Source organism: Ciceribacter sp. L1K23 (genome assembly GCF_018122705.1).
Taxonomy (GTDB): Bacteria; Pseudomonadota; Alphaproteobacteria; order Rhizobiales; family Rhizobiaceae; genus Allorhizobium.
Genome location: NZ_JAGRRC010000001.1, coordinates 887,617 through 942,955, shown reverse-complemented (window position 1 = coordinate 942,955; position 55,339 = coordinate 887,617). Strand labels below are relative to the sequence as shown.

Below are 55,339 nucleotides of genomic sequence, written 5' to 3'. Positions count from 1 at the left end.
CGTCCGCAAACGCGTGGACGGAGATGATGTGGCAGGATTACTCCGCCGCTTCGTCCGCCTCTTCGAGGGCTTTGGCCTCTTCATCGGCGCGACGCTTCTTTTCCAGCTCCTGCTCCTGGTCGACCTGGTCGGCAAGAAAGCCGCCGGACTGGCGGTTCCAGAGGTCAGCATAGATGCCGCCCTTTTCCACCAGTTCGCCATGCGTGCCCGTCTCGACGATATGGCCCTTGTCGAGAACCACCAGCCGGTCCATCTGCGTCAACGTCGATAGGCGGTGTGCGATCGCGATCACCGTCTTGCCTTCCATCAGCGAGAACAGGCTCTCCTGGATCGCCGCTTCCACTTCGGAATCGAGCGCCGAGGTCGCCTCGTCGAGGATCAGCACCGGCGCGTTCTTGAGGAACACACGGGCAATAGCGATACGCTGGCGCTGACCGCCTGACAGCTTCACGCCGCGTTCGCCGACCTGCGCGTCGAGCCCCTTGCGGCCCTGCATGTCGACGAGCCCCTCGATGAAATCCCAGGCATTCGCCCGCTTCGCCGCCTCGATCACTTCGGTATCGGTCGCATCGGGACGACCATAGGCAATGTTGTCACGGATAGAGCGATGCAGCAGCGACGTATCCTGGGTCACCACGCCGATGAGAGATCGCAGGCTGTCCTGCGTCACCGCCGAGATGTCCTGCCCGTCGATCGTGATGCGGCCTGCCTCCAGGTCGTAGAAACGCAACAAGAGGTTCATCAGCGTCGTCTTGCCGGCACCGGAGCGTCCGACAAGGCCCACCTTCTCGCCCGGCTTAATAGCCAGGGAGAAGTCCTCGATGATGCCCTTGCTCTTCCCGTAGTGGAAGCGCACGCGATCGTAGACGATCTCCCCCTTTTCCACCGTCAGCGCCTTGGAGTCCCGGCCGTCGACGATGTCGTGTGGCTTGGTCATCATGCCCATGCCGTCATAGACCGTGCCGATCTGCTCGAACAGCGCCGCCACTTCCCACATGATCCAGTGCGACATGCCGCTGATGCGCATGGCGAGACCGACGGCGACCGCGATCGCGCCGACCGACACCGTACCCGTCATCCAGAACCAGATGCTGAGCGCCGAGATCGTGAACAGCGCCAGCGCGTTGTTGAGATCGACGACGATGTTGAGCCAGGTGATCTGGCGCATCTGCCGGTAGACCGTGTCAAGGAAGGAGTCCATTCCCTTGCGCGCATAGACCTCTTCGCGTCCCGAATGCGAGAACAGCTTCACCGTCGCGATGTTGGTATAGCTGTCGACCACCCGGCCGGTCATGATCGAGCGCGCATCCGCCTGCTCGCTGGAAAGCTTCCGCAGCTTCGGCACGAAAAAGGCGAGGATTCCGACATAGAGCACGATCCATGCGATCAGCGGCAGCGCCAGCCGCCAGTCGACGGATGCGACCAGTACGACCATCGAGACGAAAAATGTCACCGCGTAGACGAAGACGTCGATCAGTTTCATCGAGGTTTCGCGCACCGCCAGTGACGTCTGCATGACTTTGGTGGCCACACGGCCGGCAAACTCGTTGGCGAAGAAGGTCATCGAATGGCGCAGCAGGAAGCGGTGCATCTGCCAGCGCGCGATCATCGGATAGTTGCCGGCCAGCACCTGGTGCATGACCAGGCTGTGCACGACCCCGATCAGCGGCAAGCCGACCAGCACCAGCAGCGCCATCCACAGCAGGCGTCCGCCTTCGTCTGTCAGGAAGGTCTGCGGATCGGCCTTCGACAGCCAGTCGACGATATTGCCGAGGAACTGGTAGAGCACCACTTCGCCGATGGCGATGGCGCCTGAACACAGGCCGAGAACCGCGAGCCACGGCGCCGCCGTCTTGGTATAGCTCCAGCAGAACGCAACCAGGCCCTTCGGCGGCAGGCTCGGTTGTTCCGACGGAAACGCAACGAGGCGTTTTTCGAACCACGAGAACATGAAACAGCTCCTGATGAGGTCACCCGCGGCGCCGACAACGGCAGCATTCCGAGAGCGCGGGCGTTAGTTCAATATGATAAGGCCAAATCCGGCCTAAAGGCGATTCACGGGGAAAATCAAAAAAGCAGAACGGCGTCCGCTGTCACGCAAGCCAGGTAAATGGCGGGACGGGGAAGCGCATCATGCTGAATACTGTCATCGATGCCTCCCTTGTTGCGTGTTGAAGATGGTGTCTTCTACCTTTGCCGCCAACGTCTGGAAAGAGACAATCGGCTCGGCCGGCGCGGAAGCGCGCACCTGTTGCCCGCCGACAACAGCGCCGGTCGCTTGAGTTCCATGCTTTCTCCGCGCTAGATCAGGCCCATGAGTCTCATCAGGATCGCCCTCTACCAGCCCGACATTCCCGGCAACACCGGCACCATTCTCCGGCTCGCCGCCTGCCTCGGCATCGGCGTCGATGTCATCGAGCCCGCCGGCTTCGACCTTTCCGACCGCAACCTGAAACGCTCCGGCATGGACTATCTCGCCACCGTCGCGTTGACGCGTCATCTGTCGTGGACCCATTTCGAAGAGTGGCGGGCAACGACCGGCCGTCGGCTCGTCCTCGCGTCGACCAAGGCGGCGGAACGGTACACGGATTTGCACTATCGCCCGGACGATATCCTGCTCTTCGGCCGCGAGAGCGCCGGTGTCCCCGACCATGTCCACGAGACCGCCGGCGAAAGGGTGCTTGTCCCCATGGTCGAGGGGCAAAGGTCGATCAATGTCGCCATGACCGCGGCGATGATCGCGGGCGAGGCGTTGCGGCAGACGGGCTTCTCCGGCTGATTGTGTCGACATGACCATAGTCCTCCCAGGGCTGGCATCGGCAGGACACCTTGATAGAGGCTCAACCGCGGTTGAGGTCAAGCCTGCTCAGGACACGCCGCGACCTATTCCCGCAACCATTCATTCAAGATTGCTAATTCCACCTTGACGCGCTATGTTGCAACGCAGCAAAAACCGGGAGGTGACTCATGTTCGAGACAGCATTCACCGTAGGCCTGACGCAGTTCGCCCGTACTCTCAGTTTTCCCGAACGCCTACAGCACCGCACCGCGCGCAACGGCGTGCTCGAGGCATGGCGTCTCCGCAACACTGGACTCGACGGCTTCTTCTACGACGTGAAAACGTTGACGCCGGAAGAGATCTACTATGTCAGCGACGCAATCTCGGCCGAAGGGCTGATCCTGATCGTTCCACCGAGTGGCGGGCCGATGCTGACTGTCTGTGAAAATATCGACGAATACCTGGCGCGCGGTGGCCGGAACGTGAAGGTTCTTGCGGTCGCCGGCCTCGGCGGCTCGGCCCTTGGTGCCGCCGCCTTCGCCCGCAACGTTGCCGACGCCGTCGGCGAACCCGTCGCAGCGATCGTCTCCGGCTATGGCCTCGGCGATATCGTCAGCGAGACGATCGGCGCGAACTTCCTGTTCGGATGGCTCGGCAGCATCCGTGGCGACTGCGAGGTGATCGACGACGTGGTCGGGCGCCCGCGCTTCGGCGCCTACGATGATCGCCGGGCGGGTGACACGCCGGTCCGCACCTGCCTCGACGTGGATACCGTCAAGGGCCTGCTCGCCGACGACCGTCTTTCCTTCCGCCTGCTTGCCGGGCATTCCCGTGGCAACCTGGTCCTTTCCGAAGCACTTTACGCCTTGAAGGACGAAAAACCCGAGCGGCTCAAAACCATCGCCGCCGGCGCCCGGATCGTTACCTTCGGCGCACGCATCACCATGCCGCCCGCCTTCCAGTCCGTCATCGATGTGATCGGCGATCTGGACTGGTACGGCGAGATCAACTCCCGCCCGAAAATCGAAAGCGATATACGAGTGCCCATGGCCGGGCATTCCACCAACACCGACATGCTGGGTGCCCTACGGGTAACGACGCTTCTGAAGTCGATTCTGGCGGATACATCGGAGAGCGGCGAGGCACATGCTGCCGATCCCCTCGCGCTCCCGGCCCCCTCGCCTTCCGATCATGTCGTGGAGATAACAGCCGAAGACGCCCTGCCGGAGCCCCTGCCACCTGAAGCGATTGAGGCAATAGCGTCGGCGGAACCGGTTGCGGAGATAACGACGAGCGTTTCGGAGACGCCGCCCGCGGAGGCGCTGGAAGCGACACCGTCTGACAAGCCGGATAGCGTCCCGGCAGAGCCCATCATTGCCGATGCGGGCACGGCCAAGGCCCGACCCGCAACGTCCCGACGAAAGAACCCGCCATCTCGCCGCAAGGGCTGATATCGGACGATTAGAGGAAGAGCTTGAAAGACCCGGCGCCGCTGTTGGCGATGGGCAGCGATTGCGCCTGCAACTGTTCGCTGGCCTTCAGCGCGAGTTCGATTGCTCCTTGATCGTCGAGACCTGCATCGAGCGGGGAGGTCGATGAACCCTGAACGTCGTCCAGGCCGATATCGCCAACCACCTGTCCTGCGGTCGTCTCAAGCGCTGTCGCGGCCGCGGCAACATATCCGGACATGAGATCGACGGCGGCGATCATGCCGTCGATCTCATTATTCGAGGTGGCTGGTGCCAGCATGACCGGCCGAACCGTGTCGCCCGTACCCGCGGCCCCGGCGCCCAGCAGGACATAATCCGATATCTCGCCATTGGCGGTGACCACCGAATAGCGTCGTGTCAGAAGACCGTCCTCGGGATTGTGGCGGCTGACGAGAACCGCCCCGGACGTATCGAAATCGATCACGTTGACCGAAAGCTCGCCCGCTGCGGTGCGCGACACCGACGCGACGATAGCCTCCACGTTCGGCGACCGGCCGGCGGGAAGGCTCAGCCAGTTTTCACCATCGAATTCGGATTGATCGACTACGGCAAGGAGCTTTTCCTTCAGCACATCCAGCCTCGCCCCGATCCCGGAGCGGGAGACGTCGGACCGCTTTGCCGCCACCAGGGTCGAGCGGATGTCATCAAGAAGGGTTGCAGCATCTGCAAGGCCAAGCGCCGCCGTATCGACAAGCGCGCTCGCACGACTGGTTGCCGCCTCCGCGCTGGACAACGACAGGCCGTCGACCTTCACGGTCGTGGCAATCGACCAATAGGCTGCGTTGTCGGAAGCCTGCTCGACCTTGAAACTGGCCGCACGCGTCGACGCCGGCGGTGCAGCCCGCCCGACGCCAACAAGCAGCGACAGCGCCTGCGCCGCCGCGGTATTGATAGAAAGCCCCACGCCCATCGACCCTTTAAGTGAATCATTCACCTAAGGCGCCGTTCGCCACCCGAAACGGTACCCTGTCTCGACACACCTTGCATCGGAGGTCTTGAAATCGGGTTTAAGGGACCTTTAAAAATTTAGCGACGCTGCAGATAATGCGACAGTGTCGCTCAATCGGCGGACGGAAGACGGCGCATGGTGAACTCGATCTGGTCGTTGTCGAGCTGACGCCAGCTCTCGACCTCGGTCCAGTAGGCCGCCTTGGGATAGGAATCGAACCATTCGCGCGCCTTCGCCCTCGCCTCGTCGCGGGACAGGCAATAGGTTTGCCGCACGAACTGGCCGGCGCTGCGGCTCTCTTCGCGATGCCGCGCGATCCTGCGCTTCAGGCCGTCGAGCGGCGGTAGACCGGGCATCTTCGTCATGGAATACACCTCGCAGCTGAAAAGATAGTCGCCGACCGTTGCGATTGCGAGTCGATTTTTCGGGGAAGTCCGGCCGCGCGTCTGTTCGCGAAGTCCCTGACCTGCTAATCAAATCCGATTGTAAAACCCGCACACGATCGATGCGGGACAGCAAGACGGCGATGGGGGACGCGATGGAAAGACCGGATCTGCCGAAGGGCCTGCCCGACGATATCGAGGACAAGAAGAGCCGGGCACGCGCGTGGTTCGAAAGCTTGCGCGACACCATCTGTTCGTCCTTTGAAACGCTCGAGCAGGAATTGTCGGGTCCCAACTCCGAGCGCGAACCGGGTCGCTTCGTCGCCAAGGACTGGCATCGGGAAGACGGCGCGGGCGGCGGCGGTCGCATGTCAATGATGGAAGGCCGCGTCTTCGAGAAGGTCGGCGTCCACACCTCCACCGTCCACGGCGAATTCTCGCCCGAATTCCGCAAGCAGATCCCCGGCGCAGACGAGGACCCGAGCTTCTGGGCCTCCGGTATTTCGCTGATCGCCCATCCGGTCAATCCGAACGTGCCGGCGGTGCACATGAACACCCGCATGGTCGTCACTTCGAGCAACTGGTTTGGCGGGGGCGCCGATTTGACACCGGTGCTCGATCGGCGCCGCACCCAGGACGACCCCGACAGCCAGCTATTCCACAAGGCGATGGAAATCACCTGCGGCCGCCATCCCGATATCGCCGACTATCCCCGCTACAAGGCCTGGTGCGAGGAGTACTTCTTCCTACCGCATCGGAATGAGCCTCGCGGCATCGGCGGCATTTTCTTCGACTGGCTGCATTCCGACGAGGAAATCGGCGGCTGGGAAGCCGATTTCGCCTTCGTTCAGGATGTTGGACGAGCGTTCAGCCTCGTTTATCCGCGCATTGTCCGCGGCAACTTCAACGCCCCCTGGACAGATGCCGACCGCGAAGAGCAGCTGGTGCGCCGCGGCCGCTATGTCGAGTTCAACCTGCTCTACGACCGCGGCACGATTTTCGGCCTGAAGACCGGCGGAAACGTCGAATCCATCCTGTCCTCGCTCCCCCCTCTCGTCCGCTGGCCCTGACCGTCTTCGGGCGTGTGCCGCGACATTATTTCATTGGGCAGTTGCGAAACCACATGCTAATTTTCTCCCGAGACTCATGGGAGGAGAACCGCAATGGCTACGATTGGCAGCAGTCCGGTACCCGTAGTTGACCCCGCTTCGGAGCGCGCGTTGGATGCGCCCGAGCTTATCGAACGCATGGCCGCCGAGCTGCGCACCGCAAGCGGCTCGGAACTGCCTCTCGAATACTTTATCGATCAGGTAAAGCGAGGGCTCGCCGGTCAGGAGGCGAACGACAGCCGGCCGCAGACCACCGAGCCGCGCCGCGCAGTCGCCGGCACCTCGCCGTCGGTATTTCACTCCTGGGCGATGCCGGAGAACTAGAGACCTATCGAATTTCAGCACCGATGCAACCATGCTATGATCATGGCGTTGAACCCTGGCAAAGGAGGAAACGCCATGAGACTGTTTGAATGTGGTTCATTGGTTCCCGGTTGCCCCTGGCACACCCGAGCCGACGAGGATGCCGAGGTGGTGCGCCGCGCCGTCGAGCACATGCGCACCGCCCACGGCGAGACGATCATCCGGGAAAACATGGTCGACAACATCAAGGCCCGCATTCGCGACGACGCGAAGGCGGCCTGACCGACGGCTCAGCCGCCGGCCTTCAACTCTTCCAGCCGGGCGAGCAGCCTCGCCCGGTCCAGCGTAAAATTGCGTTCCACCCACTCGTCTTCCAACCGCTTCAACAGGTCGCCGACAGCCGGCCCGGCCGGAATTCCCGCAGCAAGCACGTCTGCCCCGCTCACCGGAAACGAGGGCCGCTCGAAGCGTTCGGCGCGCGACAGCAGCGTCGACACGCGTCCGACCTTTTCCATCCCCGCCATATCCCCACCGCTGCTAGCCCGTGCCGAGGCAAGGTCGAGCTTCAGGCGCGCCACAATGCCCGTCTTGCCGGCGCGATAAAGCAGGCGATCGAGGGCGGCTTCCTTGAGATCATCGGCAACGGCCGGCGCTCCCGCGAACTGCTCGAGGTACGCCGCCTCCGCATTGGACATGCGCAAACGCGAAGCCATCGCCTTCAGACGCTCCACGTCGCGCGGAACGATGGATGCGAGGCGCAACAGCGGGTCAGGTGTCCAGCCAAGCGCCTTTTCAGCAGCGATCAGGCCCGGAATGGCGTCGATGCCCCATCGCTCCGTCTCGGGCAGGATCTCGGTGAGGATCGCGGTCTGCCGCATCCACAGAAGCGCCCGCCCAGGGTCCGGGGCCGAAAGAAGCTTCTTCATTTCGGCCCAGATCCGTTCGGCCGACAGCTGTTTCAGATGGCGTCTGGCGGCAGCGCAGGCCTTCAACCCGTCCGCGTCGGGCCGACCATCGCCATACCAGGCGAAGAAGCGGAAGAAGCGCAGCACACGGAGATAATCCTCGGCGATCCGAAGGTTCGCATCCCCAATGAAACGGACCCGCTTGGCCTCGATATCGTCGAGCCCGTCGACAAGGTCGATGACCTCGCCGTCAGCGTCGAGATAGAGCGCGTTGATCGTTAGGTCGCGACGCATGGCATCCTCGGCCCAGCCGGCGCCGAACGCCACCTGCGCCCGCCGACCGTCCGTTTCGACGTCATGGCGAAGCGTTGTCACCTCGAAGCCGCGACCATCGACGACGAGCGTCACGGTGCCATGGTCGATGCCCGTCGGCACCGCCTTCACGCCATCCTCCTTGGCCCGCCGCACGACCTCTTCGGGCACCAGCGTGGTGGCGATGTCGATATCGGAAACCGGAAGCCCCATTAGGCTGTTGCGCACGGCCCCGCCGACGATGCGGCCCTCGCCGCCGTCGCGATTGAGCAGCTCGAGCACGCGCCGGACAGCCGGATCATTGAACCAAGGCTCGGCCGAAAGATTGGTCATGCGTAGAGCCTTTCATAAAGCGTGCGCAGGATGCCGGCGGTGATACCCCAGATATACCGCTCGCCATAGGGCATCGAATAGAAATGCCGGACGATCCCCTGCCATATCCGGCTTTCCTGCTTGTGATTGTCGGGATCCATCAGGAAAGCGAGCGGCACCTCGAACACCTCATCCACCTCGTGCGGATTGGGCGTGATGGTGAAGCCGCGTTCGACGACCGCCAGCACGGGCGTGATCCTGAAGCCGGTGCGCGACAGATAAAGCGGTAGGCGCCCCACAGGCTCCACAAAGCCCGGATCGAGCCCGATCTCCTCTTGCGCCTCGCGCAGCGCCGCCATCTCCGGCGAGATATCGTCCGGGTCTATGCCTCCGCCGGGAAAGGCTATCTGCCCTGAATGTTTGCGCAGCTTCGAGGTGCGCTGGGTCAGGATCACCTTGGCGTCGTCGCCATCGTTGACGATACCGACCAGCACCGCCGCATCCTTGAGCTTCAGCCCCTCCACCTCGAGCATGGTGTCAGGATTGAGGATGTGATCGCCGTGGTCGCGCCAGGCATGTTCAACCGGCGCCCCGATCTGGTTGAGCGCGCGGTGACGGAAGTCGGCGGCATTGAAGGACGGCGTCAGGCTCATCGAGACAGGCGTTCCAGCTCGCGCGCCGGCATGATTGGAAAGACCTCTCCTCCAGAGCGGACGGAGAACATCGCCTCGCCGTCGATCTCGATCTCCTCCCCGAGTTCCACTAGGTCGTACATCACGGCGCGCGAGACCAGAGCGTCAAGTCGACCGCGGACATGCAGGTACGGCTTGAGCTCCCCAAGTTCGCCCTCGATCGTGAAACGCAGCGGATGGTCTCGTCCCGCCTCGACCACGTCGCCAACATTGGTACGGAACGTCAGAACCCGCTCAACACCCTCACCAACCACATTCATCTCTACGGCGACGAATGGCGCGTCGATCACCCGGATGCCGACTTTTTCCACAGGCGTGACGAGATAGGTTTTTCCGTCCTCGTCCTTCCTCAGAACGGTCGAAAACAGCCGCACCAGCGGCTGGCGGCCGATCGGCGTTCCCATGTAGAACCAGGTGCCGTCGGCGCGAATTTCCATGTCGATATCGCCGCAGAACGGCGGATTCCAGCGATCGACCGGCGGAAGCGACGCCTTTTTGCCAGGCGTCTGCTCGGCGGCGCGCGCGATCAGCGCGGCCAGTCCCGCCGCATCCGTCGTCGCTTTCAGCTCCTCGCCTGCCATCTTTGAGTCCCGGTTGTGAACTAACGGTTGATTTCACGAGATAGTCATTCATGAGCCGCTTGTCAGCCATTCGCCAGGCAATAAGTTATTTAGAATAGCGAAAAACGGATGGCCCGCCTGATTCGCTGGCCGCCATGCAACCGAACGGAGATCAGCATGGGGATGAACACGACGCCGGAAGCCGTGCTGAACGAAAAGGCCGCGATCGAAGCCGCCGAACACGCGCTCGCCGACATCGCGCTGATACGCCAGGAAGTGTCGAAGGTGATCTTCGGACAGGAGCGCGTCGTCGAGAACACGCTGCTCGCGATCCTCTCCGGCGGTCACGCTCTGCTCGTTGGTGTTCCCGGTCTTGCCAAGACCAAGCTGGTCACAACGCTGGGCTCCGTCCTCGGACTCGACGCCAACCGCATCCAGTTCACCCCCGACCTCATGCCATCGGATATCGTCGGCACCGAAGTCATGGACCAGGACGAGACCGGTCGCCGTTCGTTCCGCTTCGTCAAGGGCCCCGTCTTCGCCCAGCTTCTGATGGCCGATGAGATTAACCGCGCCTCGCCGCGCACCCAGTCGGCGCTTCTGCAGTCGATGCAGGAATATCACGTCACCATCGCCGGCCAGCGCTACGATCTGCCCGCCCCCTTCCACGTGCTCGCGACCCAGAACCCTCTGGAGCAGGAAGGAACCTACCCCCTGCCCGAAGCCCAGCTCGACCGCTTCCTGTTGCAGGTCGATGTCGGTTATCCGGGCCTCGACGCAGAGCGCCAGATCCTGCTCGAAACCACCGGCCTTTCCGAGGCGACACCGCAGAGCGTGATTACCGCCGCCCGCCTGTCCGAAATCCAGCGGCTCATCCGCCAGATGCCGGTCTCCGAAAAGGTCGTCGACGCCATTCTGGCGCTGGTACGCTCCGCCCGCCCCGGCCAGGGCGCCACCGAGACAGACAAGCACGTCGCCTGGGGCCCCGGCCCTCGCGCCGGCCAGGCCCTCATGCTTTGCGCCCGTGCCCGGGCCCTTTATGAGGGACGCCTCGCGCCGTCGATCGACGACGTTCGCGCCCTTGCCGAACCCGTTCTGCAGCACCGCATGGCGCTCACCTTCGCCGCCCGCGCCGAAGGCATGTCGGTCCGCGATCTGATCGCGGGTCTGGCGAAGAAGGTGGACGGCTAGGGAAACGCCCATGGCAACGATCGGCCAGGTCGTCGAACAGACATCCGGAAGTGAGGCGCTGACACGCGCCCGCCAGCGCGCCGTGCTGGTGCCCGATTGCATGGTCGAAGCCAAGCGCATCGCCAACACCGTGATCGCCGGCTGGCACGGTCGCCGCAAGCGCGGCATCGGCGAGAATTTCTGGCAGTTCCGTCCTTACAGTGAAGGTGAAAGCCTCGCCCGCATCGACTGGCGGCGCTCCGCCCGCGACGATCATATCTACGTCCGCGACCGCGAATGGGAAGCCGCCCACACCGTGTGGCTCTGGGCCGACATGTCGCCGTCGATGATGTACAAGTCGACGCTCGGCAACGTCTCGAAGGAAAGCCGCGCGCTCGTCCTGATGCTGGCGCTTGCCGAAATCCTGGCGCGCTCGGGCGAGCGCATCGGCTGCCCCGGCGTCATGGAACCGGTGTCCGCCCGCAACGCCGCGGAACGGCTCGCCGCCGCGCTTCTCCACGCGCCGCTGACCACCGGCATTCCCGATACCCGCATGATCCGTGGCGCGAGCGATATCGTGCTCATTGGTGATTTCCTCGACGATGCCGAGGCGATCATGGCGCAGATCTCGCCGCTCGCCCGCCGGGGCCTGCGCGGCCATGTGGTCGAGATCGCCGATCCGGCCGAGGAAGATTTCCCCTACGCCGGTCGTACCGAATTCACCGATCCGGAAACCGGCGATAAGCTGGTATCGGGTCGCGCCGAAGGCATTCGCGAGGAATACCGCCGCGCTTACATCGCCCGCGGCGACGGCCTTGGCGAGGGCTTGCGCCGTCTCGGCTGGAGCTTCGTTCCGCACCGGACAGACCAGCTCGCCTCGCAGGCGCTCGTCGCCGTGCACATGTATCTGTCCGGCAGCCCGCCGCGCAGCGAAAGGAGCACCCGCAGTTGAGCTTCCTGTCGCTCGCCTTTTTAAGCCCCGCCGTGCTTGCCGCGCTCGCCGTGCTGCCGCTCATCTGGTGGCTGCTGAAACTCACCCCGCCACGCCCGCGCACGGAGGTTTTCCCGCCGCTCAAGATCCTTGCTTCGGTCCTGAAGCGGGAGGAGACGCCATCGAAGAGCCCGTGGTGGTTGACCCTGCTGCGCATGGTCATGGCCGCGCTCGTCATCGTCGCCCTGGCTGACCCCGTGCTAAATCCTCGCAGTGACACGCTGTCGGGCGATGGTCCTCTCGTGCTGGTGGTGGACAACAGCTGGGCGACCGCGACCGACTGGGACCGCAGGCGCGACACGGCGGAGTCGATGATCGACGACGCCGAAGGCCGCGACATCCCCGTTTCCATCCTCTTCACCGCCGATGCCCGCCATGACGCTACCCCGGGCGCCGCGACGGCTGCGCGGGAAAAGCTCGCGGCTGCCAGCCCGCAGCCGCAGGTGCCACAACGCGCCCTTGCCATCACGGCCCTCACGGAAGCGCTCGGCGGCGAAGCACCGGGAACGCTCGTCTTCCTGAGCGATGGCATCACCGCAGCGGAGGAAGACGACACCCTCGCCGTCCTGTCATCGCTCAACCCTGCCGAACTCCGCCTGGTCGAGGGTGACGGCGCCGCAGCCGTCGCGGTCACCACCGCTTCCAACGGCTCGACGGCGCTCAATGTCACAGCGTCCCGGCTGCGGACGACCGATGCCGCAAGCCTCGTCGTCGACGCCCAGGATTCGCAGGGCCGCACCATCGCCTCCGGCAGCATCGACTTCGCCGCTGGCGCGGCATCGGCAAGCGGCGAGATCGCCGCCCCCTTCGAACTGCGCAACGATTTCGCCCGCGTCTCCATCGCCGCACTGTCGACGGCCGGTGCCGTGCATCTCCTCGATGACGGCTTCCGCCGCCGGCGTGTCGCGCTGCTGGCAGGCGATACCGGCGACGAATTCCAGCCGTTGCTGTCACCGCTCTATTACATCAACCGCGCCCTGCAGCCGTTCGCCGATCTGGTAGAGCCCGGCGTGGCCGATCTTGCCGCCTCCATCCCCGACCTTCTGCAGCAGAACCCGTCCGCCATCATCATGGCCGATATCGGCCGCCTGCCCGCCGAAACCTATGAACCGGTCGAGCGGTGGGTATCGAATGGCGGCACGCTGATTCGCTTTGCCGGGCCTCGTCTCGCCGCCGCTCCCTCGGCGGACCCGCTCGTTCCGGTGATCCTGCGGCAGGGCGAGCGCGCGCTCGGCGGGGCGCTTTCCTGGGCGGAGCCGCAGCCGCTTGCGGAGTTTCCAACCTTCGGCCCCTTCGCCGGCATGCCCCGCCCCGCCGATGTGATGATCCGCAGGCAGGTGCTCGCCGAACCGACACCGGATCTTGCCGAACGCACCTGGGCAAGCCTCGCCGACGGCACGCCGCTCGTCACCGTGCGCGACGTGGGCCGCGGCCGCATCGTGCTCTTCCACGTGACCGCCGAAGCGACCTGGTCGAACCTGCCGATCTCGGGCGACTTCGTAGAGATGCTGCGCCGCGTCGTGCAGCTCTCCTCGACAGGGGGCGGTGACGCCAGCTCCGGCACGTCGGCCAGTCTGGCGCCCTGGCGGCTGCTCACCGAACACGGCGCGCTGACCGCCGAAACAGGCAATGCCCGCCCGATCCCCGGGGGACAAAACCGCCCTGTTGCTGCAAGCTTCGACCACCCACCCGGCCTCTATGGCAGCGAGGATGGCTTCGTTGCATTGAACCTCTTGCCGCCTGACACTGAACTTCGCCCGCTCGACCGCACCGTGCCCGTCACGACCGCCCCGCTGCTCGGGGAGATTGCCACGCCATTGAAACCGACGCTGCTGGCGCTCGCCCTGATGCTGCTTTTCATCGATGCCCTCGTCGTTCTTTTCATGGGCGGCGCCTTCGCCCGCCTGCCGAAACGAGCCGCGGCCGCTGCCGTCATCGGCCTTGCAGCGCTGGCCCTCTCGCCAGTGCCACAGGCCCGTGCGGACGACCCGAAGCCCGGCGATGAACAGATCTTCGAACGGCTCGACAACACGCATCTCGCCTACGTCGTGACCGGCGAGGAGGAGGTCGACCGCCTGTCGGAACAGGGGCTCGCGGGCCTCACCGAATACCTGACCTATCGCACGACGCTGGAACCCGCCCCGCCGGTCGGGCTCGATATCACAAAGGACGAATTGTCCTTCTACCCGATCATTTTCTGGCCGATTTCGGCTTCCGCGCCGATGCCGACCGCCGCCGCGATCAGCCGCATCGACGCCTATATGCGCGCCGGCGGGACCGTGCTGTTCGACACCCGCGATCAGTTCTCGGCGCTCGACGGCGACACCGGCCCGACGCCGAACGGCGAGCGGCTGCAGGCGATCCTCGCCAACATCGACATCCCGCCACTGGAACCGGTCCCGTCGGATCACGTCCTGACCCGCTCCTTCTACCTGCTCTCCGGTTTCCCCGGTCGCTACAGCGGCAGCCCGCTCTGGGTCGAGGCGCGGCAGGAAGCGAGAAACAGCGACAGCAGCATCACCTCGGCGGGCGACGGGGTCAGCCCCATCATGATCACCGGCAACGACCTGATGGGCGCCTGGGCGATCGACAACAACGGCGCGCCAGTCATGCCGACCGTGCCGGCTGACGAGCTGCAGCGGGAAATGTCGTTCCGCTCCGGCGTCAACATCATGATGTACATGCTGACCGGCAACTACAAGGCGGACCAGGTCCACGTCCCGGCGCTGCTGGAAAGGCTCGGCCAATGACGACGATCAGCTTCGCCCCTTTCCTCCCCTGGTGGATGCTCTCGGTCGCGGCCGTGCTGGCTCTCGGCCTCGGCGTGCTCGGCGTGGCGCGATCCGTACGCGGCGCCTGGATCCGGCTCGCCGCCTTTGCCGCACTGATCCTCGCCCTCGCCAATCCTCTTCTGCTCAGCGAAAACCGCGAAGCGCTGTCTACCGTCGTGCCTGTGATTGTCGACCGCAGCCAGAGCCAGGCGACGGAAGAGCGTCGCCAGATGACCGATACCGCCGTCGCGGAACTGCGCGAGCGCCTGGGCCGCTTCGCCAATATCGAGCCGCGTTTCGTGGACGTCGAGGAGCCGGAAAACTCCGACACCCCGTCGACCCGGTTGTTCGAAGCTCTCTCCGCCGCCGTCGCCGACGTGCCGCCCGCCCGCATCGGCGCTGCCGTCATGCTTACCGACGGCCAGATCCACGACCTGCCGGCCAACGCGTCGGCACTCGGCTTCGACGCGCCGCTCCACGGCCTGATCACCGGTCGCGCCGACGAGACCGACCGGCGCATCGAGATCGTCCGCGCACCGCGCTTCGGCATCGTCGGCGAGGAGCAGGAACTCACCTTCCGTGTCTTCGACGACGGCGTCGAGGACAATGCGCCCTCAGACGTCACTGTGACGATCAACGGCGAGCCCCTGTCCATCGTCCAGGCCGTCCCCGGCGAGGCGACGCCCTTCACTTTCACCGTCCCGCGCGGCGGCTCCAACGTGCTCGAATTCGAGGTCTCCGGCCTGCCGGGCGAAGTCACCGATGCCAACAACAAGGCCATCCACCTGATCGAAGGCATCCGCGAGAACCTGCGCGTCCTGCTGGTATCGGGAGAACCCCATGCCGGCGAGCGCGCCTGGCGCAACTTGCTGAAGTCCGACGCCTCCGTCGATCTCGTCCACTTCACCATCCTGCGGCCGCCGGAAAAGCAGGACGGCACGCCGATCAACGAACTCTCCCTGATCGCCTTCCCGACGCGCGAGCTGTTCGTGGAGAAAATAGACGATTTCGACCTGATCATCTTCGATCGCTACCAGCATCGCGGCGTGCTGCCGATCCTCTATTACGACTACATCGCCGAATATGTGCAGAAGGGCGGCGCGCTGCTGATCGCCGCCGGACCGGAACATGCCGGCGAGGATTCGATCGCGCTGACACCGCTTGCCAACGTCCTTCCCGCCGCGCCAACCGGCGAGGTACACGAGGCAGCCTTCTATCCGCGCCTGTCCGAACAGGGCAAACGTCACCCGGTGACGCGCGGCCTCGATGGCTCCACGCAGGAACCGCCGCAATGGGGTCGCTGGTTCCGCACCATCGATGTCGGCCAGCCGGAAGGCGAGACGGTGATGACAGGCGCCGACGACCGTCCCCTGCTGGTTCTCAACCGGGCCGCCGAGGGCCGGGTTGCCATGCTGCTCTCCGACCAGGGCTGGCTCTGGGCTCGTGGCTTCGAGGGCGGCGGGCCGCATGTCTCGCTCTACCGCCGCATCGCCCACTGGCTGATGAAGGAGCCCGAGCTTGAGGAGGAGGCGCTGAATGCCCGCGCCACCGGCCGCACGCTGGAAATCCGCCGCCAGACGATCGGCGACGATCCGGGCCCGGCAACCGTGGTCTATCCATCTGGCCGCAGCGAGCAGGTCACACTGTCCGAGGCAAGCCCCGGCCTCTGGCGCGCCGAACGCCAGATGGAGGAAACCGGCCTCTTCACCGTCCAGAATGGCGATTTCTCCGCCCTCGTCCATGTCGGCGCGGTCGATGCGCCGGAATTCAAGGCGATGATCTCGACGACCGATACGCTTGCTCCACTCGGTCAGGCGACACGCGGCATCACGACGCGTCTGGATGATGGCGGCGACGGTGTCCGGATGCCCGACATCCTGCCGGTGCGCGGCGCCGTCCGCGTCGTCGATGACCGCCGCCTCACCGTCCGGTTGACCGACGAAACGGTGCTCAAGGGCATCGATACGCTGCCGCTCTTCGCGGGTTTCGCCGGCGTCGGCCTTCTGCTGCTCGCCATGTCGGTCATGTGGTGGCGCGAGGGACGCTAGTCCTCGCTGCGTTCCCTGTCGGCCTTACGCTCATGGCTGTTCCACGGGAACTGAAGAAGGGCGAAGGCAGCGCCAAGCAGGATCGCCGGTACCAGATCGTCGGCCATCACGCCCCATCCGGAGGGAAGCTCTTCCACAAGGCTCACCGGCCAAGGCTTCTGCCGGTCGAGAAAGAGAAAAATAGCTGCGAACGGCACAAGCATCCGCCAGCCTGCCTGGCGGATCAAATATGCTCCGATCAGAAACGCCGCCACCTCATCGATCACGATGCGGCGGTCGTCCTTGACACCGGTTGCGACGTCAATGGACGACGAGACATAAACGCCGAGCGCGAATATCATCATCGCCACGAGCGGCATCACCTGCCTTGGCAGTTTTATCGCCATAATCAGCAACGGAACCAGGGCAAAAACGGCAAGCCCTGCCCGGAACGGAACGACCAGCCCGGCGCCGAACCAGGTCGCCAGTAGCCAGTGCCAGCTCGGCACCAGCGCATATCCGGGCGGTTCCAGCAGTTCCAGGGACCAGAGATTATCCAATAAACACACCCTTGTCCGGCCGGCTCAACGGGGACGGTCCCCGTCAACCTGCTCCGCAATCGCCGCCTTGTCGATGATCGACCACACCGCCCTGATCTTTCCATCCGCGAACTGATAGAACACGTTTTCCTCGAACACGACGCGGGTGCCGTTCACAGGCATCCCGAACAGCATACCGACCGGCGTGCAGTCGAAGCGAAGCCGGCTTGCGACGACAGGTGGATCGCAGAAAAGAAGGCGAACGTCGAAGAAAAGGTCCGGGATCGCGACGAAATCACCTTCGATCATCTCCCGGTAACCGGGAAGACCAATCCGCTCTCCGTTGTACTCCACATCATTGTGGACGAATTGCCCGAGCCGGTCGAAATCCTGACCGTTCAGGCAGTCGATGTAGGCGCGGTAGATCGTGGGAAGGTTGTTCTCGGGCATCGGCTTCTCTTCGCTGCATACCTCTCCATCTAGGTCATCTCGGCCCGATATCCACCAGCAAGGACCTGAGGTCGCCGCGAAGCCACTCTCGACAGCTAAGCGGGAGCCGCCTACCGTAACTCCATGACGACACCCATGACGCTCTCCGACACCGTCCCCGACGACGCCCGTGATGCGATCCTTGCCGGCATCAAGGCCTACAACAACAACGTCCTCGGTCCCACGGACCGGCGCGATCTCTTCATCCCCCTCATCGATGACGAGGGACAGACCGACGGCGGTCTCGTCGGTTACACCGGCCGCGGCTGGCTCTATGTCGAGATGCTTTTAGTTCCGGAGCGTCTACGCGGCCACGGGGTGGCGGGCCAGCTGCTGCAGAGAGCGGAAGAAGAGGCGAAGGCCCGTGGCTGCCAGGGTGCCTATATCGACACCATAAACCCGGTCGCTCGCCGCGCCTACGAACGGCAAGGCTATAGCGTCTTCGGACGTATCGACGATTTCGTTCGAGGCTACGACATCACCTGGATGATCAAGCGCTTCCTGCCATAACCGCATCCGTCCGCTCGGCCCCGTCCTTCAGGATGAACTAGAAGATCAGCATCAGCAGCAGGACCACGACGATCAGTCCGATCAGGAAGATCGCTCCGATCGTTCCACCAATGAATTTCAGCATGATGTTTCTCCTCTCGTGATTGATACGGCGGACGAAGCTTGCCCTGCTAAACAGTGAAACGCTTCGTCGAAAGGGGAACAGATCGGACCCTGAGAGGTTCCCTCTGGCAACAGGACTGCTCCAGACATCACACCTTCTATGGCTGCCGCCGTCGCGCTTTCTGTCCAGCGCAAGGCGCGGCGGAAGCCAGATAACGGGTGAGCATTCCCGCAGCAAAGACGAAGGAAAGGAACAGACATGACGGTAAAACACGATCTGCTCCGCCTCGGGCCAACCGGGGGCCCGGACCGCCGTCAGATGTCCGTCGCTCTTGTTTGCCTGCTGATCGGCGCACTGCTGATATTTCTGCCCGGCACGCTATTGATGGTTTTTGCAGGCGTGCTGCTCGCCATTCTCGTCCGCTCCTCCGGTGCGTGGATTGGCGCCCGCCTGTCTGTCGGTCCGACCTGGGGCGTCGCCATCTTTCTGGTCGCGGTTCTTTTGGTCCTGGTTGCCGGCGGAACGGCGGCAGCGCCGGCCATTTCCCAGCAGATCGACGAACTCTGGCGCCAGATCCCCGATGCCGTCGAAAACCTGCGTTCGAGAGCAGAGGACTACGCATGGGGCCGTGAGCTGATCGACCACGTCAGCGAAGACAGCCTCTGGACGTCGGCCTCGGGAGGCGCCGCCACACAGGCGCTGGGGTCCTCCTTCGGTTATCTCGGTAACACGGTCCTGTTGATTTTCATCGCCCTTTACGGCGCATTCGATCCGCACACCTACCGAAAGGGTTTCCTGAAGCTGTTCGCTCCGTCTCTGCGGGACAAGGTCGCACATGTCCTCTCCCGTTCCGTCGGCCAGCTGGAAAGCTGGCTGTCCGCACAGTTGATCTCGATGACGGTGGTGGGCGTGCTGACAGGACTGGGCCTCTGGCTGATCGGCATTCCGCTGGCATTGGTGCTGGGCCTGCTCGCGGGACTTCTCGCGTTCATCCCGAATATCGGCCCCGTTCTTGCCGCGACGCCCGGTCTTCTCCTCGCTTTGCCCGGCGGAACGAACTCGGTCCTGATGGTTCTGGGGATTTATCTGGCCGTTCAGGCCCTTGAGAGCTATGTGGTGACGCCGATCGTCCAGCGGCAGAAGGTCTCGCTTCCGCCCGTGCTGGTCATATGCTCGCAGCTTGCCTTTGGGGCGCTGTTCGGCCTGATCGGCCTGGCGCTGGCGACACCGCTGATCGCCCTGGTTCTACAGCTGGTCGACGATCTCTACGTCAACGATTACCTTGAGCAAGAAACAAGGGTGCCGCTCGCCCACTAGGGGTCACGCACGTTACCCGGCGCGGGACAACCGGCCGAGCTCGACCGAGGACTCCACGACCGCATCGGCGTCGACATCAGAACCGGCCGCGGCGCCCATTCTCCAGCCGATATCTCCTCTCAGCCGGTCGTGCACGTCCGTCCCCATCGGCACCACCAACACCCGGCCCGGATCAACGGGCCCGGGAAACTCCAGCGCCTTCCAGGCGACCTTCTCGAAGCCGAGCGGCATGTAATACGGCGGATCGCCGATCAGGATAACGGCTTCCGAACCCTTCCGCCGCGCGGCCTCAATGGCGATCCGGACCAGTTCCCGGCCGATCCCCATGTTCTTGTGCGAGGGCCGTACCGCAAGCGGTCCAAGAAGATGGCCCTTCACCGAACCAGCCAGCACCGGCGTCATGCGCACCGAGGCGATCGTTTCGCCGCGATCGGCGCAAACGAACGACAACTGGCGATCATGAGGTCCCTGCTCACGGATACGGGCCGCAGCACGTGTATGCCGGCCGGGGCCGAAGGCTTCTTCGTTGATAAGTTCGATAACCGCGTCGTGCGACGCATCCTCGGTGAGGTAGACGAGCTCGTGAGCTTTCATGGGTATGACCGGAACCAGACTGGACTGACGGAGACATGGGTGATCGATGACACGCGAAGGTGTCAGGTCAGCGTCAGCGTCGTCGCAGGGTCCGTACAAGGGTCATAAAGGAGCGCATCCAATTTTTGGTGACGGCTTCGATAGCAGCATTGCGGCGATCCGTCCAACGGAAAAACGCAGTGTTCATTCATTCGCCCCTCGCAATCGACGCCGACCTGCATATTTTCAGGAAGACGATAAACGTAGCGGGAAAGGATAAGCCGATGGGCATGCTCGTGGACGGCGTCTGGAAGGACGTCTGGTACGACACCAAATCGACGAACGGGCACTTCAAGCGAGGTGCGTCGACATTCCGCAACTGGGTGACCGCCGACGGCTCTGCCGGTCCCTCCGGTGAAGGCGGTTTCAAGGCCGAATCCGGCCGCTATCATCTCTATGTATCGCTGGCCTGTCCCTGGGCTCATCGAACCCTGATCTTCCGCAAGCTGAAACAGTTGGAGGAGCATATCGGCCTGTCCATCGTCGATCCTCTGATGCTGGAAAACGGCTGGGAGTTCCACGAGCGCGATGGCGCGACCAGCGACCATCTCTTCGGCTCCGACGCACTCTGGCAGGTCTACACCCGCGCCAAATCCGATTTCACCGGCCGCGTTACCGTCCCTGTTCTGTGGGACAAGCAGAAGAACACGATCGTCTCGAACGAGTCGGCCGAGATCATCCGCATGTTCAACAGCGCTTTTAACGGCATAACCGGCAACATCGACGACTATTGCCCTGACGACCTCGTCGGCGAGATCGATGAGCTGAACGCCCGCATCTACGACAACGTCAACAACGGCGTCTACAAGGCCGGCTTCGCCACCAGCCAGGACGCCTATGAGAGCGCGGTCAAGCCACTGTTCGACACCCTCGACTGGCTGGAAAGCCGCCTGTCAGGCCAGCGTTTCCTGCTGGGCGACCGGCTGACGGAGGCCGACTGGCGGCTGTTCACCACCTTGGTGCGCTTCGACGCCGTCTATGTCGGCCACTTCAAGTGCAACATCCGCCGCATCGCTGACTATCCGCACCTTTCGGCCTATCTGCGCGACCTCTATCAGTGGCCGGGCGTTGCCGAAACCGTCAACATGCGCCACATCAAGCACCACTACTACCGCAGTCACAAGACCATCAATCCCTCGGGCGTGGTGCCCGTCGGCCCGGCGCTCGACTTCGACCGCCCGCATGGTCGCGACAAGCTGGCCGAGGCTCTGGAAATTACCAGGTCTCGGCGCGGGGAAGCTCACCTCGCAACTCGCTGAGCCGGCGCAGCGTCGCGTCTGTCGTGCCCGCCGGCGGGTTCGCCGGATCGAAGAAGCCGCATTCCACGATTTCCCGGTCTGGGAGTCGTGGTGCGGTCTGCCGGACGTTGACCCGGTAAAACAGCACGTGGTCGCGCTTGCTGACATGCCGGTTGAAATAGACGCCCAGAAGTTCGGGTGGGGCTGTCGCCTCCAGATTGCCCTCTTCCCGGATTTCCTTTGTCAGGGCCTCTCCCACGGTCTCGCGGCGCTCGACCCCGCCGCCGGGAAAGTACCAGCCCGGCAGGTAGCTGTGCCGAACGAGGAAGACCCGCCCCTCCGTGTCGAAGCATGCAGCGCGCACGCCAAGCGTCATGCCGCGCGCCATCACGAAATAGGTATGCAGCACCCGCATCATCAGCCGCCGGCTTCCCCCCTCGACGACAGCCTTGCCTTTGTCTTCTTTCATTCCTTGCCCCATTGCCCCTCCCGCACTATGAGTGTCGCCGATGTTCAAGCTCGCTCACATATCCGACATACATCTCGGACCGCTCCCAAAGCTGACTTTGCGCGAACTTGCCTCCAAGCGCATCACCGGCTACGTCAACTGGCATCGTAACAGACGAAAGCATCTTTTTGCCAATGCTTTAGACCTCGTCATGGAAGGTATTGCCGAGGCAAGGCCGGACCATCTGGCAATGACCGGCGACATGGTCAATCTCGCCACCGCCATGGAAATCCGCATGGTCTCGGACTGGCTGAAGCACGCCGCCGAACCGCTCTCCACCTCGATCGTTCCCGGAAATCACGACGCCTATGTGCCCGGCGCCCACGCTAAGACCGTCAGCGCCTGGTACGATTACATGCGCGGTGACGACGACCCGCTGGTCTGGGAGGACGACCACAAGCTCTTTCCATATATTCGTCGGCGCGGACCCGTGGCGATCATCGGATGTTCCACCTCGATCGCCACCCCGCCCTTTTCGGCCATGGGATATTTCAGTGCCAGACAGGCCCGAGAGACGGCAAACCTCCTGAAGGCGGCTGGCGAAGAGGGCCTGTTCCGCGTCGTCCTGATCCATCACCCGCCGGTGCGCGGCGCCGCCAGCCGCTACAAGCGTATGGTCGGCATACGGCGTTTCGGCGCGGCGATCTCCGTCGGCGGCGCCGAACTCGTGCTGCATGGCCACACGCACCTCAACACGCAATACACGCTGCCAAGCCGTGGTCGCCCCATTCCCGTCATCGGCATCGCCTCCGCATCGCAGGGCCCCGGCGGCCACAAGCCCGCCGCCGCGTTCAACCTGTTCGGAATATCGGGCGAAAGCGGCGCCTGGGCACTGGACTGGCAACGTCACTCGCTGCGCGACGATCTCCAAGGCACCGAGATGTCCCACCACCACATTTTCTCCCTCTGACGCCGGTCAGGCGGCGAACCACGCTCCAGTCTTGATCCAAGTCAATGCCGGAAGCCTTTGCCGGGCGCTCTATATTAGCGGTTCCGATGAAGGCGCGAGGGGGTGGGCATGACGCAAGACAACAACGAGGCGAAGAAACCGGCTGGCCTCCCGGAGGGCGTGGAGACAGGATTGGCGGAGGAACGCCGCGAGGCCGCACAGGAGGCCGAACTCTCCGCCCTCGGCGCCATAGCCGCGACGGGCAACGAGGAGGTCGTCTCCGGCATCGAGGCCATCATAGAGGGCGCCTCTCCCGACGACGCCACCCGGCTGCGCAAGTCGCTCGGCCTTCCCAAGCCATCCGGCCATCCGCGCGGGACGAGCGACGAACTGGCCGACGACTGGCGCGACGGCGGCTATCCCTTCCGCTACAAGATGCTGCGACGCGATTACGAGCGCGAGAAATTCACCCTGCAGACCGAACTGCTGAAGCTGCAATCCTGGGTTAAGGAAGCCCAGCAGCGCGTCGTCATCCTGTTCGAGGGACGCGATGCCGCCGGCAAGGGCGGCGCGATCAAGCGCTTCATGGAACATCTCAATCCGCGCGGTGCCCGCGTCGTCGCGCTCGAAAAGCCGAGCGAGGTCGAGCGCGGCCAATGGTATTTCCAGCGCTACGTCGAACACCTACCGACGCGCGGCGAGATCGTTCTGTTCGACCGTAGCTGGTACAATCGTGCCGGTGTCGAGCGGGTCATGGGTTTCTGCACGGACGAGGAATACCGCGAGTTCCTGCGCCAGGCGCCGGAATTCGAACGTAACCTCGTCCGCAGCGGCCTGCACCTGATCAAGTTCTGGTTCTCCGTCAGCCAGGACGAGCAGCGCCGCCGTTTCAAGGAGCGCAAGGTCCACCCGCTGAAGCAGTGGAAGCTCTCGCCCGTCGATCTCGCCTCCCTCGACAAGTGGGACGATTACACCCGCGCCAAGGAAGCGATGTTCTTCCACACCGATACCGCCGACTCTCCGTGGACGGTCATCAAGTCGGATGACAAGAAACGCGCCAGGCTGAACGCCATGCGCTATGTCCTCCATGCGCTGCCGTACAAGGGCAAGGACCTGAAGCGCGTCGGCCGGGTCGAGCCACTATTGGTTGGCCGCGCCAACACGATCCACGAGCGCGGCGAATACGACTTCGGCGTCCGATAGGCGCTCATGCCCGGTCAGCCTGCGCCCGATATGATCGACTTCAGGAGGTCCGCCACGGCATCTGGGGCCTCTTCCGGCAGCATGTGCCCGATGCCCGTCCAGCGACGGAAGACAAGATTGTCGGGAAGAGAAGTCTCGTCGGGGACAGGAAGGATCGCGTCCTCGTCGCCCCAGACGACGGTCACCGGCATCGAGAGCTGTGCTAACGCCGACATGTCGATGGTTCCCTGTTCCCATCCACCCTTGCCGTCCGGCCGCATCATCGCCTCGAAGACACGACTCAGGAGCTCTCGAGCACCCGGCCGCTGACGCTCGTTCCAGAGCCGATCCACGGCCTCAAGCAATGGCCGTCGCCCCTCCGCCATCATCGCGGCCAGCGCCTCGGCGAGGTTCGGCCTGTCCACGGACAAGGAGAAGCGCCGCAGCACCCTGTGATTGATCTCCGGACCGAAACCTCCCGGCGCCAGCAGCGTCGCGGTCAACACCCGTTCGGGCGCCCTAAGGGCTATCAGCGCAGCGGTCGCCCCGCCGAGCGAATGACCCGCGAGGTGGAAATGCGAAATCCCGCGCGCCGAAAGATCGGAAAGCAGAGCTTTCGCCATCCGCCCCGCCCCGCCTGGATTTTCGGCGTCGACCGAGCCGCCATGTCCCGGCAGGTCGTAGACAACAAGCGGCGGCCCTCCTGCGAGAGCCGCCACCACCTCATCCCAGACATGTCCGTCGCCGCCGAAACCGTGGAGAAGCACCAATGGCGGTGCGTCATCCAGGTTGCCGGTGATGGCGGCGTGGAGACCCATGGCTCAGGCCTTCTTGGTTTCCTCGAGCACGCGGTTGGCGGCCGAGACGATCGCCTCGAGCGAGGCGGCAACGATGTTCGTGTTGATGCCGACGCCGAACAGCTTGCCGGTCGGATGTTCCACCTCGACATAGGCGATCGCCGAGGCGTTGGAGCCGTGCTGCAGCGAGTGCTCTGAATAGTCGGCAACCGAGAGCTCGATCCCGAGATAGGTCGATAGCGCGTTGATGAAGCCGTCGATCGGACCTGTGCCCTTGCCCTCGATCCGCTTCACCTCGCCCTTGTCGGTGATCTCCGCCGCCACCACGCGAACCCCGCGTGCGTCACCGCCGGCCGGGTAGGTGTGGTGGTCGACGAACTTCAGCCGCGCCGTCGGCTGGTCGACATAACGTTCGATAAAGCGCTCGTAGATCGCCTTAGACGGCAGTTCCTTGCCGCCTTCATCCGTGATCCGCTGGATGTCCTCTCGGAACTCGACCTGCAGGTTGCGTGGCAGGTTGATGCCGTAGTCCTCTTGCAGGATGTAGGCGATGCCGCCCTTGCCCGATTGCGAGTTGATCCGGATGATCGCCTCGTAGGTGCGCCCCACGTCCTGAGGGTCGATCGGCAGATACGGCACTTCCCAGACGGGCGAATTCGCCTTGCGGATCGCCTTCATGCCCTTGTTGATCGCGTCCTGATGCGAGCCTGAAAACGCCGTATAGACCAGTTCGCCGACATACGGATGACGCTCCGGGATCACCATCTCGTTCGAGTATTCGTAGACGGCCTTGATCCGCTCGATGTCCGAACAATCCAGTTCCGGATCAACACCCTGCGTGTACATGTTGAGCGCCAGCGTCACGATATCGACATTGCCGGTGCGCTCGCCATTGCCGAACAGCGTTCCCTCGACACGGTCGGCGCCGGCCATCAGGCCGAGCTCGGTCGCGGCAATCCCGGTGCCCCGGTCGTTGTGCGGATGCAGCGAGATGATCACATTCTCGCGGTTGTCGATATTTCGGCACATCCACTCGATCTGGTCGGCATAGATATTCGGCGTCGCCATTTCCACGGTCGACGGCAGGTTCAGGATCAGCTTGTTGTCGGCCGTCGGCTTCACAATCTCGACGACCGCATTGCAGATTTCCAGCGCCACCTCCAGCTCGGTGCCGGTAAAGCTCTCCGGCGAATACTCGAAGCGATAACCGCCGCCCGCTTTCGCCGCCATGTCCATGATCATCTTGGCCGCGTCGACGGCGATCTGCTTGATGCCCGCCACATCCTTGCCGAACACCACGCGACGCTGCAACTCGGACGTGGAGTTATAGAAATGGATGATCGGCTTTGTCGCCCCTTCCAGCGCCTCGAAGGTGCGGGTAATCAACTCCGGCCGGCACTGCACCAGAACCTGCAGCGAGACATCGGCGGGAACGCCGCCCTCCTCCACGCACCAGCGGGCGAAGTCGAAATCAGTCTGCGAGGCCGACGGGAAACCGATCTCGATTTCCTTGAAGCCCATGTCGAGCAACAGCTGGAACATCCGGGCCTTGCGGTCGTGGCCCATCGGGTTGACCAGCGACTGGTTGCCGTCGCGCAGGTCGACGGAGCACCAGATCGGTGCCTTGTCGATTACCTTCGACGGCCAGGTGCGGTCGGAAATATCGATCTGCGGATAGGGGCGATACTTCTGCGAAGCATCCGGCATGCCCTGCTTCACCGTGTGGGTCTTCAAAATCATCGTCGTCGTCTCTTCTCGTCCTCGTCGGCGTGACCGGCTGATAGCAAATCAGCGCCGGTTTCGCACGTCCGAACACACCCTTTTCAAGGGATGGATTGCATCAATGGGGGAGTTTCGAGGAGCAATCGCCGAACGGCTGACCCGGCCGCCGGGCGCTCCTCAATGGACCCGGCAACCGCGGATAAGGCCGAGAAGAAGAAGCGAGTTTGGCACCGACGCGACGAAACCGGCCGCAAAGCGGGCCGTCATGCGAGTCGCAACAATGGTCGTGCCGTTGATCATCATGGGATGAGGAATAACGCGCGGAATGGAATCGCGCAAGAGCGTTATTCGGCCGCGGACGGCGTTACTGCATCGAGCTTTTCACGCAGCCATTCTTCCAGAAGAGTGTCGGCGGGTACACCAAGCTCCCGAGCCTGCCGTTCCAGCCTGAGCTTCGTGCCTCGGGTAACAGTCACAGTTAGCACTACAGGCTCCAGATTGGGACGAGTGGCCGTGGTCCAGTCGATGTATTCGCTTATGTCTTCGCCATCATCGAACTTCCGATCGAATTCCTCAGCGCTGATTGTCTTCATAGCGACGCCTTTCATAAATTCGTGCCCGGCGGACCGAAATGATGCGAATACGCTCCTCGCGTAGAACGTAGACACCGGTCCACAGGACCCCGAAAATCCGGCCTATTCGGATCCGCCTTGGCTCGAGCAGATGTCCGGCATCCGCATCGACGGCGAATAGATCATACCACAATTCCTGCGCCGCCACGAAATCGATTCCGTGCTTCGCTTTGTTCGCCTCGCTTTTGGCCGGATCGAATTCGAACTCCATGCCGAAAAGCTAGCGCAACCATGACGATCACGCCAGATCGGTCACACCTCGCTCACCGCCGCCCGAACTGCGCGATTAAAGCTGCGGCCAGGAAGCAGAGCGCGATCATGCCCCAGACCATCCCGCCATCGGTAACGTTGTTGCCATCAGGCGTAACGCAGCTCGATTGTGAAGCTGCAATGCAGTCCCGCCACATCCAGTAGCGAGCATGAAAGATGGCGGCGAAAAGCCCGGCGGCAAACACAAGGACAATCGCCCGCGGACGAACCCGCATCACGCGCGAGCCCTGGCCACTTTCAACAACCCCAGCATCGCGACCCCCGCGACCAGTCCCCAGAACGCGCCGGAGATCCCGAGGATCGAAATGCCCGACGCCGTCACCAGAAATGTCACCGCCGCCGCCTCCCGCGTCTCCGGCTCCTTGAATGCCGCCACCGCCGAGCCCGAAAACGCCCCGATCAGCGCCAACCCGGCGACGGACTGGATCAGGATGGGCGGTGCCAGGGATACGAAGGCGGTCACAGCGCCGGCCGCGAGTCCAAGAACAATGTATCCGATACCGGCGATCACCGCCGCCCAGTAGCGCCTGACAGGATCGGGATGGGCATCCTCACCGGCGCACATCGCCGCCGTGATCGCCGCGAGGTTGACTGCATGGCCACCAAATGGCGCTGACAGGAGAGAGAACAGCCCGGTCGCGGCGAATAGCGGCCCCGGATTGGGATCGTAGTTGTTGACCTTCAGCACCGCGATGCCGGGAATGTTCTGCGAGGCCATCGTCACGATGAAGAGCGGCAGTGCGATCGAGACGAGCGCGGCGAGCGTGAACTGCGGCGCCACAAATTCCACCGGCGGCGCCAACGACGAGGCCCAGGTGGCGAACGCCCCTTCCGGCAGCTCGACTCCGAGGACCATGACGATGACGAACGCGACGAGCGCGGCCGGCACCGCATAGAGACGCTTGAACGCCGCAACGACCGCCCAGGCGATGAAGATCGGCAGGCCGAGCGCCGGATCGAAGGCGATTGCCTTGAACGGCGCGAAGCAGAGGCCGAGGATGACGCCGGACAGCATGGCATTGGCAAGTGGCGCCGGGATCGCCGCGACCGCGCGACCGAGCGGCCGGAACAGGCCTGCGACCACGATCAGCACGCCGCAGACGAGAAAGGCCCCGACCGCGACGGCGAACCCGCCCTCCGGCACGCCCGCCGTCACCAGAACGGCGGCACCCGGCGTCGACCATGCGATCGAGACCGGCAGGCGCGTCCAGAGGCTGAGCACGATCGCGCACAGTCCCATCGACACCGAGAGAGCCATCAGCCCCGAAGCCGCCTCGTAGTCGGTCGCGCCAACCCCCTTCAGCCCCTGCAGCACCACCGCGAACGAACTGGCAAAGCCCACGAAGGCGGTCAGGCAGCCCATGAACAGGCTTTGGGGGGACAGGTCTTTGAACATCGATGACTCCGGCGAATGACGCTCAACCCTCAGCAAAGATTCAGGTTGTACGCAAGCCTGTCCGGCACCGTTCAGGTACGCATGAAATCCCGCTTTTCGGCCCTTGGCCTTGACATTGCCATGCTTTGACCCGACCTTTCTCCTATGAACACGCGCAAACGCCATACCCTGTACCGGCCCTTCCCGATCGCGGAATAGCGGCCCCGGCTCGGCATCCCCGGGACCGGGGAAGCGTGTAACCATCGGAAAAAATTCATCGGTCGACCGTTGCCGCGTCCATCGCGGCGGCAAGCGTTTTGATTACGGATCAAGCGTTTTGACTACGGATATTGCGCCGGGTCGGCCCACTACACAGAAGGACAAGAACCATGACCAGACCCCGGATCGTCGTCGAGAAGAACGACCACGACAAGCTGATGCGCCTCGCCAACGGCCTCGTCGAAACCCGCCCCGAGATCGCCGAGGAACTGCTCGACGAACTCGAACGCGCCGCCGTCGCCGAGGACGCAAAGGCCATCAACGGCACCGTGCAGATGAACAGCACCGTCGAATACCGCACCGACGAAGGCGCCTCGCGCACCGTGACCCTCGTCTATCCGGCAGATGCCGATATCGCCGAGGGCAAGGTATCGATCCTCACCCCGATCGGCACCGCGCTGCTCGGCATGCCCAAGGGCCGCACCATCGACTTCACCGCCAATGACGGCCGTCAGCACAAGCTGACCGTCGTCTCTGTCACGAAGGCCACCACCGAAAACGGCGCCGCGAAGGCCTGATCGCCGGCGGGCAAAACGGCGCGGGCCGCGAGTTGATCTTTTTCGCGGCCTCGTGTTATAGGCCCGCCCCACACATTGCAGGTTTCATCTGCTGGTTGGAGAGGACGCCATGTCGAGCGACGCCCTGTTCCAATCGGGGATGGGCCCAGTCGAACTGGATGCCCCCCGAACGGAAGTAGTCTCTATCGCGCCCCTTACTCGGGCGTGCCGGACGATATTTCGTCTCGTCTTCACGCACACGCGGCTGACGGGCATCGCACTCGTGCGCACCGAAATGCGCCAGCGCGGCGGCCTTCAGAAGCGCCTCGTGCCGCGCCGCATGGCGATCACCATCCCCTCCTGAACAATCCAAGCCAGCCCTGAAGCCGACGGGTCGAGGCGCGCCGCGCCATGCCCCGCCTCGGCTTCACGTCGCCGTCACATGCCGATGGCACACCCCTTCCCTGCGAACGAACAGGTGTCACCATGCCGCTCCAGACTCCCTATTACCTGATCGACAAGTCGAAGCTGCTCCAGAACATGGAGAAGATCGCGACCCTGCGCGAACTCTCCGGCGCAAAGGCGCTTCTGGCGCTCAAATGTTTCGCCACCTGGTCGGTCTTCGATTTCATGCGCGACTACATGGACGGCACGACCTCGTCCTCGCTCAACGAAGTCCGCCTCGGCCATGAGCGTTTCGGCAAGGAAACCCACGCCTATTCCGTCGCCTACGCCGACTACGAGATCGACGAGGTCGTCTCCCATGCCGACAAGATCATCTTCAATTCGATCGGTCAGCTGACCCGTTTCGAGCAACAGTCTTCGGGGATCATCCGCGGCCTGCGCCTGAACCCCGGCGTCTCCTCTTCGAGCTTCGACCTCGCCGATCCAGCCCGCCCCTTCTCGCGGCTGGGCGAATGGGACTTGAAGAAGGTCGAGCCGGTCATGGACCTGATCTCCGGCTTCATGATCCACAACAACTGCGAAAACGGCGATTTCGACCTTTTCGATCAGATGCTCGGCAACATCGAACAGAAGTTCGGCCCCCTGTTGAAGAAGGCCGAATGGGTGTCGCTCGGCGGCGGCATCCATTTCACAGGCGAAAACTATCCGCTGGAAAAATTCGCCGAGCGCCTCAAGCGCTTCTCCGGCGAATTCGGCGTCCAGGTCTATCTGGAGCCCGGCGAAGCCTCGATCACCAAGTCGACCACGCTCGAAGTCACCGTGCTCGACAGACTTTACAACGGCAAGGATCTTGTCGTGGTGGATTCGTCCATCGAAGCGCATCTCCTCGATCTCCTGATCTACCGGGAAAGCGCAAAGGTCCACCCCAACCAGGGACCGCACCGGTACCAGGTCTGCGGCAAGTCCTGCCTCGCGGGCGATATCTTCGGCGAGTTCAATTTCGAGAAGGAATTGAACATCGGCGACCGCATCTCGCTGCAGGACACCGCCGGCTACACGATGGTCAAGAAAAACTGGTTTAACGGCGTGCAAATGCCGGCAATCGCCATCCGCGAACTGGATGGCAGCCTCAGGACGGTCCGCGAGTTCGACTACGCGGACTACGAACAAAGCCTGTCTTGAGATCCTTCAAGTCAGGTTCTGACGATTGGACGTAAGGAGTTGGTCCCAGAATGAAAAAGAACGTGCTCATCATCGGCGCCGGCGGCGTCGCCCAGGTGGTCGCCCACAAGTGTGCGCAGAACAACGACGTGCTCGGCGACATCCATATCGCCTCGCGCACCAAGGCGAAGTGCGACGCCATCATCGCTTCCGTGCATGAGAAGAAGGCGATGAAGCAGGAGGGCGTTCTCGAAGCCCATGCGCTCGACGCCCTCAACATCGAAGCCACCAAGGCGCTCATCAAGAAGCTCGGCACCGAAATCGTCATCAATGTCGGCACCGCCTTCCTCAACATGTCGGTGCTGCGCGCCTGCATGGACACCGGTGTCGCCTATATCGACACCGCGATCCATGAAGAGCCGAACAAGATCTGCGAGACCCCGCCGTGGTACGGAAACTACGAGTGGAAGCGTGCCGCCGAATGCGAGGAAAAGGGCATCACCGCCATCCTCGGCGCCGGCTTCGATCCGGGCGTCGTCAACGCCTATGCCCGTCTTGCCAAGGACGAATATCTCGACAAGGTGACCGACGTCGACATCGTCGACATCAATGCCGGCAGCCACGGCAAATACTTCGCCACCAATTTCGACCCGGAAATCAACTTCCGCGAATTCACCGGCGTCGTCTATTCCTGGCAGGGCGGCGAATGGAAGGTCAACAAGATGTTCGAGATCGGCAAGGATTACGACCTGCCTGTCGTCGGCACCCGCCGCGCCTATCTCTGCGGCCATGACGAAGTGCACTCATTGGCCAAGAACATGGACGGCGCCGACGTGCGCTTCTGGATGGGTTTTGGCGATCACTACATCAACGTCTTCACCGTCCTGAAGTCGATCGGCCTCCTCTCCGAACAGCCGGTCAAGCTCGCCGACGGTTCCGAAGTCGTGCCGCTCAAAGTCGTCAAGGCCTGCCTGCCGGATCCTGCCTCGCTTGCCCCCAACTACGAAGGCAAGACCTGCATCGGCGACTACGTGAAGGGCTTCAAGGACGGCAAGGAAAAGACCGTCTTCCTCTACAACGTCGCCGACCACAAGGAAGCCTATAACGAAGTGGGCAGCCAGGGCATCTCCTACACCGCCGGCGTCCCGCCGGTTGCTGCGGCCATGCTCGTCGCGACAGGCGAATGGGACGTGAAGAAGATGGCGAACGTCGAAGAACTGCCGCCCAAGCCGTTCATCAACCTCCTGAACAGGATCGGCCTGCCGACCCGCATCCAGGACGAGGATGGCGACCGGGCCGTGGAGTTCTGAGAGCGCTGTTGAGCGCTTGAGGATTGAGGGAATGCGGACCCCGCCGGAGAAATTCGGCGGGTGTTCTGGTCGATCTGCGCTAACTCACTGTAGGGATGCCAGTCATTGCCACAACGAGATCACGAAACTCCTGATATTCGTCACCCTCGGCCTGCGCGAGGCTAGAAATACGGTAGAAGCGGTTGGTAGATGGCGATTCTCGGGCCGCCATATCCATGTCGATCCTGTCAACATTGACGACGGTCCAACACTCAACGTACTTGTTCGCCTTGGCCTTCTGATGGCTTTTTTCCGCCTCGCCGATCCGGTTGTGAATGTTGGAAAAATCCTCGCCGCCTTTTACCTCGATCGCAACGATGTTCCGGTAGCTATCGGTTCGCATTTCCTCTCGGATGACAATGTCGGGATCTGATGCAAACTCAATCAAGACCGTGCGTCCGGCTGCGTTGCGGACGGTCATCCGGCGCGGATCGGCCGTTACAAGGTGGTCGTGCACAATATCGCGAATGGCATTGAACACCTTAATGATACCCGCCGTACCTTTGCGGTTATTGGCTCCGCCCCGCCACTGCGGGCCTAGCGTCAAGATCGTCAGGTCATTGAGTAGCGCAAGTGTAACGGGCTGCGCCAAAATGCCCGTAAGCAACTGCGCACCAGCATCGCACATCTCCTTGCAAAATGCTTCGAGATCCCCGTCCACTTTGGCTCTCAGCGTTCCTCGGTCCTCCATGCTGGCAAACCTGCCTGCAATTTCAGAAACGTAAAATGCTTTTTGGCTGTAACCATAGAGAAGCCGATAGTAGCCCAATAAGCGGGGGTTTGCGCGCAGGAGCAGGGGGACGGGGAAAAACAATTCACCGCGTAGGCCAAAACCGGCCAACTGCTGCAAACTGTGGCCGGGAACATACTTCGCCAGTTCGCGGTCCAATTCAGTGATTTTGAGCGTACGCGTCGTCTCCAAGAGCGCTTCTTGAAGCATTTGACTACGCACTTCCGCCAAATTGGCCGCGAATTCAATTTGAAGGTCGGGAGCTGGAATCATGCGGCCACTCGCACAACCGTTTCTGATGAGGCTTGGAGACGGTCGGCCGCCAAGGCGACATAGTCCGGGTTCAGTTCAATTCCAACATAGTTTCGACCAAGCTGCTCGGCAGCTAGGCCAACCGTCCCTGAACCGAAGAAAGGGTCGAGGACGAAGTCACCCGGACGTGTGGCGGCTTTGACGCATGGGTCGACGAGTTTCTGCGGGAAAGTGGCAAAATGCGCCCCGGGAAATGGGGTCGTGTTCACGTTCCAGACAGACCGAAGATTTCGGCCGTTCAATTCTTTCACCGCCTCACGATCGTAAAAATACTGCTCTTGTTTGGAGAACATGAAAAGGTATTCGTGCGCTCTGGTGGGCCGGTCCTTCACACTCTCCGGCATAGCATTCGGCTTATTCCAGATGACGTCGGCACGTAAATACCACCCATCATCCTGCAGGGCGAAGGCAAGGCGCCAAGGAATCCCCAGTAGATCCTTCGGTTTTAAACCTTCCGGGGTATTTGGCCGTACTGACATTGCCCGGGCTGGGTTCTTCTTATCAGGAGCGCGCCAGCCCCGGTTGCCGCTGGTGAAGCCATCCCCGATGTTCAACCAAAGCACGCCGTCATCCCGCAGCACGCGCCGTGCCTCACGGAATACCGATACAAGGCTGTTGATGAATTGGGGGAGTGTGGGCTCCAAGCCGATCTGATCGCTTATATTATAGTCTCGCAGCCCCCAGTAGGGAGGGGACGTCACAATACACTGGGCATGCCGAGGGGGAAGACGCCGCAATACGGTTAGCGCGTCACCCTCGAAAATTACACTGTCGTGAATAGACAATGGTAACTCGGGGGTGATCTTCGTGGTTTTCATATCTGTCCCAGTCATGACGACGCGACTCGGCGGCGTAGATGTTGTAGTGTACGGTGATACATCAGACGTCATGTTCCGCAAACCTTCTGTGACGGTTAGTCCCAAGGCAGAACTTAGATGAAAAAGAACATAACGTGAACAAGAATTTTGTGGTTCTTTTCCCTAGGGACACTAGATTTCGAAGTATGCTGTCGCGACAAGCAGGGGATAAGCCAGACGCTGTTTTACAAGTCCCTGATCCGCAAGGCCGATACCCGCTTTTCAGCCTGGCTGAAGGAGAAACGCAATGGACACTGACTGGAGAACCCTTCGCGCCGAATTGCCGGACGATGTCCGCGCACGGCTCGACGCCAAGCGCAACGAGCGACGGCTGGGCAAGGCACTGGCCGAGGTCCGCAAGGCCATGCAGGCAACCCAACAGGATGTCGCAGCCCGGGCCGGCATGACGCAGAACACCGTCTCGAAAATCGAACGCGCCGACGACGTCCTTCTCTCCTCCGTCGTCCGCTACATGCGCTCGATCGGCGGTGGCGTCGAACTCCTGTTGAAGACCCCTGACGGCAAGGAAAGCCGTGTCGATCTGACACCCGAAGCGAACTGAGCATATCCACCCCGCCCCCACGATGCTACGAGGCCGCCACACACCACATCCACACGCCGAGACACACGCTTATGCCCCCAGCCCTCCACCCCGACCTCACCGCATCCCTCCGCCCCCTCCTCGCCGAACTCCACCAATCCCCCGACCTCCTCCAGACCTGGGACGCCCACCTGGAACTCGTCGCGGCCGGTGGTCTCGTTGTCGTGAAGTCGAAGCGGGCGAAGGGGCTGGTCGACAGCCTGTTCTGGGGCCGCGCGCCGAATAGCCAGGAAAACAAGCAGCTTCCGGAGACGACAGCCTTTGCCGCGATCGACCGTTTCCTCGGCCTCGGCGCCCATCTCGCTCTGGCGGATGCCCTGCCCGAGGGCGCCGTGCTGGATGAGGCCTATCCCCACTGCGCGGTGAAGATGAGCTACCGCAAGAAGGGTGCGCCCAAGGCGAAATCGCTGTCGATGATCCTCATCGGCTTCAATGACGAGGCCGATGCCCTGACCTATGCGGAGCGCGCTGGCACCGGCCTGCCGCTCGTCACCTCCAGGCCGCTGATGGGCGACAAACTGCACGAGTGGCGCTAGCGCCTCAGCCGCGCAGCGCCTTTACCTCCGCCTCCGTCAGCGTCCGCACAGCCCCCTTTTCCAGCGTACCGAGCTCCAGCGAACCGATCGCCACACGCACCAGCCGCAGCACCTCGATGCCCAGCGCCTCCAGCATGCGGCGGATCTGGCGGTTCTTGCCCTCGTCCAGCACCACTTCGATCCACGAGTTCCTGTCACCCTCGCGCAGCAGCGCCGCCTTGCGCGCCCGCAGCAGGTCGCCGTCGTGCATCACCCCCGCCACCATCGCCGCCAGCACGTCCGCATCGACCAGACGGTCGACCTGCACGTGATAGGTCTTCGACACATGCGTCTCGGGGTCCAGCAGCCGGTTGGCGAACTCCGTGTCGTTGGTGAACAGCAGCAGCCCCTCGCTCGCCTTGTCCAGCCGCCCGACCGGCGAGATATGTGCCCCGGCATGGTCGCCAAGGCACTCGTAGACAGTCGCCCGCCCCTCGGGATCGTGCCGTGTGGTCACTAGCCCGCGCGGCTTGTTGACCATCAGGTAGACAGGCTTTTCCGCCGCCACCCGCGCACCATCCACCGCGATCGCCGCCGCAGCCAGATCGACCCATGCCTCGACATCCGTCACCACCCGCCCGTCGACGCTGACGCGCCCCGCCGAAATCAGCGCCTCGGCCTGCGTGCGCGAACAATAGCCAAGCTTGGAGAGCGCCCTCGGCAGCGTCACGCGTTTGCCCTCGGCCTGCGTCTCAGGCTTGCGGTTGGCGGGTTTTGTCCGCTTCGGCTTGTCCTTCATCAGTCGCGTCCTCGACGTGGCGACGGTTGACCCGCCGCCCCCGGCCTTCTAGAGCGAAGGCACAACCCTTTGTCCCCCGCAATAAGCGAGCGGGCCGCCATTGAAAAGCGAGAATGCCGTGGACGACATCACCAGAGACCTCGTGACCCTGCGCGATTACTGGCGCTATGCGATCTCCCGGTTCAACAAGGCGGACCTGAGCTACGGCCACGGCACCTCGACCGCCGGCGACGACGCCGCCTTCCTGCTGCTCGATTCGCTCGACCTGCCGATCGACGCGCTCGATCCCTTCCTCGACGCCCGCCTGCTGCCGTCGGAACGCAAGCTGCTGGCCGAGCGCATCGAGGCCCGCGTCACGACGCGAAAGCCCTCCGCCTATCTCACCGGCCGCTCCTATATCCAGGGCGTGCGCTTCCATGTCGACGAGCGGGTCATCGTGCCGCGCTCGCATATCGGCGAGATCCTGTTCCGCGAATATCTGGGCGAGCTCGGCTCGTCCTTCCTGCCCGATCCGATGGCGGTCGAAAGCGCGGTCGATATCTGCACCGGCTCCGGCTGCCTCGCTGTGCTGGCGGCGAAGTTCTTTCCGCAGGCGGAGGTCGATGCCGTCGATCTCTCGGCGGATGCGCTGGAGGTGGCAAAGCTCAACCTCGCCGAACACGAGGTCGAGCAGCAGGTCAGCCTCCACGAGGGCGATCTCTTCGCCCCGCTTGCCGGCCGCACCTATGATCTCATCATCACCAACCCGCCCTATGTCGACCACGAGGCGCTCGACGGCTATCCGCCGGAATACCGGGCCGAGCCGAGGCTCGCCCATGACGGCGGCGTCGACGGGCTCGATCTCGTCCGCCGCATCCTGGATGAAGCCGCCGCGCACCTGAACCCCGGCGGCGGCATGATCTGCGAAATCGGCTCCGGCCGCGAAATCCTCGAGGAGGAATACCCCCACCTCGATTTCGTCTGGCTGGAAACCGCAAGCTCCCAGGACGCCGTCTTCTGGCTCTCGGCCGAGGCGCTGGGGGTGGAATAATCCCTAGCGGGCGAACCGCCGCGCCCCCGCGACGCAGCCGACCACGGCGACCGTGACGGCCGCCATCGACCAGCTCACCGCCTCGCCAAGCAGCCCGGCGGCGAGCGCCAGTCCGAAGAAGGGCTGCAGCAGCTGCAACTGCCCGACCGCAGCGATGCCGCCGAGCGCCAGCCCCCGATACCAGAAGATGAAGCCGATCAGCATCGAGAACAGCGAGACATAGGCAAGCCCCAGCCATGCCGCCTCCCCCACGCCGCCGAACGTTGCAGGGCGCGTGACAAGAGCGAGCACCACCATCACCGGCAGCGACAGGATCAGCGCCCAGGCGATCACCTGGAAGCCGCCGAGCCGCCGCGAAAGCCGCGCGCCTTCAGCGTAGCCGAGCCCGCAGGCGATCACCGCCGCCAGCATCAGCCCGCCGCCGATCAGCGACACCTCGCCGCCCTTGCCGCTCAGCGCATACCCCGCGACCATGGCGCTGCCGAGCACCGAGAAGGCCCAGAAGGCCGGCTTCGGCCGCTCGCCGCCCCTGAGGACCCCGAAGGTCGCGGTCGCGAGCGGCAGGAGCCCGATATAGACGATCGAATGGGCCGAGGTGATATGCTGCAGCGCCAGCGCCGTCAGCAGCGGAAACCCGACCACCACGCCGAGCGCGATCACCACGAGCGACGCGATCTCGTCCCGGCGCGGACGCGCGCCCGGAAAAAGGAAGACGAGCGGCAGCGCCAGAAGCCCGGCGATGGCGCCCCGCGCCGTGGTCAGGAACAGCGGATCAAACCCCGCCACCGCCACCCGCGTCGCCGGCAGCGAGGCCGAAAAGATCAGCACCCCCAGCATCCCGTTGATCAGCCCTTCCATCGTTCTCGTCATGCCATGTCTCTCCATGAATTCCACGTTCCGGATGTAACGCCGGGCGACTGGCGTTCCGAGAGACAGTCCAGTACAATATGCGCGAACTGTATGGATCACGAAAGCAGTACGGATGGACCAGACCGTCACCCGCCCCGACACGACGGGTATCTCCCGCGTCGAGCATGTCATGGCCACGATCCGCCAGCGCATCGCCTCGCGCACCCTGCAGCCGGGCTCCCGCCTACCGTCGATCCGCCAGTGCGCCACAAGCCTCAGGGTCTCACCCTCCACGGTGGTCGAGGCCTATGACCGGTTGGTCTCCGACGGTCTGATCCAGTCCCGCCCCGGCTCCGGCTTCTATGTCGCCGCCGCCCATCCCGCCCCGCTGGTACTCGCCGAGATTGCGCCGCGCCTCGATCGTGCGGTCGATCCCTTCTGGGTCTCACGCCAGGCGCTGGAGGCGGGCGCCGAAACGCTGAAACCCGGCTGCGGCTGGCTGCCGCCGTCGTGGTTTCCCGAACGCGAGCTCCGCCGGGCGCTGCGTGATCTCTCCCGCGCCGAGGATACGCTGCTTACCGACTACGGCACGCCGCGCGGCCTGCCGCCGCTCCGCCAGCTGATCGCAAGGCGCATGAGCGAGCGCGGCATCGAGACCTCGCCCGACCACATCCTGCTCACCGAGTCAGGCGTGCAGGCCCTCGATTTCGTCTGCCGCTTCCTGCTCGAACCCGGCGATACCGTGCTGGTCGACGATCCCTGCTATTTCAATTTCCTCGCGTTGCTCCGCGCCCACCGCGTCACCGCCATCGGCGTGCCCTACACCGCGACCGGCCCCGACCTCCAGGCCTTCGCCGCGGCGCTCGCCACCCACAAGCCACGCCTCTACGTCACCAATTCCGGCCTCCACAATCCGACCGGCGCCTCGCTCTCCCCCGTCGCCGCCCACCGCATCCTGAAGCTCGCCGAGGCCGCCGGTCTCACGATCGTCGAGGACGATATCTTCGCCGATTTCGAACAGGACCCCGCCCCGCGCCTTGCCGCCTTCGACGGCTTCGAACGAGTCATCCAGCTCGGCTCCTTCTCGAAGACCGTGTCGGCCTCCGCCCGCCTCGGCTACATCGCCGCCCGCCCAGACTGGATCGAAAGCCTGATCGACCTGAAGATCGCCGGCAGCTTCGGCGGCAACGCGCTGTCGGCGGCGCTCACCCTCTCGGTCCTGAAGGACGGCGGCTACCGCCACCATCTGGCGACGCTGAAGACGCGGCTCGCCAGTGCCATGGGCGAGACGATAAGGCGCCTTGCACCCCTCGGCATCACACCCTGCCTCGAACCGCGCGGCGGCCTCTACCTCTGGTGCCGCCTGCCGGATGGTCTCGATGCCGCCGAGATCGCCCGCAAGGCGCTCGCCGAAAACGTCATCCTCGCCCCCGGCAACGTCTTCTCTGTCTCGCAGACGGCGGGCGACTTCCTGCGCTTCAACGTCAGCCAGTCGGCCGATCCGAGAATCTTTAACGTTCTGGAAAGGGTGCTCGACGCCCGGAATTGACATCCCCCAAGGGACGGATAAGGGAACCCACGCCGAAAAATGAACGGCTGGTCCGGTTATTCCAGCCCCCGTCTCCACGGGAATTAGTCGCTGCAAGCGAACCCACGGCATCGACCCCAACCGGGGTGGTGCTGCGCGACGATTAAAAAACGGCCTTCCCGCACGCTCCACCCCCATCTGTCGTGGAGACAAGAAATGACCAACAGAAAAACCCTGCTTCTCGCCCAGGTCCTGATCGCCGCCATGATGGCCGGCCTGATGAGCGGCTACATGTCCTTCCTGCATGCCGGCCTGACCGCCGCCTGGCTGACGGAATGGGTCCGCGCCTTCGCGTTCGCCTTCCCGCTGTCCCTCGTCGTCAGCCCGCTCGCCTTCCGCATCGCCCGCGCGCTCACCTGACAAGCAACGGGACGCCGTGGCGTCCCGTCGACATTCGTCTCTAGTGCGCCGGCAGCACCCCGCCGTCCTTGTCGTGCACCGCGAACCGGTCGAGCATGTGGGCGCTCGCCTCGTTGACCCCGATCACATCGACCTCCACGCCATGGCGGCGGAACTTCAGCACCACCTTGTCGAGCGCGCCGACGGCGGTGATGTCCCAGAGATGCGCCTCGTGTACGTCGATCACCACCTTTTTCAGCGGCTCCATGAAATCGAAGGCCAGGATGAAGGCCTCCGTCGAGGCGAAGAAGATCTCTCCGTCCACGTGATAGGTCCGGACCTGGCCGTCCTCGCTGATGACGGAGCGGACATGGAACAGCTTCGCCACCTTGCTCGCGAAGAACACGCCCGACAGCAGCACGCCGACCAGCACGCCCTTGGCAAGGTCGTGCGTGCCGACGGTCGTCACCACCGTTGCCAGCATCACCACGGAAGACTGCCAGGGATTGCGGCGCAAATCGAGGATGGACCGCCAGGAGAAGGTGCCGATCGACACCATGATCATCACAGCCACCAGCGCCGCCATCGGAATGATGCGCACGATGTCGTCGAGAACAAGGATCAGGAACAGCAGGAAGGCGCCGGCAACGAAGGTGGAGAGACGTCCGCGCCCGCCGGATGTGACGTTGATCACCGACTGGCCGATCATGGCGCAGCCACCCATGCCGCCGATCAGGCCGGACGCAATGTTGGAGCAGCCCTGGCCGATGCATTCCTGGCTCTTGCGGCTCGACGTATCGGTCATGTCGTCGACGATCTGCGCCGTCAGCAGGCTTTCCAGCAATCCCACGGCGGCGAGCGCGATGGAGTAAGGCAGGATGATCTGTAGCGTTTCCAGCGTCAGCGGCACCTGCGGCAGCGCAAAGATCGGCAGCGCCGAGGGCAGCTCGCCGAGATCGCCGACCGTGCGCAGGTCCATGCCTGTGAACCAGGCGACCAGCGTCAGCGCCACGATGGCGACCAGCGGCGACGGGATCGCCTTCGTGACATAGGGGAACAGATAGATGATGCCGAGCCCTGCCGCGATTATCACGTAGGTGAGATTGGGCACGCCGATCAGTTCCGGCAACTGCGCCATGAAGATCAGGATCGCGAGCGCGTTGACGAAGCCTGTGATCACCGAGCGCGAGACGAACCGCATCACCCGCCCGAGCTTGAGGATGCCCGCGAGAATCTGGATCAGCCCCATCAGCAGCGTCGCCGCGAAGAGGTATTCGAGCCCGTGATCGCGCACCAGAGTGACCATCAGCACGGCGGTGGCCGCCGTCGCCGCCGAGATCATGCCGGGCCGTCCGCCGGTGAAGGCAGAAACGACGGCGATCGCGAAGGAGGCAAAGAGCCCCACCTTCGGATCGACGCCCGCGATCACCGAAAAGCCGATGGCCTCGGGGATCAGCGCCAGCGCCACGACGATGCCGGAGAGGATGTCAGCGCGAATGTTGGAAAACCACTCTCGCTTGTAAGCTATTATATTCATGAGAAAATTCCGCAAAAGGAGATCAACCGGGACGATGGGAGGATCGGCCGTCTTCAAGGTTTGATGCTGATGCGTTGTCTGGCGGATCGGCGGCCAGAAGAGCCACCCGGAGTTTCACCGGGTCCGGGGTGAGTGGGTGTCTTATAAGCAAGCACGGTCGGCATGACAACCGTCAACCTGTTGCGGCGCAAAAGCAGACGCCCGACGACAACGCCAGACGTCCGCGGCATCACATCACACGCGTCCGGACACACCGGCAAGACGCAGCGCGATCATCCGGACCGGTCCGCCGATCGCCGTCGCGATCAGGAATCCGATAGGCCAACCGATCGCGATGCCTCGTCCCCAGGCCCACAGCCAGTCGGCACCGAAGCCGAATGCGAGGTAGGTGAAGAAGCCGGAAAAGAACAATGACATCGCGAACGACATCATCAATGATGTGAGCAGTGCGACTTTGATCTGAGGCGCCATGGCCGTCTCCTTTTGATGGAGGGCAGGCGCGTTGAAAACACAGCGACACCTGCCCGAGGGTTTCGGGTTCAAGCGTCGTGGGTTCATTGAAAACGTGGCCCGCATCAGCGGTGCCCGGCGACCATGCGGGCTAAGCCTCTTTTCGACAGCGGGAGAGTAGCGGATGCAACCCCTGGCCGCAAGCCTCAGGCGCTGCGCCGATACGCCTGCCGCTCGCCGCCGGACGCACCGGAGCCGACCTTGAAGCGGCCGATCAGACCAGCGAGGCTTTCGGCTTCGGCCGCCAGCGACTGCGAGGCTGCATTGGCTTCCTCCACGGTTGCCGCCGCCTTCTGCGTCCCTTGGTCGAGAATGTTGATGGCCTCGTTGATTTCGTTGATGCCGGCCGATTGTTCCTGCGATGAGGAGGCGATCGCGGCGACGTTCGCGTCGACCATCTGCACCTTCTCGGCGATGTCGTCGAGCGACGATCCGGTTTTTTCGACCAGTGTCACGCCGCTCTGCACGGCCGCGTCGGCGGTGCGGATCAGTTCACGGATTTCCTTCGCGGCCGTCGCGGAGCGCTGGGCAAGCTCGCGCACTTCCTGGGCGACGACGGCAAATCCCTTGCCCGCCTCCCCGGCACGCGCCGCCTCGACACCGGCGTTGAGCGCCAGAAGATTGGTCTGGAAGGCAATCTCGTCGATCACGCTGATGATGTTGCCGATCTGGCGGGAGGTTTCCTCGATCCGGGCCATGGCTTCATTGGCATCCCGCACCACGTTTCCGGAGGCTTCGGCACTGGAGCGGGTGTCGGCAACCAGCCGACCGGCCTCGACGGCGCGGCGGCTGGAATCCTTGACCGTGGTGTTGATTTCCTCAAGCGCGGCGGCCGTTTCCTCGACCGATGCAGCCTGGCGCTCGGCCGTCCGGGCGATGTCGTCGGAGACCGACCGGATCACCTTGGCGTTGGCGGCGAGCGTATCGGAGGAATCCCGGATCGACAGCATCGTCGATTGCAGGGCGCGCGCGGCGGTATTGAAGTCCTGGCGGGTGCGCTCGAGCAGCCGGTCAACCTTATCGGCGATTTCCGTCGTCAGGTCGCCTTCGGCCAACCGGCCGATCGCAGCGCCGATGATTTCCACTGACTTCATAGTTTCCGTAATGTCGGTCGCCACCTTGATGACTTTGTAGACGCGACCCTTGGCATCAAAGATCGGCGTATAGGCCGCCTGGATCCAGACCTGCCGGCCGCCCTTGCCAATGCGGATGAAATTATCGGCGATCATCTCGCCGCCGTTCAGGCGCGGCCAGAACTGCGCGTAGTCGGCGGAGGCGGTATAGTCCCGGTCGCAGAACATGCTGTGATGCTTGCCCCGGATTTCCTCCATCGTATACCCCATCGCGCCGAGGAAGTTCGCGTTGGCTTCGACGATCGTGCCGTCCGTCTCGAATTCGATGATGGCCTGGGACTGATCGATCGCCTTCAGCCGGTTGGCGTCGTGCAACGCTGCCGTTTTGCTGGCGGTGATGTCGCTGGCGATCTTCAGGATCCGCACCACCTTGCCGCCGCTGAACACCGGATTGTACGAAGCCTCAATCCAGATGTCCTGACCCTTGCTGTCCACGCGACGGAACTGGCCCCGCTTGAATTGGCCGGCCGCCAGATCGCGCCAGAAGGTGGCATAATCAGGCGAATTGCGGATATCGTCGTCGCAGAACGTGCGGTGGTGCTTCCCGACGATGTCCTTCAACTCGTACTGCAACGCCTTGCAGAAGTTCTCGTTGGCGTCGATGACGGTCCCGTCGGGTTTGAACCAGATCAGCGCCTGAGATCGTGAAAGCGCGGCGACGTCTTCCGACAGACCGCGCGCGTGAAGGAAGTCCCGAAGTGCCATGCTTGTTGTTCCGAATTGTATTTCGTCAAATACAACCTTAAAGAAATTTATAAAATACTAAATAAAAACGTAAAAAGTAGCACCGCCGATTTTTGGGAGTCGCGCGCTCCAAAACAAAACCCCGCCGAAGTGCTCCGACGGGGTTTGAAAATCACATAAGAAGCCCGATCAGCCGATGTCGGCGTGGCTCTCGATGATCTTTCCGACCAGACCATAGGAGACGGCGTCTTCGGCCGACAGCCAGTAGTCGCGGTCGATATCCTTGGCGATCTTCTCTTCCGACTGGCCGGTGGCCTTGGCGTAGATCTTGATCAGGCGCTGGTTCATCTTGATGATTTCGCGGGCTTGGATCTCGATGTCGGACGCCATGCCACGCGTGCCGCCGGACGGCTGGTGCATCAGGAAGCGGGTGTTCGGCAGCGCCAGGCGACGTTCCTTCGGCACCGAGACGAAGATCAGCGAACCTGCGGACGCGGCCCAGCCCGTCGCGATGATCCAGACCTTCGGCTTGATGAAGCGGATCATGTCGTGGATGGCGTCACCGGCTTCCACATGGCCGCCCGGCGAGCAGACGAACACGCGGATGTCCTCGTCGGAGGCGGCGGCGAGTGCGACGAGCTGGGTGCAGACCTTCTGCGCCAGCTCCATGGTGATCCCGCCATAGATGAAGATCGACCGCGACTTGAAAAGGTTCGCTTCCGTTTCCTTGCCGATCGGCAGTTCCTTGCTCTTGTCGTCTTCGTCTTCATTCATCGGAGGTCTCTCCAGCGTTTCCGTGTCATTGAATCGGCACATAATGCGACTCAAGGTCTAAAACAATGGCTGGCGAACGGAAAGGCCAGAGCTGCCGAATATCCGGTGGTTCGAACAAGATGGTAAACCGGCTTGCGTTCGAACGTCGAACAGATGGACCACCGAGCTGCTCAATCCGACGCGATGCGCCTCAGCCACTCGTCAAGAAGCCTGCGCTCCGCATCCGACAAGACATCGACCTCCGCCAGTTCCGACCGAAGCGCCGAGGCGGCCACCGGCGCGCGATGATCGGCGAGCACGTGCACATCTGTCGTGATCGCCGCCAGCACGGCCTCGCGGGCAGCGACGGAGAGCGAGCAGTCCCGCTCATGCTCAGGCATCGATAGCAGAACGAATACGGTGCCGCATCCGCCCACCTGGATCATTTCCGCGGCGCGCTCCTCGCTCACCTTCAGCCGCCCAGCCGCGGCAATCGCGCGGATATGCGTCAAGAGACCTGCCCGCGCGGAGAGGACCGCCGGCGAGGCATTTCCGGGCCGCGGTTCGCCATACATCAGCGAAAACAGCGCCGGGTTCGATAGCCCGAAAGCAACATGCAGGTCCCATCCGTGGCGCATGTCCTCAACCGGATCCGATTTGGGCGTTCGCGCGAGCTTGTCCGCCAGGTAGCGGGTGAACCCATGCTCGGCCACGGCGTCGAGCAAGCCGTCCTTGTCGCCGAACAGACGGTAGATGTTGGGTGCCTGCGTACCCGCAGCGGAAGCGACGGAGCGGGTCGTCAGCGCCTCGCGCCCACCCTCGTCAAGCAGTGCCGCCGCCGCCTCAATGATGCGCTGCCGGAGACCGTCATGTACGTCCATGCTCAAAACCTTTTCTGCCACTTGATTCACATCCAGTGCATTCTCCCGAGCAACGATAACAAATTTCTGTTTCCAGTGAATTGACATTATCGATATCAGTGATAACAAAATAGAAATATCATTGATATGGGCGAAACGTGATCGCCGGAAAAGGAGATCTTGATGATCATCGTCGCAGGCGCGACCGGCCAGCTCGGCCGGCAAATTCTGGAACATCTTCTCGAAACGACGCCCGCATCGCATATCGGCGTCAGCGTACGCGATCCAGACAAGGCGACGGAGCTCGCCGAACGCGGCGTTCGGGTCCGCGTCGCCGACTACGCGGATCCGGCGAGCCTCGCCCGCGCCTTCGAAGGCGTCGATCGGCTCTTGTTCGTGTCCAGCAATACGGCCGGCACGAACATGCCGGACCAGCATGCAAACGTGATCGATGCGGCGAAGGCCGCCGGGGCGTCCCGCATCCTTTATACGAGCCAGATGGCTTCCGCGCGCGACTCACGCTTTCCGCCCATGCTGAACCATGCCGCGACAGAGCAGATCCTGAGCGATAGCAGCGTGCCGTTTACCGCCTTGCGCCATGGCTTTTATGCATCCTCGGCATGGCAGGCAGTCGAGAGCCAGATCGCGTCCGGTACGCTCGCCCTCCCCGAGGATGGCCCGATCGCATGGACCGCCCATGCCGACCTCGCCGCCATCGATGCGCTTGCGCTCACCGAAGCAAGAGCGTTCGACGGAATCACGCCGCCGCTGACCGGCCGCGACATGCTCGATTTTTCCGACATCGCGGCCATCCTGTCCGATCTGTCGGGCCGCGAAATCAAACGCATCACCATATCCGACGAGGCATTTTGCGACCGGTTGAAGCAGCTCGGCGTGCCGGAGAACCGCATCGCCATCGCCATCGGAATGTTCAAGGCCGCACGGCGCGGTGAATTCGCGAGAACCGATCCCGCACTCGAACGCGCGCTTGGAAGACCGCCAATCTCGTTTCGACAGGCCGCGGCGGAATTTCTGGCGCATCAAGCGGCCTGACCCGCCGCTATCTTGATATCCGCGTCGAGAGGATGATCGACGACAGCGTCCGTTCGACGCCGGTGATTTCCCCGATCCGGTCGATCAGCCGGTCGAGGTCCGATATCGACGGCGCCGCGATGATAGCGATGAGGTCGAAGGTCCCGCTCACCGAATGCAACGTCGTCACCTCGCGGATCGCGCCGAGTTCGGCTGAAACCGCCGCAAGTGATTTCGGCGCGATGGTAATGAGCACATGAGCCCGAACCAGCCCGGACAGATAGGACTCCGAGAGTTTGAGCGCATAGCCGGCGATCACCCCATCCCGTTCGAGCCGCTCCATCCGAGCCTGCACCGTGGTGCGCGAGACACCGAGCCGCCGGGCGATCGTCGCCACCGGCATCCGGGCGTTTTCCGACAACAGCGCCAGAAGCTCGCCATCCTTGTCCGATACCTGCATTATGCCCAGCCTCTTCGTCGAATTGTTCATTATCATACATCTTTTTGCCCGGAATGACACTTGGAATTGTTCAGTCATCGCCCGCATCCTGTCTCGACCTGACAACGATCAATCGAGGGGAACGACCATGCAGGACATCGTCATCATCGGCGCGGGCAAGATCGGCGGCGCCATCGCGCTCATGCTGGCAGCGAGCGGCGACTACCGGGTCACCGTCGCAGACCGCAGCGCCGAACAGCTGGCCGCTCTCGACAGCCATCCGATGATCGCGACCGCGACGGTCGACATCACCGACCGGGCGGCGCTTGAAGCGCTGCTGAAGAACCGCTTCGCCGTCCTCTCCGCCGCTCCTTTCCATCTGACCGGCGCGATCGCGGAAGCGGCCGCCGCGACCGGCACCCATTATCTCGACCTGACCGAGGATGTCGCCACCACGAAGCGCGTCGAGGAACTGGCGAAGGACGCCAACAGCGCCTTCATCCCGCAATGCGGCCTCGCCCCCGGCTTCATCTCGATCGTCGGGCACGACCTGACAAAACATTTCGACAAGATCGACAGCCTCCGCATGCGGGTTGGCGCCCTGCCGCAATATCCGTCGAATGCGCTGAACTACAATCTGACCTGGTCGACCGACGGCCTCATCAACGAATACATCGAGCCCTGCGAGGCGATCGTCGAAGGCCGGCTGGTCACCGTTCCGGCCATGGAGGAGCGCGAGGAATTTTCCCTCGACGGCGTCACCTACGAAGCCTTCAACACCTCTGGCGGCCTCGGCACGCTGGCCCGCACGCTGGACGGCAGGGTCCGGACGATGAACTACCGCACCATCCGCTATCCCGGCCATCAGGCGATCATGAAGGCGCTGCTCAACGACCTCAACCTGAAGAACCGCCGCGAGGTACTGAAGGACCTCTTCGAGAACGCCCTTCCCGCCACGCTGCAGGACGTCGTCGTCATCTTCGTCACCGCTTGCGGCTGGAAGGACAATCGCTACCTGCAGGAGACCTATGCCAACAAGGTCTATGCCGGCCCGGTCGCCGGCCGCAAGATGAGCGCCATCCAGATCACCACCGCCGCCGGCATCTGCACCGTGCTTGACCTGCTCGCCGAAGGCCGGCTGCCACAGAAGGGCTTCGTCCGCCAAGAGCAGATCGCCCTGCCCGACTTCCTCGAAAACCGCTTCGGCCGCGTCTACGACCCTGACGTCCTGAAGATCGCCAAGGCCAGCTGACCACTCCTGCGGGGAGGAGGACCGCCCGCGGTCCGGGAGCGGCGGAAGAAAAAGCAAAACCAGCCGCTCCCGTCTTTCCCGACCGCGCCTTGCCATGGCGAAGGGCCGGCTGCTTACCATTCATTCATCACGCCCGCCCACCACTTCGTTAAGCCGGCCATGTTAGCAAGACCTGCAATACGGTGACCCGACCGAGGCGGGAAGACGCGCCTTGTCGCCTCAAGCGGCATGGCAATGGACAGGCAATGGGCAAGGACGCAGGCGGATCGCGGCAGGCGCGGAAAGTGGTTGTCGCCTACAGGGCGGCGGCGCTGGTCGTCTTCGTCATGTCGCTCGCCTGGGCGCTGATCTTCTCCGTCAGCGGGCATCATGCCATGGCCCGCGCCGAACTCTTTCCCGCCGCCGTCGCCATCCTCTGCTTCATCCTGATCGAGGCCGGGCGGCTGGAACTGGTCCTGAAGGTCACGCAGATCGCCTGCTTCGTCTTCATCGTCTATTTCTGCCTTCTGTTCGATACGCCGGACCCAGCCTATCCGCGGGTGACGCATCTCTTCCTGCCGCTTCTCGCCATCCTCGCCTATCTCGATCACATCCGCCGCCCCTCCCGGTTTCAGCTTGCCATCATCGCGGCAAGCGTCATCGCCTTCGTGGTCCTGCATGTCTCCGCATATGCGCCACCCTTCGCCGAACCGATCCCGCACGAGTTGCGCCGGGTCGGCATCTGGGTCAACGCAACGCTCGCGACCGCGACTTTCTGCTCAGCCGTCTGGCTCTTGCAGCGCCGTCTCACCGCCCCGAAAGGGCTCGCCCGGGACCTGCTTGCGGCGCTTCAGCGGGATGAACTGACGCTCGCCTACCAGCCGCAGGCCGATCGCAACGGCCGGATCGTCGGCGCCGAGGCGCTGCTGCGCTGGACGCATCCGGTGCGCGGCACCGTCTCGCCCGCCACCTTTATCCCCGTCGCAGAGGAGGCCGGTCTCATGCCGCTCGTGGGCGGCTTCGTGCTCGAGGAAGCCTGCCGCACGCTTGCCCGCTGGTCCGCCGAGCCGGCCCTTGAGCGGCTGACGCTCTCTATCAATGTCTCCGCCGGCCAGTTCAACGAAAGCGACTTCGTCGCCTCCGTCCGCAGCACCATCCGGGCTCACCGGATCGACCCGGCGCGGCTCAGACTCGAGTTGACCGAAAGCGTGCTGATCGCCGGGCTGGATGCCGTCGCCGCCAAGATGGAGGAGCTGCGCGCGCTCGGGCTCTCCTTCTCGCTCGACGATTTCGGCACCGGCTATTCCTCGCTGTCCTATCTCCGCCGCCTGCCGGTCTGCGAACTCAAGATCGACCGCAGCTTCGTTGCCGGTGCGGCAGACGACGGCCGCGATGCCGCGCTTCTGCGCTCGATCATCGCCATGGCCCGCGACCTCGATTTGTCGATCGTCGCGGAAGGCGTCGAGACCCAGCCGCAGTGGACGGCGTTGAAGCGTTTCGGCTGCGATGTCTTCCAGGGCTGGTTGATCGGCAGGCCCGGACCGGCAGCCGATCTCGAAGCCGCCGTCGGCAATCAGGGCCTGCCCGAACCGCTGGCCTTGCAGTCGCGCCTCCGGATGGCGACCGCCAAGCCCGCCACCCGCTGACGGGCACGGCGTTAGGCGAAGCGCGACAGCAGTTTCAGCAACCAATCCGCCAATCGACCGTACGGCGGATAGAGCAGCGTCACCGCCGACCAGCGGGCCTGCCGCAGCACCGGCTTTTCCTTGCTGAGCGCCAAAAACCCCGCCTCGCCGTGATAGGCGCCGTAGCCGGAGGCACCGACGCCGCCGAACGGCAGGTCGTCCTGCGACAGATGCAGGATTGTGTCGTTGACGGTGACACCGCCGGCGATGGTGCTGGTCAGGACCTTCCGCTCCGAAACCCGGTCGGTGCCGAACCAGTAGAGCGCCAGCGGCCGGTCGCGACCGTTGACGTAGGCGATCGCCTCGTCCGCCGTATCATAGGGCACGACCGGCAGGATTGGCCCGAAGATCTCCTCTTGCATCAGCGTGCAGTCATCGGGCGCGCCGACGACCGCGACGGGCGAGAACAGCCGCCGTTCCGGATCGCCTTCTCCCGCCAGCGATACGACCGTCGCGCCCTTCTCCCGTGCCTCGTCGACGAGCCGCGTCAGCCGCTCGAAATGCCGTTCGCTGATGATCGAGGTATAGTCGCCATTGGCCGATATCGTCGGATATTGCGCCGCAACCGCCGCCTTTGCGGCGACGAGGAAGACCTCGATCCGGTCACGCGGCACCAGCACGTAGTCCGGCGCCACGCAGGTCTGGCCGGCATTCAGCAGCTTGCCCCAGATCAGCCGGGGCACGGCGCTTTCGAAATCGGCGGAGCGGTCGAGGATCGCCGGCGACTTGCCGCCGAGCTCCAGCGTCACGGGCGTCAGGTTCTTCGCCGCCGCTTCCGCCACCTTGCGGCCGACGGCCGTCGAGCCGGTGAAGATCAGATGGTCGAAGGGAGCCGCCGTGAAAGCCGCCGCCACCTCCGGCCCGCCGGCGATCACCGCCACCTCGTCCTCGGCGAAGTGCTCGCCGACAGCCACCCTCAGCGCCTCGGAAAAGCCGGGCGTCAGTTCCGACGGTTTCAGCATCGCCCGGTTGCCGGCGGCGAGCGCCCCCACGAGCGGCGAGAGTACAAGGTTGAGCGGATAGTTCCACGGCGCGACGATGCCGACGACGCCGAACGGCTGGCGGATGAGCAAGGCCGAGGCCGGCCAGCCTGTCCAGGAAAGACCGACGCGCCTCGGCCGCATCCAGCGCTTCAGGTGCCGTCGGGCATGCCTGATGGCGGCGAGCGTCGGAACGATGTCGGTGAGCGTGGTGGAGACCGCCGACCGGTTGCCGAAATCGGCGGAGATCGCCGCCGAAAACCGCTCGCTCCAGGCGCCGATCATCCGCTCCAGCCGGTCGAGCCGGTCAAGGCGCACAGCGGCTTCGGGCGTCACGTCGAGAGCCCACGCCGTCTTCTGCCGGGCGAGAATGTCCGAAATCATCTCCGCCGCATTACCCTTTACCGGCATCGATCCGTCCATCATCGTCTCCTTCCTCGTTTCCCCCACAATGTGCGCACTGAGGGGAATTGTTCAAGGTCGAACAGACAAGCCGGCTGCTCAGGAAACACCGGCGCGGCCGGCAGCAGGACCGATTGCCGATCGGGGAAACTGCGCCGCCCTGACCGGACGGCGCTCACGTCACCAGGAAATCGGCCGCCGTCAATGCGAGGTTGGCGCTAAGCTTGGCGATCAGCACCGCGCCGCCGGACGCATTTCCGTTGGAATCGTAATACAGGTTGCCGCTGTCGGTATCGTAGATGATCCGGTCGTCGGCATCGTGCGCGACCCCGGCCGTGCTTTTCCAGAAGGCGCCGCTGGCGAGCTTGCCGGTCTTCAGCGCCGTCATCACGCTGTTTTCCAGCGAGATCGTGTCGTCGGCAACGTTGAAGTCTGTGATGCGGTCGACATTGCTGGAGGCGCTGAGCGTCGTGTTGAACACGAAGGTATCCTTTCCGACGCCACCCGTCAGCGTATCGTTGCCAAGGCCACCATAGAGGGTGTCGTTGCCGGCACCGCCGATCAACGTATCGTTGCCGGCATCGCCGCTCAGCTTGTCTGCCCCGGCGCCTGCCGTGATCTTGTCATTGCCGTTGCGCCCGGCGAAGATCAGGTTGACCGCCGTCGTGCCTGTCACGGTGAAGGTATCCGTACCGTTGGAGCCGAGGATGCTGTCGACCTTGTAGGCCTTGCCGCCGTCAGAACCGAAGACGCCGCCCTTCACCACCGCCACCTTGGTGGCCGAATTGTAGGTGAGGCTGGTCGACGCCGTGCTCGTGCCGAAGTCCAGCGTGCCGACGCCGCCTGTCGTTCCGCTGTTGAGCGCCTGGATGACGAGATCGCCGCCCCGGTCGGTTCGGGTTCCCCCATAAAAGGAAAAGTCGGAATGCTGGCCGGAGACGATCCAGTCCGGGGCATTGCCTGAGATGTCGTCGAGCGTCACCAGCTTTCGGATCGTGCCGGCGGTGAACTTGTAGCCTTCGAAGGCAGCGACGCGGATGGTCAGCTGGCCGCTGGTGCTGATGAGATCGTCGAGCGTGAGCGTATCCTCGCCGGCAGAACCGACCTCCAGCATCAGACTGCTGGTGCCGGTGACCGTCAGGTTGCCGTTCACGACGAAATCACCGTAGCTGCCGCTGTTGAGGTCGAATTTGCCGGAAGCGGCGAGTTCGACATTGCCGGTGATCGTCGCCGTCGTGCCGCCGACCGTTCCACCCTGGCCGACCCTGAGAAGGCCGCCGGACGCCAGCGTCAGCGCCCCGCCGTCGCGCAAGAAGAGCGAGCTCGTTCCGTTGGCGACATAACCGGTTTCCGACGTCAGATAGCCGATCGTCACACGGTCGACATTGGCGATCTCGGAGTTCGCGCCCTGAATGACGACCGAGGCGCCGGTCGCGCCATAGGCACCGATCCTGAGCGATGCGAAGCCGCTGGTGTCGGACCCGGAAGCGAAGTCGAGCACGCTTCCGCTGCGCACGATCAGCGACGCAGTCGAGCCGAAGGTGCCGCCGACGATCACGTTGCTGCTCGCGGTCCCCGTGATCTCGACGGTCGAACCGTTTTGCAGCGTCAGGCTGCCCTGGCTGCTCGATGCGCCGTCATACGTGCTGCCGATATGGATGGCGGCGTTTGTTTCAACGACGATATCGACCACGCTGTCATCAAGCACCATCGATCCGACGCCGTCATCCGAACCGATCTCGATCAGGGCGGTGTCGCCGGTGAAGGTCAAATCGCTTCGCTGGGCGGAAAAGCTGCCGTAGCCGCCGGTTGTGCCGATCAGGAGCTTGACCTGATCCGGAGCGTCCAACGTCATCGTGCTGGTCCGGAACGACAGCCGACCCGTGCTGTTTTGCTCGCCCACGACGGCAACCGCATCGCCCTCCGTCCCGCTGACGAGGAGACTGACGAGGCTGCCGCCGGAGACATCGACCGTGCCGAGCGAGCCCTGGCCATTGCCGATCCCGAAATAGGCACTCGCCAGACCGCAGAGATGCACGGCCGAATCGCTGCGGATCAGCACCTCGCCGGTGCCCCCCGCCCCGTCAAGCGCCGTTCCGACGAGAAGTTCGGAATTGCCGGTGGTGCTCAGGAAGCTCAGAATCGAGTTCGAGGTTCGCAGCACGCCATGGCCGCCCCAGCCGATGGTGGCGCTCGCACCGCCCGCCCCGCCATTGACGCTGAACTCGCTCTCGATCAACTGCATCCAACCATAAGCGGTGTCGAGACCGACGCCGAGATAGGCGCTGCCGAGCACCGAAGCCGTCATCGAGCCGGTTGAGCCGGTCATCTCGAACAGGCCGTCCGCATTGTTCTGGTTGCCGATGCGTATCGACATCTGGCTGCCGGCCGTATCGCCATTGGCGACGAGGTCGAAGCTCGAGTTGTTGGTCAGCGTGACGGCGCCGGTGCCGGCATTGCGGCCGATCTGGACATTCACGCCGTTGCCTTCCATGCGGAAGGCGCCGCCATCCTCGATCCGTAGTTCGCCGGAACTGCCGCTGTCGCGACCGACCACAAGCCCTTCGACGTCCTCGCCGTCCTCCTGCTGCCCGAGGGTCGAACTGTCGAGCACGCTCAAGGTCCCGCCATCGACGACGACAAGACCGGTGCTGCCATTGCGGCCGATGCGGATGGCGGTCTGGACGCCGTCGATCGCGGAGGTGAACTGCAGCGTCGACCCCGTGTCGATCAGGACCGAGCCGTCACCGGCCCCGTCAGCCGCGGTACCGACGTCCAGCGCCTGGTACGGGTCGCTGGCGAGATTGGCGGAGGAGAGATCGAGCACGCTGCCGCCATCGACGACCAGACTGCCCGTCCCGCCGGCATTGGCGCCATCGGCCCCGACCCGGGTCGATCCATTGTCGTGATCGTCGTTATAGATACCTGTAAATGTAGCCGCCATGACGGCTCCCTCCCCGAAAGAATTGATTGGTCCGATATAGGTCGTATTATTATCGATAGTCCCCGCTTTATCTTTATTTTACTTTTGTCAAAAAGCAATCTGTGCTTGCAAAATGGTCGTGGCCGGAGAGAACCCTCTCTCCAGCCTCATGCTGAGGTGCGCCGCAAGGGGTCTCGAAGCATCGGGGCTGGCCGGTGGTGGTGCCAGCGCCGTGCCCCGCATGATCCTTCGAGGCCCTCGCGTTCGCGAGGGCACCTCAGGATGAGGGCGTGCCGGGTGGTACTCCGCCAGCTTTGTCATCGCCCAGTGCCCCTCATCCGGCTGCCGCCACCCTGCCGGCCTTTCGCTAGGGCTCAAGGCGTTCGTTGCTGCAATCGATTCGCCGGATCGATTGCTCCGCTGCGCGGCCCGCGCCTCACCCCCGTTCTGACGGGGAGAAGGGACTCGTGGCACCGCGCTCGCTCCATCCTCCTTCTCCCCGCATGCGGGGAGAAGGTGCCGGCAGGCGGATGAGGGGCATGCGCTGCCATCTCCAAGTGTCGCTGCATCATCCATCTCCTCAATCCATCCTCTCCCAAAATCCCGCGCACCCCAAAACCCCGCAGAGGCTCTCCCCCTCCGGTTCGGCATCACCTGTAATGTCTTCCCCGTCACTCGAAACAAAGGGGAAGCGGACGGGGTACCGGGGGCACCTCGTTTAGTTAGTAGTGTGGTACCTTCCGGTACCCCGTTCGGCGGTTTTTATCCGCGACTTCGGCCTCTCTGCAGGAGCGTCGGGTCTCCGGTGGAGGCAAACCTCCACCCCGCATGCGCCGCCGGGACTTGTCAGGTCCGTTGGCCCGCGCCGCATGCATACCCCGCGCTCCCCTCCGTGCCCCACA

Annotated in this window: 55 protein-coding genes and 1 other annotated feature; of the genes, 26 read left to right on the top strand and 29 right to left on the bottom strand. The window is 63.5% G+C overall.

The annotated features are described in order from the left end of the window. Positions 1-37: 37 nt before the first annotated feature. Positions 38-1,951 carry an ABC transporter ATP-binding protein gene (locus tag J5J10_RS04320; RefSeq protein ID WP_211928980.1) on the bottom strand — a complete coding sequence of 638 codons (1,914 nt, stop codon included), beginning with the start codon at positions 1,949-1,951 and terminating at the stop codon, positions 38-40. Between the two features lie 363 nt (positions 1,952-2,314). Between J5J10_RS04320 and J5J10_RS04315 the strand changes: the two genes are divergently transcribed. Together J5J10_RS04315 and J5J10_RS04310 are read left to right on the top strand one after the other, a co-directional pair. Beyond that, positions 2,315-2,779, top strand: coding sequence for a tRNA (cytidine(34)-2'-O)-methyltransferase (locus J5J10_RS04315; RefSeq protein ID WP_211928979.1), 465 nt, complete (start codon positions 2,315-2,317; stop codon positions 2,777-2,779). Between the two features lie 188 nt (positions 2,780-2,967). Further along, positions 2,968-4,230 carry a cell envelope biogenesis protein OmpA gene (locus J5J10_RS04310; protein ID WP_211928978.1) on the top strand — a complete coding sequence of 421 codons (1,263 nt, stop codon included), beginning with the start codon at positions 2,968-2,970 and terminating at the stop codon, positions 4,228-4,230. A gap of 10 nt (positions 4,231-4,240) precedes the next feature. Here J5J10_RS04310 and J5J10_RS04305 read toward each other — a convergent pair whose 3' ends face one another. After that, positions 4,241-5,203, bottom strand: a complete 963-nt coding sequence (locus J5J10_RS04305) for a hypothetical protein (protein ID WP_211928977.1) — start codon at positions 5,201-5,203, stop codon at positions 4,241-4,243. A 125-nt stretch (positions 5,204-5,328) separates the two neighbouring features. Beyond that, positions 5,329-5,583 carry a hypothetical protein gene (locus J5J10_RS04300; RefSeq protein WP_208551666.1) on the bottom strand — a complete coding sequence of 85 codons (255 nt, stop codon included), beginning with the start codon at positions 5,581-5,583 and terminating at the stop codon, positions 5,329-5,331. A 173-nt stretch (positions 5,584-5,756) separates the two neighbouring features. Between J5J10_RS04300 and hemF the strand changes: the two genes are divergently transcribed. The 3 genes from hemF (at position 5,757) to J5J10_RS04285 (ending at position 7,295) form a co-directional block, all read left to right on the top strand. After that, positions 5,757-6,671, top strand: a complete 915-nt coding sequence (gene hemF / locus J5J10_RS04295) for an oxygen-dependent coproporphyrinogen oxidase (RefSeq protein WP_208551667.1) — start codon at positions 5,757-5,759, stop codon at positions 6,669-6,671. Positions 6,672-6,764: 93 nt separating this feature from the next. Next, on the top strand, positions 6,765-7,034 hold the full coding sequence (locus J5J10_RS04290; protein ID WP_211928976.1) for a hypothetical protein: 270 nt from the start codon (positions 6,765-6,767) through the stop codon (positions 7,032-7,034). A 75-nt stretch (positions 7,035-7,109) separates the two neighbouring features. Further along, complete coding sequence (locus tag J5J10_RS04285; protein WP_208551670.1) at positions 7,110-7,295, top strand: DUF1059 domain-containing protein; 186 nt, start codon at positions 7,110-7,112, stop codon at positions 7,293-7,295. An 8-nt stretch (positions 7,296-7,303) separates the two neighbouring features. Here the strand turns inward: J5J10_RS04285 and J5J10_RS04280 are convergent, their stop codons facing one another. Genes J5J10_RS04280 through J5J10_RS04270 form a run of 3 tightly spaced genes read right to left on the bottom strand, consistent with a single transcriptional unit; the run spans position 7,304 to position 9,815 of the window. Next, the gene (locus J5J10_RS04280; protein ID WP_211928975.1) at positions 7,304-8,563 is read right to left on the bottom strand and encodes a CCA tRNA nucleotidyltransferase; all 1,260 of its coding nucleotides are present in this window, start codon (positions 8,561-8,563) and stop codon (positions 7,304-7,306) included. After that, positions 8,560-9,195, bottom strand: a complete 636-nt coding sequence (locus J5J10_RS04275; RefSeq protein ID WP_211928974.1) for a CoA pyrophosphatase — start codon at positions 9,193-9,195, stop codon at positions 8,560-8,562. Before J5J10_RS04275 ends, J5J10_RS04280 begins: the two co-directional genes overlap by 4 nt. Beyond that, positions 9,192-9,815 carry a DUF1285 domain-containing protein gene (locus J5J10_RS04270; RefSeq protein WP_211928973.1) on the bottom strand — a complete coding sequence of 208 codons (624 nt, stop codon included), beginning with the start codon at positions 9,813-9,815 and terminating at the stop codon, positions 9,192-9,194. Before J5J10_RS04270 ends, J5J10_RS04275 begins: the two co-directional genes overlap by 4 nt. Before the next feature lie 156 nt (positions 9,816-9,971). On the opposite strand from J5J10_RS04270, the gene J5J10_RS04265 reads away from it, so the two are divergent. Genes J5J10_RS04265 through J5J10_RS04250 form a run of 4 tightly spaced genes read left to right on the top strand, consistent with a single transcriptional unit; the run spans position 9,972 to position 16,774 of the window. Then, complete coding sequence (locus J5J10_RS04265) at positions 9,972-10,985, top strand: MoxR family ATPase (protein ID WP_211928972.1); 1,014 nt, start codon at positions 9,972-9,974, stop codon at positions 10,983-10,985. A 10-nt stretch (positions 10,986-10,995) separates the two neighbouring features. Beyond that, positions 10,996-11,916 carry a DUF58 domain-containing protein gene (locus tag J5J10_RS04260; RefSeq protein ID WP_211928971.1) on the top strand — a complete coding sequence of 307 codons (921 nt, stop codon included), beginning with the start codon at positions 10,996-10,998 and terminating at the stop codon, positions 11,914-11,916. Beyond that, complete coding sequence (locus J5J10_RS04255) at positions 11,913-14,705, top strand: DUF4159 domain-containing protein (RefSeq protein ID WP_211928970.1); 2,793 nt, start codon at positions 11,913-11,915, stop codon at positions 14,703-14,705. The genes J5J10_RS04260 and J5J10_RS04255 overlap by 4 nt, the downstream gene beginning before the upstream one ends. Continuing rightward, complete coding sequence (locus tag J5J10_RS04250) at positions 14,702-16,774, top strand: hypothetical protein (RefSeq protein WP_211928969.1); 2,073 nt, start codon at positions 14,702-14,704, stop codon at positions 16,772-16,774. Before J5J10_RS04255 ends, J5J10_RS04250 begins: the two co-directional genes overlap by 4 nt. Here the strand turns inward: J5J10_RS04250 and J5J10_RS04245 are convergent. Then, complete coding sequence (locus J5J10_RS04245) at positions 16,771-17,313, bottom strand: phosphatidylglycerophosphatase A (RefSeq protein ID WP_211928968.1); 543 nt, start codon at positions 17,311-17,313, stop codon at positions 16,771-16,773. The genes J5J10_RS04250 and J5J10_RS04245 overlap by 4 nt on opposite strands. Before the next feature lie 24 nt (positions 17,314-17,337). Then, the gene (locus J5J10_RS04240) at positions 17,338-17,742 is read right to left on the bottom strand and encodes an ester cyclase (RefSeq protein WP_211928967.1); all 405 of its coding nucleotides are present in this window, start codon (positions 17,740-17,742) and stop codon (positions 17,338-17,340) included. A 123-nt stretch (positions 17,743-17,865) separates the two neighbouring features. Here J5J10_RS04240 and J5J10_RS04235 point away from each other — a divergent pair, with 123 nt between their 5' ends. Beyond that, complete coding sequence (locus tag J5J10_RS04235) at positions 17,866-18,291, top strand: GNAT family N-acetyltransferase (protein WP_211928966.1); 426 nt, start codon at positions 17,866-17,868, stop codon at positions 18,289-18,291. Positions 18,292-18,328: 37 nt separating this feature from the next. Here the strand turns inward: J5J10_RS04235 and J5J10_RS04230 are convergent, their stop codons facing one another. Further along, entirely contained in the window at positions 18,329-18,667 is a 339-nt protein-coding gene (locus tag J5J10_RS04230) for a hypothetical protein (RefSeq protein ID WP_211928965.1), read from the bottom strand. On the opposite strand from J5J10_RS04230, the gene J5J10_RS04225 reads away from it, so the two are divergent. Continuing rightward, positions 18,653-19,711, top strand: coding sequence for an AI-2E family transporter (locus tag J5J10_RS04225; RefSeq protein WP_211928964.1), 1,059 nt, complete (start codon positions 18,653-18,655; stop codon positions 19,709-19,711). The genes J5J10_RS04230 and J5J10_RS04225 overlap by 15 nt on opposite strands. Before the next feature lie 12 nt (positions 19,712-19,723). On the opposite strand, the gene J5J10_RS04220 is transcribed toward J5J10_RS04225, so the two are convergent. Further along, positions 19,724-20,305: an N-acetyltransferase gene (locus J5J10_RS04220; protein ID WP_211928963.1), complete on the bottom strand. Its 582-nt coding sequence runs from the start codon at positions 20,303-20,305 to the stop codon at positions 19,724-19,726. 263 nt (positions 20,306-20,568) lie between these two features. On the opposite strand from J5J10_RS04220, the gene J5J10_RS04215 reads away from it, so the two are divergent. Further along, on the top strand, positions 20,569-21,603 hold the full coding sequence (locus J5J10_RS04215; RefSeq protein WP_211928962.1) for a glutathione S-transferase family protein: 1,035 nt from the start codon (positions 20,569-20,571) through the stop codon (positions 21,601-21,603). On the opposite strand, the gene J5J10_RS04210 is transcribed toward J5J10_RS04215, so the two are convergent. Next, positions 21,560-22,051, bottom strand: a complete 492-nt coding sequence (locus J5J10_RS04210; protein WP_249116673.1) for an NUDIX domain-containing protein — start codon at positions 22,049-22,051, stop codon at positions 21,560-21,562. The two genes, J5J10_RS04215 and J5J10_RS04210, sit on opposite strands and share 44 nt — an antisense overlap. Positions 22,052-22,091: 40 nt before the next feature. Between J5J10_RS04210 and J5J10_RS04205 the strand changes: the two genes are divergently transcribed. Both J5J10_RS04205 and ppk2 read left to right on the top strand, forming a co-directional pair. Continuing rightward, positions 22,092-23,000, top strand: coding sequence for a metallophosphoesterase (locus tag J5J10_RS04205; RefSeq protein WP_211928961.1), 909 nt, complete (start codon positions 22,092-22,094; stop codon positions 22,998-23,000). Positions 23,001-23,108: 108 nt separating this feature from the next. Continuing rightward, positions 23,109-24,182: a polyphosphate kinase 2 gene (gene ppk2, locus J5J10_RS04200; RefSeq protein WP_211928960.1), complete on the top strand. Its 1,074-nt coding sequence runs from the start codon at positions 23,109-23,111 to the stop codon at positions 24,180-24,182. 14 nt (positions 24,183-24,196) lie between these two features. On the opposite strand, the gene J5J10_RS04195 is transcribed toward ppk2, so the two are convergent. The 6 genes from J5J10_RS04195 to J5J10_RS04170 all read right to left on the bottom strand — a co-directional run bounded on the left by J5J10_RS04195 (position 24,197) and on the right by J5J10_RS04170 (position 28,978). Further along, complete coding sequence (locus J5J10_RS04195) at positions 24,197-24,979, bottom strand: alpha/beta fold hydrolase (RefSeq protein ID WP_211928959.1); 783 nt, start codon at positions 24,977-24,979, stop codon at positions 24,197-24,199. 3 nt (positions 24,980-24,982) lie between these two features. Beyond that, positions 24,983-26,698: a 2-isopropylmalate synthase gene (gene leuA, locus J5J10_RS04190; protein ID WP_211928958.1), complete on the bottom strand. Its 1,716-nt coding sequence runs from the start codon at positions 26,696-26,698 to the stop codon at positions 24,983-24,985. Positions 26,699-27,024: 326 nt separating this feature from the next. Next, positions 27,025-27,273: a CopG family transcriptional regulator gene (locus J5J10_RS04185; RefSeq protein ID WP_211928957.1), complete on the bottom strand. Its 249-nt coding sequence runs from the start codon at positions 27,271-27,273 to the stop codon at positions 27,025-27,027. Next, entirely contained in the window at positions 27,254-27,523 is a 270-nt protein-coding gene (locus J5J10_RS04180; RefSeq protein ID WP_208551701.1) for a BrnT family toxin, read from the bottom strand. Before J5J10_RS04180 ends, J5J10_RS04185 begins: the two co-directional genes overlap by 20 nt. A gap of 52 nt (positions 27,524-27,575) precedes the next feature. Next, complete coding sequence (locus J5J10_RS04175; RefSeq protein WP_211928956.1) at positions 27,576-27,797, bottom strand: hypothetical protein; 222 nt, start codon at positions 27,795-27,797, stop codon at positions 27,576-27,578. Continuing rightward, entirely contained in the window at positions 27,797-28,978 is a 1,182-nt protein-coding gene (locus J5J10_RS04170) for a benzoate/H(+) symporter BenE family transporter (RefSeq protein ID WP_211928955.1), read from the bottom strand. The genes J5J10_RS04175 and J5J10_RS04170 overlap by 1 nt, the downstream gene beginning before the upstream one ends. A gap of 368 nt (positions 28,979-29,346) precedes the next feature. Between J5J10_RS04170 and rnk the strand changes: the two genes are divergently transcribed. The 4 genes from rnk (at position 29,347) to J5J10_RS04150 (ending at position 32,609) form a co-directional block, all read left to right on the top strand. Continuing rightward, entirely contained in the window at positions 29,347-29,754 is a 408-nt protein-coding gene (gene rnk / locus J5J10_RS04165; protein WP_211928954.1) for a nucleoside diphosphate kinase regulator, read from the top strand. 109 nt (positions 29,755-29,863) lie between these two features. After that, positions 29,864-30,097: a hypothetical protein gene (locus J5J10_RS04160; protein WP_211928953.1), complete on the top strand. Its 234-nt coding sequence runs from the start codon at positions 29,864-29,866 to the stop codon at positions 30,095-30,097. Between the two features lie 122 nt (positions 30,098-30,219). Continuing rightward, positions 30,220-31,320, top strand: coding sequence for a carboxynorspermidine decarboxylase (locus J5J10_RS04155; RefSeq protein ID WP_211928952.1), 1,101 nt, complete (start codon positions 30,220-30,222; stop codon positions 31,318-31,320). A gap of 50 nt (positions 31,321-31,370) precedes the next feature. Then, positions 31,371-32,609 carry a saccharopine dehydrogenase family protein gene (locus J5J10_RS04150; protein WP_211928951.1) on the top strand — a complete coding sequence of 413 codons (1,239 nt, stop codon included), beginning with the start codon at positions 31,371-31,373 and terminating at the stop codon, positions 32,607-32,609. Positions 32,610-32,688: 79 nt separating this feature from the next. Here the strand turns inward: J5J10_RS04150 and J5J10_RS04145 are convergent, their stop codons facing one another. Then, complete coding sequence (locus tag J5J10_RS04145; protein WP_211928950.1) at positions 32,689-33,651, bottom strand: XcyI family restriction endonuclease; 963 nt, start codon at positions 33,649-33,651, stop codon at positions 32,689-32,691. Beyond that, entirely contained in the window at positions 33,648-34,508 is an 861-nt protein-coding gene (locus tag J5J10_RS04140; RefSeq protein ID WP_211928949.1) for a site-specific DNA-methyltransferase, read from the bottom strand. Before J5J10_RS04140 ends, J5J10_RS04145 begins: the two co-directional genes overlap by 4 nt. A 286-nt stretch (positions 34,509-34,794) precedes the next feature. Between J5J10_RS04140 and J5J10_RS04135 the strand changes: the two genes are divergently transcribed. Both J5J10_RS04135 and J5J10_RS04130 read left to right on the top strand, forming a co-directional pair. Continuing rightward, on the top strand, positions 34,795-35,109 hold the full coding sequence (locus J5J10_RS04135) for a helix-turn-helix domain-containing protein (protein ID WP_211928948.1): 315 nt from the start codon (positions 34,795-34,797) through the stop codon (positions 35,107-35,109). Between the two features lie 71 nt (positions 35,110-35,180). Beyond that, positions 35,181-35,684, top strand: a complete 504-nt coding sequence (locus J5J10_RS04130) for a hypothetical protein (RefSeq protein WP_211928947.1) — start codon at positions 35,181-35,183, stop codon at positions 35,682-35,684. Positions 35,685-35,688: 4 nt separating this feature from the next. Here J5J10_RS04130 and J5J10_RS04125 read toward each other — a convergent pair whose 3' ends face one another. After that, on the bottom strand, positions 35,689-36,462 hold the full coding sequence (locus tag J5J10_RS04125) for a pseudouridine synthase (RefSeq protein WP_211928946.1): 774 nt from the start codon (positions 36,460-36,462) through the stop codon (positions 35,689-35,691). 118 nt (positions 36,463-36,580) lie between these two features. Between J5J10_RS04125 and prmB the strand changes: the two genes are divergently transcribed. Next, the gene (gene prmB, locus J5J10_RS04120) at positions 36,581-37,492 is read left to right on the top strand and encodes a 50S ribosomal protein L3 N(5)-glutamine methyltransferase (RefSeq protein WP_211928945.1); all 912 of its coding nucleotides are present in this window, start codon (positions 36,581-36,583) and stop codon (positions 37,490-37,492) included. 3 nt (positions 37,493-37,495) lie between these two features. Here prmB and J5J10_RS04115 read toward each other — a convergent pair whose 3' ends face one another. Continuing rightward, positions 37,496-38,362 (bottom strand): DMT family transporter, encoded by an 867-nt coding sequence (locus J5J10_RS04115; protein WP_208551728.1) that lies wholly within the window; start codon positions 38,360-38,362, stop codon positions 37,496-37,498. Between the two features lie 112 nt (positions 38,363-38,474). On the opposite strand from J5J10_RS04115, the gene J5J10_RS04110 reads away from it, so the two are divergent. Together J5J10_RS04110 and J5J10_RS04105 are read left to right on the top strand one after the other, a co-directional pair. Further along, entirely contained in the window at positions 38,475-39,890 is a 1,416-nt protein-coding gene (locus J5J10_RS04110; RefSeq protein WP_211928944.1) for a PLP-dependent aminotransferase family protein, read from the top strand. A 195-nt stretch (positions 39,891-40,085) separates the two neighbouring features. Further along, positions 40,086-40,289, top strand: a complete 204-nt coding sequence (locus J5J10_RS04105) for a DUF2798 domain-containing protein (protein WP_211928943.1) — start codon at positions 40,086-40,088, stop codon at positions 40,287-40,289. A gap of 40 nt (positions 40,290-40,329) precedes the next feature. On the opposite strand, the gene J5J10_RS04100 is transcribed toward J5J10_RS04105, so the two are convergent. The 5 genes from J5J10_RS04100 to J5J10_RS04080 all read right to left on the bottom strand — a co-directional run bounded on the left by J5J10_RS04100 (position 40,330) and on the right by J5J10_RS04080 (position 45,766). Beyond that, the gene (locus J5J10_RS04100; RefSeq protein ID WP_211928942.1) at positions 40,330-41,805 is read right to left on the bottom strand and encodes a SulP family inorganic anion transporter; all 1,476 of its coding nucleotides are present in this window, start codon (positions 41,803-41,805) and stop codon (positions 40,330-40,332) included. A 72-nt stretch (positions 41,806-41,877) separates the two neighbouring features. Beyond that, positions 41,878-41,933 (bottom strand) — a sequence feature (sul1 is cis-regulatory element that is thought to sense ions involved in sulfur or methionine metabolism; They are found in Alphaproteobacteria). A gap of 106 nt (positions 41,934-42,039) precedes the next feature. Then, positions 42,040-42,276: a DUF2798 domain-containing protein gene (locus J5J10_RS04095; RefSeq protein ID WP_211928941.1), complete on the bottom strand. Its 237-nt coding sequence runs from the start codon at positions 42,274-42,276 to the stop codon at positions 42,040-42,042. 185 nt (positions 42,277-42,461) lie between these two features. Beyond that, a complete protein-coding gene (locus J5J10_RS04090; protein ID WP_211928940.1) occupies positions 42,462-44,153 on the bottom strand; it encodes a PAS domain-containing methyl-accepting chemotaxis protein in 1,692 nt (563 codons plus the stop codon). 168 nt (positions 44,154-44,321) lie between these two features. Next, a complete protein-coding gene (locus J5J10_RS04085) occupies positions 44,322-44,906 on the bottom strand; it encodes an ATP-dependent Clp protease proteolytic subunit (protein ID WP_211928939.1) in 585 nt (194 codons plus the stop codon). A gap of 170 nt (positions 44,907-45,076) precedes the next feature. Further along, positions 45,077-45,766, bottom strand: a complete 690-nt coding sequence (locus J5J10_RS04080; protein WP_208551745.1) for a TetR/AcrR family transcriptional regulator — start codon at positions 45,764-45,766, stop codon at positions 45,077-45,079. A 162-nt stretch (positions 45,767-45,928) separates the two neighbouring features. On the opposite strand from J5J10_RS04080, the gene J5J10_RS04075 reads away from it, so the two are divergent. Next, entirely contained in the window at positions 45,929-46,798 is an 870-nt protein-coding gene (locus tag J5J10_RS04075; RefSeq protein WP_211928938.1) for an NAD(P)H-binding protein, read from the top strand. A 7-nt stretch (positions 46,799-46,805) separates the two neighbouring features. Here J5J10_RS04075 and J5J10_RS04070 read toward each other — a convergent pair whose 3' ends face one another. Then, complete coding sequence (locus J5J10_RS04070) at positions 46,806-47,237, bottom strand: Lrp/AsnC family transcriptional regulator (RefSeq protein WP_211931132.1); 432 nt, start codon at positions 47,235-47,237, stop codon at positions 46,806-46,808. A 127-nt stretch (positions 47,238-47,364) separates the two neighbouring features. Here J5J10_RS04070 and J5J10_RS04065 point away from each other — a divergent pair, with 127 nt between their 5' ends. Both J5J10_RS04065 and J5J10_RS04060 read left to right on the top strand, forming a co-directional pair. Next, positions 47,365-48,468: a saccharopine dehydrogenase family protein gene (locus J5J10_RS04065; RefSeq protein ID WP_211928937.1), complete on the top strand. Its 1,104-nt coding sequence runs from the start codon at positions 47,365-47,367 to the stop codon at positions 48,466-48,468. A 245-nt stretch (positions 48,469-48,713) separates the two neighbouring features. Then, positions 48,714-50,093 (top strand): EAL domain-containing protein, encoded by a 1,380-nt coding sequence (locus J5J10_RS04060; protein ID WP_211928936.1) that lies wholly within the window; start codon positions 48,714-48,716, stop codon positions 50,091-50,093. An 11-nt stretch (positions 50,094-50,104) separates the two neighbouring features. On the opposite strand, the gene J5J10_RS04055 is transcribed toward J5J10_RS04060, so the two are convergent. Continuing rightward, positions 50,105-51,535 (bottom strand): coniferyl aldehyde dehydrogenase, encoded by a 1,431-nt coding sequence (locus J5J10_RS04055; RefSeq protein ID WP_211928935.1) that lies wholly within the window; start codon positions 51,533-51,535, stop codon positions 50,105-50,107. Positions 51,536-51,689: 154 nt separating this feature from the next. Next, positions 51,690-54,458, bottom strand: coding sequence for a calcium-binding protein (locus tag J5J10_RS22595; RefSeq protein ID WP_282959980.1), 2,769 nt, complete (start codon positions 54,456-54,458; stop codon positions 51,690-51,692). Positions 54,459-55,339 lie beyond the last annotated feature (881 nt).

Bases quoted from the DNA above. Each gene is read 5' to 3' on its own strand.
- J5J10_RS04320 (WP_211928980.1), bottom strand. From the start codon at position 1,951: ATGTTCTCGTGGTTCGAAAAACGCCTCGTTGCGTTTCCGTCGGAACAA.
- J5J10_RS04315 (WP_211928979.1), top strand. From the start codon at position 2,315: ATGAGTCTCATCAGGATCGCCCTCTACCAGCCCGACATTCCCGGCAAC.
- J5J10_RS04310 (WP_211928978.1), top strand. From the start codon at position 2,968: ATGTTCGAGACAGCATTCACCGTAGGCCTGACGCAGTTCGCCCGTACT.
- J5J10_RS04300 (WP_208551666.1), bottom strand. From the start codon at position 5,583: ATGACGAAGATGCCCGGTCTACCGCCGCTCGACGGCCTGAAGCGCAGG.
- hemF (WP_208551667.1), top strand. From the start codon at position 5,757: ATGGAAAGACCGGATCTGCCGAAGGGCCTGCCCGACGATATCGAGGAC.
- J5J10_RS04290 (WP_211928976.1), top strand. From the start codon at position 6,765: ATGGCTACGATTGGCAGCAGTCCGGTACCCGTAGTTGACCCCGCTTCG.
- J5J10_RS04285 (WP_208551670.1), top strand. From the start codon at position 7,110: ATGAGACTGTTTGAATGTGGTTCATTGGTTCCCGGTTGCCCCTGGCAC.
- J5J10_RS04280 (WP_211928975.1), bottom strand. From the start codon at position 8,563: ATGACCAATCTTTCGGCCGAGCCTTGGTTCAATGATCCGGCTGTCCGG.
- J5J10_RS04275 (WP_211928974.1), bottom strand. From the start codon at position 9,195: ATGAGCCTGACGCCGTCCTTCAATGCCGCCGACTTCCGTCACCGCGCG.
- J5J10_RS04270 (WP_211928973.1), bottom strand. From the start codon at position 9,815: ATGGCAGGCGAGGAGCTGAAAGCGACGACGGATGCGGCGGGACTGGCC.
- J5J10_RS04265 (WP_211928972.1), top strand. From the start codon at position 9,972: ATGGGGATGAACACGACGCCGGAAGCCGTGCTGAACGAAAAGGCCGCG.
- J5J10_RS04260 (WP_211928971.1), top strand. From the start codon at position 10,996: ATGGCAACGATCGGCCAGGTCGTCGAACAGACATCCGGAAGTGAGGCG.
- J5J10_RS04250 (WP_211928969.1), top strand. From the start codon at position 14,702: ATGACGACGATCAGCTTCGCCCCTTTCCTCCCCTGGTGGATGCTCTCG.
- J5J10_RS04240 (WP_211928967.1), bottom strand. From the start codon at position 17,742: ATGCCCGAGAACAACCTTCCCACGATCTACCGCGCCTACATCGACTGC.
- J5J10_RS04235 (WP_211928966.1), top strand. From the start codon at position 17,866: ATGACGACACCCATGACGCTCTCCGACACCGTCCCCGACGACGCCCGT.
- J5J10_RS04225 (WP_211928964.1), top strand. From the start codon at position 18,653: ATGACGGTAAAACACGATCTGCTCCGCCTCGGGCCAACCGGGGGCCCG.
- J5J10_RS04220 (WP_211928963.1), bottom strand. From the start codon at position 20,305: ATGAAAGCTCACGAGCTCGTCTACCTCACCGAGGATGCGTCGCACGAC.
- J5J10_RS04215 (WP_211928962.1), top strand. From the start codon at position 20,569: ATGGGCATGCTCGTGGACGGCGTCTGGAAGGACGTCTGGTACGACACC.
- J5J10_RS04210 (WP_249116673.1), bottom strand. From the start codon at position 22,051: ATGAAAGAAGACAAAGGCAAGGCTGTCGTCGAGGGGGGAAGCCGGCGG.
- J5J10_RS04205 (WP_211928961.1), top strand. From the start codon at position 22,092: ATGTTCAAGCTCGCTCACATATCCGACATACATCTCGGACCGCTCCCA.
- ppk2 (WP_211928960.1), top strand. From the start codon at position 23,109: ATGACGCAAGACAACAACGAGGCGAAGAAACCGGCTGGCCTCCCGGAG.
- J5J10_RS04195 (WP_211928959.1), bottom strand. From the start codon at position 24,979: ATGGGTCTCCACGCCGCCATCACCGGCAACCTGGATGACGCACCGCCA.
- leuA (WP_211928958.1), bottom strand. From the start codon at position 26,698: ATGATTTTGAAGACCCACACGGTGAAGCAGGGCATGCCGGATGCTTCG.
- J5J10_RS04185 (WP_211928957.1), bottom strand. From the start codon at position 27,273: ATGAAGACAATCAGCGCTGAGGAATTCGATCGGAAGTTCGATGATGGC.
- J5J10_RS04180 (WP_208551701.1), bottom strand. From the start codon at position 27,523: ATGGAGTTCGAATTCGATCCGGCCAAAAGCGAGGCGAACAAAGCGAAG.
- J5J10_RS04175 (WP_211928956.1), bottom strand. From the start codon at position 27,797: ATGCGGGTTCGTCCGCGGGCGATTGTCCTTGTGTTTGCCGCCGGGCTT.
- J5J10_RS04170 (WP_211928955.1), bottom strand. From the start codon at position 28,978: ATGTTCAAAGACCTGTCCCCCCAAAGCCTGTTCATGGGCTGCCTGACC.
- rnk (WP_211928954.1), top strand. From the start codon at position 29,347: ATGACCAGACCCCGGATCGTCGTCGAGAAGAACGACCACGACAAGCTG.
- J5J10_RS04160 (WP_211928953.1), top strand. From the start codon at position 29,864: ATGTCGAGCGACGCCCTGTTCCAATCGGGGATGGGCCCAGTCGAACTG.
- J5J10_RS04155 (WP_211928952.1), top strand. From the start codon at position 30,220: ATGCCGCTCCAGACTCCCTATTACCTGATCGACAAGTCGAAGCTGCTC.
- J5J10_RS04150 (WP_211928951.1), top strand. From the start codon at position 31,371: ATGAAAAAGAACGTGCTCATCATCGGCGCCGGCGGCGTCGCCCAGGTG.
- J5J10_RS04145 (WP_211928950.1), bottom strand. From the start codon at position 33,651: ATGATTCCAGCTCCCGACCTTCAAATTGAATTCGCGGCCAATTTGGCG.
- J5J10_RS04140 (WP_211928949.1), bottom strand. From the start codon at position 34,508: ATGAAAACCACGAAGATCACCCCCGAGTTACCATTGTCTATTCACGAC.
- J5J10_RS04135 (WP_211928948.1), top strand. From the start codon at position 34,795: ATGGACACTGACTGGAGAACCCTTCGCGCCGAATTGCCGGACGATGTC.
- J5J10_RS04130 (WP_211928947.1), top strand. From the start codon at position 35,181: ATGCCCCCAGCCCTCCACCCCGACCTCACCGCATCCCTCCGCCCCCTC.
- J5J10_RS04125 (WP_211928946.1), bottom strand. From the start codon at position 36,462: ATGAAGGACAAGCCGAAGCGGACAAAACCCGCCAACCGCAAGCCTGAG.
- J5J10_RS04115 (WP_208551728.1), bottom strand. From the start codon at position 38,362: ATGACGAGAACGATGGAAGGGCTGATCAACGGGATGCTGGGGGTGCTG.
- J5J10_RS04110 (WP_211928944.1), top strand. From the start codon at position 38,475: ATGGACCAGACCGTCACCCGCCCCGACACGACGGGTATCTCCCGCGTC.
- J5J10_RS04105 (WP_211928943.1), top strand. From the start codon at position 40,086: ATGACCAACAGAAAAACCCTGCTTCTCGCCCAGGTCCTGATCGCCGCC.
- J5J10_RS04100 (WP_211928942.1), bottom strand. From the start codon at position 41,805: ATGAATATAATAGCTTACAAGCGAGAGTGGTTTTCCAACATTCGCGCT.
- J5J10_RS04095 (WP_211928941.1), bottom strand. From the start codon at position 42,276: ATGGCGCCTCAGATCAAAGTCGCACTGCTCACATCATTGATGATGTCG.
- J5J10_RS04090 (WP_211928940.1), bottom strand. From the start codon at position 44,153: ATGGCACTTCGGGACTTCCTTCACGCGCGCGGTCTGTCGGAAGACGTC.
- J5J10_RS04085 (WP_211928939.1), bottom strand. From the start codon at position 44,906: ATGAATGAAGACGAAGACGACAAGAGCAAGGAACTGCCGATCGGCAAG.
- J5J10_RS04080 (WP_208551745.1), bottom strand. From the start codon at position 45,766: ATGGACGTACATGACGGTCTCCGGCAGCGCATCATTGAGGCGGCGGCG.
- J5J10_RS04075 (WP_211928938.1), top strand. From the start codon at position 45,929: ATGATCATCGTCGCAGGCGCGACCGGCCAGCTCGGCCGGCAAATTCTG.
- J5J10_RS04070 (WP_211931132.1), bottom strand. From the start codon at position 47,237: ATGCAGGTATCGGACAAGGATGGCGAGCTTCTGGCGCTGTTGTCGGAA.
- J5J10_RS04065 (WP_211928937.1), top strand. From the start codon at position 47,365: ATGCAGGACATCGTCATCATCGGCGCGGGCAAGATCGGCGGCGCCATC.
- J5J10_RS04060 (WP_211928936.1), top strand. From the start codon at position 48,714: ATGGGCAAGGACGCAGGCGGATCGCGGCAGGCGCGGAAAGTGGTTGTC.
- J5J10_RS04055 (WP_211928935.1), bottom strand. From the start codon at position 51,535: ATGGACGGATCGATGCCGGTAAAGGGTAATGCGGCGGAGATGATTTCG.
- J5J10_RS22595 (WP_282959980.1), bottom strand. From the start codon at position 54,458: ATGGCGGCTACATTTACAGGTATCTATAACGACGATCACGACAATGGA.